Below are 55138 nucleotides of genomic sequence, written 5' to 3'. Positions count from 1 at the left end.
AGAAAGCCGTTGAACGGTGCCGCGATGATGTTGGCCAGCATGGTGAAGGTGAAAAACACCATCAGCACGACCAGTACCACAAACAGCGGCCATAGCAGGTAATTCAGAAAGCTCAGCCAGCCGGGCAGGGTCGGCATCAGGTGGTCGACCCACAGGCTGAACTGATGGCCGGCAAAGTAGATCAGCCCGACGAACAGCACCAGGTTGATCGCCAGCGGCAGCAGCACAAACAGGCGCAGGCCGGGGCTCAGCACCAGTTTGAGGCCTTCACGCAGGTATTGCGGGCCGGAAAGAACAGGGGCAGGCATGGAGAACTCCGAGCAGGATGACGAACGCGCCGACCTTACCGGCTTTGCATTCAAGGCGAAAGCATGGTCGGCGTGACGACATCAACGGTAACAAAGGCGTCGATTAATCGGCCTGACTGCATAGAGACCACCTATGAGCTGGATTGTTATTCCGTATTTCCTTAATCTTGCCCCCCTCGATACGCTGCACCCATTATTTTTCAGGGCCTGCGAGTTCAAGCCTTCCCCAAGTGCTTCGTGGTCCCTTTTTTATTCCAGCCGTCTTGTAGTCCGGGCGGTCGATAGGAGTGATTCATGTCTGATACCCGTCATTCGCGAGTGATTATTCTCGGTTCCGGCCCTGCCGGTTACAGCGCTGCTGTCTACGCTGCCCGGGCCAACCTCAAGCCGCTGTTGATCACCGGCATGCAGGCGGGCGGTCAGTTGACCACCACCACGGAAGTCGATAACTGGCCGGGCGATGTCCACGGCCTGACCGGCCCGGTGCTGATGGAGCGTATGAAAGAGCACGCCGAGCGCTTTGAGACCGAGATCGTGTTTGATCACATCAACAAGGTCGACTTCTCCAAGAAGCCTTACAGCCTGACCGGTGACAGCGGCGTCTACACCTGCGACGCACTGATCATCGCCACCGGCGCCAGCGCTCGTTACCTGGGCCTGCCATCGGAAGAAGCGTTCATGGGCAAAGGTGTTTCCGCTTGTGCGACCTGTGATGGTTTCTTCTACCGCAACAAGCCGGTCGCCGTGGTCGGTGGCGGCAACACTGCCGTGGAAGAGGCACTGTACCTGGCCAACATCGCCAGCACCGTGACCCTGGTTCACCGTCGCGAGACTTTCCGCGCCGAGAAGATCCTGATCGACAAGCTCCACGCCCGTGTCGCCGAAGGCAAGATCATCCTCAAGCTCAACGCGACCCTGGACGAAGTCCTGGGCGACAACATGGGTGTGACCGGTGCTCGCCTGAAAAACAACGACGGCAGCTTCGACGAGCTGAAAGTCGACGGTGTGTTTATCGCCATCGGCCACACCCCGAACACGTCGTTGTTCGAAGGCGTGCTGGAAGCCAAAGACGGTTACCTGGTGGTACAAGGCGGCCGTGAAGGCAACGCTACCGCGACCAACATCGAAGGCATCTTCGCTGCCGGCGACGTGGCCGACCACGTGTACCGCCAGGCCATCACCTCGGCCGGCGCCGGTTGCATGGCGGCCTTGGACGCCGAGCGTTACCTCGACGGTTTGAAGGACGCTTCCTTCTAAATTGTTGAAATAAAAAAACCGGCTGCGAGGCCGGTTTTTTTGTGGGAGCACTTTAAATCTGGGAAGGGGCTGACTCAGGATTTGCGGGTCAGTGGCTGGGCGGCGAACTTCACACCTGCCAACCCATGGGCAATCAACGCCCGAATATTGCCATGGTCACTGCCCTCAGGTGTCGCCACCACCGAGCGGTAATGCTCACCAAACGCCAGTAGCGCCTCCTGGTCGCTCAAGCCTTCCAGCAGCGCTAAACCCAAGGTCTTGCACGAACCTTCGTTCTGACCGGCAGCGTTTTCCACATCGCCATTGGTGAAGGCTTGCGGCTGGTAATCGTAACCGGCGGCGACAAACGCCAGGGTGTCGGCAAAAACGTGTGCGCCGCTGTTGAGGCTGGCGCGCAGGGTATTCAAATCAGTCATGGGTTTTTCCTTTGGCAAACGCCGCCTGTTGCTCGGCGCTGGCCTCTTGCTGGTATTGGGCTTTCCATTCGGCGTACGGCATGCCGTACACCACTTCACGGGCGTCATCGAGGCTCAGGTCGATATGGCGCTCGTCGGCCTCGGCCTTGTACCACTTGGACAGGCAATTACGGCAGAAACCGGCGAGGTTCATCAGGTCGATGTTCTGCACATCCTTGCGGCTGTCCAGGTGCGCCACCAGTCGGCGGAAGGCGGCGGCTTCGAGTTCCAGGCGTTGTTGATCGGTCATAGGGGGGCTCTTCGAGACAGCTTCAAGCGGGTGAGCTTCAAGCTGCAAGTTGGAATGGGGTTGGCCTTTAGCTTGCAGCTTGTAGCTAGCGGCTTGCAGCTAACGTTATCGACACCGACTCGGCAAAGCGCAGCGCGTGGGGCTTGTCCACTTCGACTTCGGCGTACAGCACCGATTCGTTGCTCATCACCAGGTCCAGCAGTTCCTGGGTCAGGCGCTCCAGCAAGGCAAAGCGGTTGCCTTCCACGTGGGCGATGATGGCCTTGGTGATGGTGCGGTAGTTCAGCGCGTGGTCGATGTCGTTGTCGCGCACGGCTTCCTGGGCGGCATACAGGATGGTCAGGTTGATCAGCACATCCTGCTTGTTGAGGATTTCATCCTCATTGATACCGATGAAGGTGCGCAGGCACAGGTCCTTGACCCGGATGCGCGCCATGCCTGGTTGAAGTTGTGGCATTGCTACTTGCTCCGTCCAATCAGTTGCAGGAACTCCATGCGCGTGGTGTTCGACTCGCGGAACGCGCCGAGCATCACCGAGGTGTTCATGGTTGAATTCTGTTTTTCCACGCCGCGCATCATCATGCACATGTGCTTGGCTTCGATCACCACGGCCACACCGGCGGCCTGGGTCACTTCCTGGATGGCGTCGGCGATTTGCCGGGTGAGGTTTTCCTGGATCTGCAGGCGCCGGGCGAACATGTCGACGATGCGCGCCAGCTTGGACAGGCCCAGCACCTTGCCGGTCGGAATATAGGCCACATGGGCCTTGCCGATAAAGGGCAGCAGGTGATGCTCACACAGCGAGTACAGCTCGATGTCCTTGAGGATCACCATCTCGTCATTGTCGGAGGCGAACAGCGCACCGTTGACGATGGTTTCCAGGTTCTGCTCATAGCCATGACACAGGTACTGCATGGCCTTGGCGGCGCGCTTGGGCGTGTCGAGCAAGCCTTCGCGTTCCGGGTCTTCGCCCAGGCTCTTGAGGATCTCGCGGTAATGGTGGGGCAGGGATAAGGTCATACAACTTCCTCACAAACGGCTTACTTGATATGCCGCCCGCCGTTGACGGTCAGGGTGGTACCGGTGACATAGGGGTTGTCCAGCAGGTAACGCACACTCTGGTAGATCACCTCGGGGCCAGGCTCGATACCCAGGGCCGACTTGGCCAGCACCTTGGTGCGATAGGCCGCGTCGTCGCCTTCATTGAATATCACCATCGCCGGGGCGATGCCGTTGACCTTGATCAGCGGCGCGAACTGCGCGGCAAACGACAGCGTCAGGCTGTCGAGCCCGGCCTTGGTGGCGCAGTAGGCGATGTGCTGGCGGCTGCCCTTGCGCACTACGTCATCGCTGATATGCACGATGTCGGCAGGTGTCGAGCGTTGCAACAACGGTGAACAATGCAGGTTGATCAGGTACGGCGCAAGCATGTGCACGCTGAACATGTCGGTAAAGGCACGGCTCTCGTCGCCCGGGGTTTCTGCGACCCACGCCGAAGCGTTGTGAATGATTGCGCGCAGGCTTTGGGTGTGGGTGTTCAGTTCAGCGATAAACGCGAGAATCCCGGCTTCAGTGGAGAAGTCGGCAAACACGCCGACCGCGCCACGCTCGCGCAGGGCCTGCACGCCGGGGCGTTCGCTGCGGTAGCTGAAAATCACCGGCTGGCCTTCGTCCAGCAGGCGCTCGGCGCAATGCAGGCCGACACGCTGGCCGGCGCCGGTGATCAGGATCGGGGCGTTCGTTGCAGTCATGGGAGGCTCGCGTCGCTGGCAGGCGCAAATCATACCAGCGACGGGCCGCCCCTGTACTCACGCCGCCGCTTCGGAGGCCTTGCGGGGGGCAGGGGCTGGATGCAGCCAGTTGGCCAACAGGTGGGTCGACAGTGGAATAAACCAGTACACCATCAAGGGCGTGAGTGCCATTGTGCTGACCAATACGCGTGGCCCCAACTCGAGTTCACTGAGCAGCGGCCCCAGGACGAAGTTGAACAGCAGCGACACCGGGAAAAACGCCAGCCAGATCGCCACCGCCTGCTTCCAGCGTGGCGGACGGGCGCCCGCTGCGCCAAACCAGCCATCGATGCCCCGTACACGGTGCTCGGACGGGTCGGCGAACAGATCGCTGCCGCGGCTCAACCACGCGCCGCGTGAGGCGGAAAATTCCCAGGCGTGCAGGGTTTTCTCATCGGCAAAGCGGAAAATGATCTGGAATTCATCGTCATTGGGCGGTGGGGCCAGCACGCCCGAGCCCAGGTAGCCGGGGAAGTCGGTGGCCAATTGCTCGCCTTCGCGCAGCCAGGCCATCAGTTCTTCGTAGCGCCCTTTGGCGACGCGACGCGCAACCATCAAGGTGACGGGAGAGGTAGACATTGTGTATCTCCAAATGTACGGGTGCGCTGAACCGGGTAGGTGGCGCACAGACGAAGCTGCGGGGTGCTGCAGCGACGTGTAAAAAACAGGCAAGGATTATTCCTGTTTTGCTGAAATACGCCAGCGACATTGGTCCGAAAAGCCGGGAACTTGAAAAGGACAGGTGTAAAGGCGTTAAATGGCCTCCCGGTTACCGTTGGTTTTTTGGTCAAAATGCCTGTGATTACTGCTCCGCTTGATAGTGTGCCGCATCTTGATTCGACTGATTCCGATGAGTTGTTTCCGATTCGTGAAGTCTCGAGATTGACAGGCGTGAACCCGGTCACCTTGCGCGCCTGGGAGCGTCGTTACGGCCTGATCCAACCAACCCGCACCGAAAGTGGGCATCGCCTCTACTCCAAAGCCGATATCGAGACCGTCAACCGTATCCTCGACTGGATCGAGCGTGGGGTGGCGGTCAGCAAAGTGGGCAAGATTCTTGCGCACGATGCTCAGCAGGCTGAAGCGATTCGCGATGAGCGGGACACCGTTGAAGAGGGTGAATGGTCACAATGGCGGGCGCGGCTGTTGCAGGTGGTCAACGCCTTTGATGATCGTCAACTGGAAAGCCTGTATGGCCAGATTTTCGCCACCTACCCCCTTAACGTGGCGTTCCAGGACATCCTGATGCCTCTTTGGAACGAGCTGTTGCGCCACCAGGGGCGTTTCGGCCAAGCCAGTGAATGGCTGTTTTTCGACGCCTTCCTGCGCATCCATACCTTTCAGCGCCTGCAAGCTGCGACGCTGTCACCTGCGCCTCGGGTATTGCTGGCGGCCATGCCCGGCGAGTGCCGCAAGCTGGAGTTGCTGGTGGCGGCGCTGTTGATAAGTCGAGATGACCTGGCTGTGAAGGTGCTGGGCATGGGCCAGCCGTTCGATGAGTTGACGTTGGTGTGTGAAAAGACCCGCCCCCAGGCGTTGATCATTTTCTCCAACCACGCCCATAACCTTGATCTGGCTGGACGCCTCAATCGGTTGGCGTTGACCCTGGATTGCCCATTATTTCTTGCCGGTGCCGCGTCGGACCTGGCGCAGGACGCGTTGGCAGGTTCCTCCATCGGTTGCTTGGGCAGCGAAGGGCGCCAGATGCAACGCCGCTTGCAGCAGTTTCTCAGCGGCAACCTGGATACCTGATTTCAGGCGTGCATCTGCGGGTGTACCAGGCGGTGTTGATGCAGGATGAACTGGCGCAGGCGCTCGGTTTCATCCGCACCATTCTGGCTGATGCGGTAGGCAAACAAACCCCGCGCGGTTTCCCGCTCGAACACACCGCGCAGCGCAATGCGCTCATAACCGGAAGGGCTGAACCACAGGGAAAAGGTTTTTGGCGGCTTGATCCGGCCTCGAATCTCCACCAGCACGCCCTTGAATGACACTTCATGCACCCACAGGGCGCCAGCAGCGCCCCGGATGTTCTCCAGGGCCACCGGCGTTTCAAGCGCCAGGCGCCACGGGCGTATCATCGGGCCCTCTTCGAAAATACTTGGCACGCCCAAACGCAGATGCACGGCATTGAACTCATCCTCCACCAGATGCAGGGGGAAGGTCAGTTGCTGGTTGTCGAACTGCGCCTGGATGGTGAGATGGTCATGGGCGGCCAGGCGGGTGAGCAAGTCGCGAATCTGTGCACCGCCGTTGACGGTCAGGCTCGACGAAGCATCCCGCAGGTTGAGTTGCGGGTTGTGCTGCATGCTCTGAATGAAATCCAGCTCATCCTGGGTCAGAAGCGCATTGCGTTGCATCGTACGTGCTCAATAGAGGGGGTGTTAAAGTGCCATTATCCGCTCTTATGGCCGCACTTTCTAAATTTTGTTTAATCCGCTTGTCGCTTTGAGCGCTGCCAGCTCGGCCTTGACCTGCGCCAGTTCGCCCTCCAATTGCGCCACACGCTGCTGGGCCTTGACCTGGAGCGTGACGTCCTTTTGTACACCGACGAAATACGTCTGCTTGTCCGCCGCGTTATAAACCGTTGAAAGCGACAGTTCGTTCCAGAAGTGGCTGCCGTCCTTGCGGTAATTACGCAGGATTTCCCGGCAGGCGCCGTCGTTCTCCAACGCTTCACGGATAGCGATCAGGGCCGGCTGGTCGCGGTCGCCTGACTGCAGGAAGCGGCAATCCTGATAGAGGATTTCGTCGAGGGTGTAGCCGGTCAGCCGTTCGAATGCAGGGTTCACGTAGATCAGCGGCTTGTCCTTGCCTTCTCTTTCAGCGACGACGATACCGTCGTTGGAAGCGTTGATCACCATTTGCATCAGCTTGGCGTTAATCATTGAGCGGTCCATGGCGTTTGGTTGGAGCTGGCAGTTTAAGACATGCCTTGAATCTTGCACGGCGGGCGCCGAAATATTTGCGCCAGCTGCTAATATCCCAGGCTTTCGCTCAACTACAGGATCAGATTGATGAAAGTCGCCATCCTTTCCGGCTCGGTGTACGGCACGGCTGAAGAAGTTGCCCGCCACGCCGCCGACCTCCTCAACAAGGCCGGCTTCGAGGCCTGGCACAATCCCCGTGCGACGTTGGCGGATGTACAAGCCTTCAGTCCGCAAGCCTTTCTGGCGGTGACCTCCACCACCGGCATGGGCGAATTGCCCGACAACCTGCAACCCCTGTATTCAACCATTCGCGACCAACTGCCCGCCGCCTGGCGCGGCCTGCCCGGCGCAGTGATCGGCCTGGGCGACGCCAGCTACGGCGATACCTTCTGTGGCGGCGGCGAGCAAATGCGCGAGCTGTTCGGCGAATTGGGTGTGCACGAAGTACTGCCGATGCTGCGCCTGGACGCCAGCGAAAGCGTCACCCCGGAAACCGACGCCGAGCCATGGCTGGCCGAGTTGGTTACTGCACTGCGCGCTTGACCGGAAATTCACGTAACAACGCCAGCCAGGCCTGGGCGGCTCTCGACAGATAGGCGCCCTCACGCCAGATAAAGGCAATGTCCCAACGCAGGTAATCGGGGGCCTTCAACGTCAGGCGCACCACCCCAGGTCGCACCAGCCCACGGGCGACCACGCTGGGCAGCAGCACCACGCCTTGGCCGGCGGCCACCAACGCCGCGAGGAAGTCCGCCTGGCCGCTGCGGCCGATTTCCTTCGGGGTAAAGCCCAACTGCTGACACGCCTGCATCAGCCGATCGTTGAGCACAAAGCTGCGCTGGTACATCAGGAATGGCGTGTCAGCCAATTCCTCAAGGCGCACCTGGGCGTTTTCCGCCAGGGGGTGGTCAATCGGCAGCAACGCATCCAGTGGTTCATCGCAAAAGGCTTGCCAGGCGAACGCCGGGTCGCTGGGCTTCAAGCTGCCACCCACTTCCAGCTCACCGCTCAGGATCGCCTGTTCGATATTGCGGCTGCCGCCCTCCAACAACTGAATGGTGATGTTCGGGTAGCGGCGACGGTACTCGGCAAACAACCCCGCGAACAGTGTGTCGCCTGCCAGCAACGGCAGGCCCAGGCGCAGCTCGCCTCGGGTGAGGTGGTGCATATCGTCCAGCTCGCTGAGTAACTCGGATTGCAAGCGCAGCATGGCTTCGGCGCGTTGCAGCACCACTTGGCCGGCGGCGGTCAGGCGGATCTGCGAGCCGATGCGGTCGAGCAACGGTGTGCCAAGGCTTTGCTCCAATTGCGCGACTTGCTTGCTGACGGCGGACTGGCTGATATGCAGGGTTTTCCCCGCCTGGGTAAACCCCCCTCGGTGGATCACTTCGACAAAGCTGCGCAGCTGTTTGAATTCCATCGGCCTGATTCCAGTTTGGAATAGTTGGCAGTCTAACAATTCGCTGTGGGGATGGAAGGCCGCGCTCTAAAATGGGGGCCTGCGAGGACCCAAAGCTCATGAAACGTTTTTCCTTCAAACACCTTGGCCGTTTGCTGACTGAACTGGTCGTGCTGCTCGCGATTTATCTGCTGGGTACCCAGTTGACGGTCTGGCTGGCCTGGCCCATCCCCGGTGGCGTCGTGGGCCTGGGGTTGTTGCTGGCAACGTTCGCCAGCGGCCTGGTCAAGCCGGCGGCGCTGCAATTGGGCGCCGGGGTGTTGATGGCCGAGATGCTGCTGTTCTTCATCCCGGCCCTGATGAGCCTGCTCGATTATGGCGGCCTGCTGCGCAACGACGGCTGGCGCATCCTGTTAGTGATCGGCTTCAGCACGCTGGCGGTGATGCTGGTCACGGCGTTTACGGTAGAAGCCGTGTGCCGCTGGAGGTTGCGCCATGAAGCTTGAGCTGATGCCAGTGTTCTGGCTCGCCTTGACCCTGGCTGCCTACGTGTTCAGCCGCTGGATCTACCGGCGCACCGGGCGCTACCTGCTGTCGCCGCTGATCCTGGTACCTGCGCTGTTGTTGGCGGTGGCCGTGCCGATGCACACCGCCTATGCCGAATACGCTACCGACACCCACTGGCTGATGCTGGTGCTGGGCCCGGTCACTGTGGCGTTTGCCGTGCCGATCTGGCAGCAGCGCCGCTTGCTGGCCCGCCACTGGCCGGCGTTATTGCTGGGCATGGTGGCGGGCAGTGTGGCGTCGATCGCGACCTCGTTCGGCCTGGCGAAGGCACTGGCGCTGGACAGTTCGGTGACGATGTCGCTGGTGCCGCGCTCGATCACCACACCGTTCGCCATGCCGGTGTCTTCCGACCTGGGCGGCGTGCCGGAGCTGACGGCGGTGTTCGTGATGTTCACCGGTGTGTTCGGCGCCATGCTCGGTGGCATATTGCTCAAGTGGCTGCCGCTGCGTACGCCGCTGGCGCGTGGCGCCCTGTTTGGCGTGGGGGCCCACGGTGCGGGTGTCAGCCGGGCTCATGAAGTGGGTGGCGAAGAGGGCTCGGTCGCCGGCCTGGTGATGGTCTTGACGGGGTTGCTCAACCTGTTTGCCGTGCCTTTTTTGGCGGCGATTCTTTGACGCGCTTTAAGCAAACGTCAACTATTCTCTGGGCTGACCCGTTCGGCCATCAAGCTGGCTGCCAAGGCAACTACGGCAGCCATGAGGTCTGACTAGACTGGCCTATCACACAAAAAAACAACAATAAGACAGTGCGCCAAGGAGGTCGTTGCCGTGAGCCTAGCCCCCGTTCTATCGCCGCAGAATGTCAAGGATCAGGTCAGCGCTGCCGAATGGCAGACCCGTGTCGACCTGGCGGCCTGCTATCGCCTGGTCGCGCTGCATGGCTGGGATGATCTGATCTTCACCCATATCTCGGCCAAGGTGCCGGGTACCGATGATTTCCTCATCAACCCGTACGGGCTGATGTTCCACGAGATCACCGCGTCGAGCCTGGTCAAGGTCGATCAGGCCGGCACCAAACTGATGGACAGCCCCTACGAAATCAATCCGGCGGGCTACACCATCCACAGTGCCATCCATGAAGTTCGCCACGATGTGACGTGCGTGCTGCACACCCATACCGCCGCGGGTGTGGCCGTCGCTGCACAGAAGCAGGGCGTGTTGCCGATCAGCCAGCAATCGATATTCGTGTTGTCGAGCCTGGCCTATCACGCCTACGAAGGCGTGGCCTTGAACCACGAAGAAAAAGCCCGCTTGCAGGCCGACCTCGGCGATAACAATTTCCTGATGCTGCACAACCATGGCCTGCTGACCTGCGGCAGTACCATCGCCGACACCTTTCTGATGATGTTCACCTTCCAGCGCGCCTGCGATATTCAGGTACTGGCGCAAAACGGCGGCGCCGAATTGATCCCCATCGGGCCGCAGATTCTTGCCGGTGCCAAGGCGATGGTCGCGGCTGTTACAAAGAGCGCCCAAGGTATGGGCGGCGCGCTGGCCTGGCCGGCCTTGCTGCGCAAATTGGACTTGCAAGACCCGGGGTATAAAAGCTGATGTCCCTCGCCGAGATCCCGCTCAGAGCCTGGCGCAAGCGTGGTCAGGATTTCGTCTTTCGTGGCCGTACCATTCGCTATTGGACGGCCGGGCAGGGCGAGCCGCTGCTGCTGATCCATGGCTTCCCCACCGCCAGTTGGGACTGGCATTACCTGTGGCAGCCCCTGGCCCAGCGTCACTTGGTGATCGCCTGCGACATGCTCGGTTTCGGTGACTCGGCCAAGCCGCTGGACCACGAATATTGCCTGCTGGAACAGGCCGACTTGCAACAGGCCCTGCTCGAACACCTGCGGGTGGAGCAGCCGGTGCATGTGTTGGCCCACGACTACGGTGACAGTGTCGCCCAGGAACTCCTGGCCCGGCACTACGAAGGCCGGTTTGAGATGGCCAGCTGCGTGTTCCTCAATGGTGGCTTGTTCCCCGAAACCCATCGCCTGGCGCTGGTGCAAAAACTCTTGCTCAGCCCGCTGGGCTGGATGATCGGCCGCGCCTTCGGGCGTAGTGCCTTGTCTGACAGCTTCGGCCAGATCTTTGGCCCCAACACCCGCCCCAGTGAAAGTGCCCTGGATGATTTCTGGAGCCTGATCAACTGCAACGGCGGCACGCGCATCCTGCACAAACTGATCGCCTACGTGCCCCAGCGACGGCGCATGCGTGAACGCTGGGTCGGCGCGATGCAGCGCGACGAAGTGCCGTTGCGGGTGATCGATGGCGAAGTTGACCCGATCTCCGGTGCGCATATGGTCGAGCGCTACGAGCAATTGGTGCCCCACGCCGACACGGTGTTACTGGCCAATATCGGCCACTACCCGCAGATCGAGGCGCCGGTGCAGGTGCTCAGGCACTACCAGGCGTTTCGTGAGCGGCTCAGGCAGCCATCGCCGCGGGTGGCCTATTCCTGAGCAAGCTCGCTCCTACAGAGAGACGAGGCATCATCCCCCAGCCTTATCGAGCACCATTCAGCCTCAGCCGTATTTATTGTGACCGCAGACGCGTTGCCGGACACTCGAGCCATTCCCATTGTCGCCATCGGAGTTCGGTATGAGTGAGTCAGTGCAGTTCCAGGATAAGGTCGTGATCGTCACCGGTGCCGGCGGCGGATTGGGCCGGGCCCATGCGCTGCTGTTCGCCAGGCACGGGGCCAAGGTGCTGGTCAACGATCTCGGGGGTTCCACCCAGGGCGAAGGCGCCAATGCTTCCGCTGCCGACCGGGTCGTGGCGCAGATCCGCGAGGCGGGCGGTGTCGCCGAGGCCAACCATGACTCTGTCACCGACGGTGACAAGATCGTCCAGAACGCCCTCGATGTCTTCGGCCGCATCGACGTGGTGGTCAACAACGCCGGCATCCTGCGTGACAAAACCTTCCACAAAATGGATGACACCGACTGGGACCTGGTTTACCGGGTGCATGTCGAAGGTGCCTACAAAGTCACCCGCGCCGCCTGGCCGCACCTGCGCGAGCAGGGCTACGGCCGGGTGATCTTCACCGCATCCACCTCGGGTATCTATGGCAACTTCGGCCAGTCCAACTACGGCATGGCCAAGCTCGGGCTGTACGGCCTGACCCGCACCCTGGCCCTGGAAGGGCGCAAGAACAATATCCTGGTCAATGCCATCGCCCCCACCGGCGGCACGCGCATGACCGAAGGCCTGATCCCGCCACAAGTGTTCGAGCGCCTCAAGCCGGAATTGGTCAGCCCGCTGGTGGTGTACCTGGGCAGCGAAGCGTGCCAGGAAACCTCAGGGCTGTTCGAGGTGGGTGGCGGCTGGATCGGCAAGACCCGCTGGGAACGCAGCCTGGGCGTAGGCTTTGACCCTGAAGCCGGGTTCTCGCCAGACGATGTGGCGGCACATTGGGCGCAGATCTGCGACTTCGAAGGCGCAGCCCATCCCAAGGACAATATCGAGGCGTTAAAGGAAATGATGGCGAACTTGCAGAAGTACAGCCTGTGATCGTTGCTTGAAAAAGCTTGAATCCCACGGGGCGCTGATGGCGCCCCGTTTTATTTCAGGCAAAAAAAAAGCCACTGCAAACGCAGTGGCTGAAGTAAGACGTTGGATCAAGGAGCGACAAATCAACGTCAGTGAACACCGGTAACAGACTGAAAAAACACTTCAATCCATTCAAGCTCGGCTTTTCTTCCGAGAGCGGAAGCGGGCGGTTTGCCCTGAAAGCCAGGCAAGAATAAGCGCTTGTAACAAAATGAGTAATAGCCGATCAGGACAAGGACTGTTACCGATATGGCAACAGTTACCCAGATCGCCATCCATTCTCTTGATAACCCACCATCCACCCGGTCCATGCCCTCCGCCAGACCCAGGCCAGAGCGCCCCGTAATCCTTTCGAGCGACAACACGAATCCCTCCTTGGTGCGCTTATCGCTCCTGATGCGCGGCAGTAGGGTGGGGCCTTCTGTCACTCACCGGGGAAGACGCATGACAAAAACAATAATGCGCGCCATCTTCACGCCACAGGCGCTGGCCGCTGCGGTTGCGTTGGGTTGCTGTGCCCAGGCGCAGGCTGTTTCTTTCAACATTGGCGAGATCGAAGGGCAATTCGATTCCTCGCTGTCGGTCGGTTCGAGCTGGGGCATGCGCGATGCCGATAAAAAACTCGTGGGCACCGTCAATGGCGGCACGGGTCAGGCTTCCACGGGAGATGACGGGCGCTTGAACTTCAAGAAGGGTGAGACCTTCTCGAAGATCTTCAAAGGCCTGCATGACCTTGAGCTCAAGTACGGCGATACCGGTGTGTTCGTGCGTGGCAAATACTGGTACGACTTCGAGCTCAAGGACGAAGACCGCGAGTTCAAGCAGATCAGCGACCACAACCGCAAGGAAGGCGCCAAATCCAGCGGTGCGCAGATCCTCGATGCGTTTGTCTATCACAACTATTCCCTGGGCGATCTGCCGGGCACCGTGCGCGCCGGTAAACAGGTGGTCAGTTGGGGTGAAAGTACCTTCATCGGCAACTCGATCAACAGCATCAACCCCATCGACGTGTCGGCATTCCGTCGTCCCGGCGCCGAGATCAAGGAAGGGCTGATTCCGGTCAACATGCTGTTTGCGTCCCAGAGCCTGACCAACCAACTGACCGTGGAAGGCTTCTACCAGCTGGAGTGGGACCAGACGGTGCTGGATAACTGCGGCACGTTTTTCGGCGGGGATGTGGCGGCGGATGGTTGCACCGGTAACTACACGGTGGGTAGCCCGGCAATCGCGCCGTTGCAACCGATTGCAGCGGCACGCGGCCAAGGCTTTGTAGTGACCCGCGAAGGCGTGGTGGTGCAACGCGCTGGTGACCGTGATGCACGGGACTCCGGCCAATTCGGTGCAGCCTTGCGCTGGCTGGGCGATGACACGGAGTACGGCCTGTACTTCATGAACTACCACAGCCGCACGCCGACTGTGGGCACGATTACCGCCAACACCAATCTAGCGACCATCGGTGGTATCGCGGCGGCTGCCCCGGCCGGCTTCGGTTCGGCCCTGGCCCAGAGCACCATGCTCGGCCGTGGCCAGTACTACCTCGAGTACCCGGAAGACATTCGCCTGTTCGGCGCGAGCTTCTCCACAACCTTGCCTACCGGCACAGCGTGGACCGGGGAAATCAGCTACCGGCCCAATGCCCCGGTGCAGTTGAATTCCACCGACCTGACCCTGTCCCTTATCAACCCGATCGCCGGCCAACTGGCCTCGCCTATCCGCAGCAATTTCGGCAGTGACAACAAGGGCTACCGCCGCAAGGAAATCACCCAGATCCAAAGCACCATGACCCAGTTCTTTGACCAGGTGCTGGGTGCTGAACGCCTGACCCTGGTGGGCGAAGCCGCCGTTGTGCATGTGGCCGGCCTGGAAGACAAATCCAAGCTGCGTTACGGCCGCGACTCGGTGTATGGCGCCTACGGTTTCCAGGGTGACACCGACGGTTTCGTCACCTCCACTTCCTGGGGCTACCGCGCGCGCGCGATCCTCGACTACAACAACGCGCTCTTCGGGGTGAACCTCAAGCCCAACCTGTCCTGGTCCCATGATGTGGCCGGCTACGGCCCTAACGGGATCTTCAACAAAGGCGCCAAGGCCATCAGCGTTGGCGTGGATGCGGACTACCGCAGCACCTACACCGCCAGCCTCAGCTACACCGACTTCTTTGGCGGTGACTACAACACCCTGACAGACCGCGACTTCCTCGCCCTCAGCTTCGGCGTGAACTTCTGATTTGGCTTAAAGAAGGACAAGAATCCATGCGTAAGACAATTGCAGTGTTGGCCCTCAGCCTGTTGGCCTCCCACGTGATGGCGGCGGTGTCGCCGGAAGAGGCGGCCAAGCTGGGCACCACCCTGACCCCGGTCGGCGCCGAAAAAGCCGGCAACGCCGATGGCTCGATCCCGGCCTGGACCGGCGGCATCCCGAAAAACGCTGGCGCAGTGGACAGCAAGGGCTTCCTCGCCGACCCGTTCGCCAGTGAAAAACCGTTGTTCGTGATCACCGCGGCCACCGTCGACAAGTACAAAGACAAACTCTCCGACGGCCAGGTGGCGATGTTCAAGCGCTACCCCGAGACCTACAAGATCCCGGTGTACCCGAGCCACCGCACGGTCAACCTGCCACCGGACATCTACGAGTCGATCAAGCGCAGCGCGCTGAACGTCAAGGCGATCAACGACGGCAACGGCCTGGAAAACTTCACCGGTAACCGTTACTACGCGTTCCCGATTCCCAAGAATGGCGTGGAGGTGCTGTGGAACCACATCACCCGTTACCACGGCGGCAACCTGCGCCGCATCATCACCCAGGCCACCCCGCAGACCAATGGCAGCTACACGCCGATCCGCTTCGAGGAAGAAGTGGCGGTGCCCCAGGCGATTCCCGATATCGACCAGGCCAAGGCGGCCAACGTGTTGAGCTATTTCAAGCAATCGGTCACCGCCCCGGCGCGCCTGGCGGGCAACGTGCTGCTGGTGCACGAGACCCTCGACCAGGTGAAGGAGCCGCGCCTGGCCTGGATCTACAACGCCGGCCAGCGCCGCGTGCGCCGCGCACCGCAGGTTTCCTATGACGGTCCGGGCACCGCGTCCGACGGCCTGCGCACCACCGACAACTTCGACATGTTCTCCGGCGCCCCCGACCGCTATGACTGGAAGCTGGTCGGCAAGAAAGAGATGTACATCCCCTACAACAGCTACAAGCTCGATTCGCCGTCGCTCAAATACGACGACATCATCAAGGCCGGTCACATCAACCAGGACCTGACCCGTTACGAACTGCACCGCGTCTGGGAAGTGGTCGGCACGGTCAAACCGAGCGAGCGGCACATCTACGCCAAGCGCCACATGTACATCGACGAAGACAGCTGGCAAGTCGCGCTGGTGGATCACTACGACGGTCGCGGCCAACTGTGGCGCGTCGCCGAAGGTCATTCGCAGTTTTATTACGACCACCAGGTGCCGGCCTACACCGTCGAGACCCTGTACGACATCATCGCCGGGCGCTACATCGCACTGGGCATGAAGAACGAGGAGAAGAGCAGCTTCGTGTTCGGCTTCGCGGCCAAGGCAGCGGACTACACCCCGGCGGCATTGCGGGCTGAAGGCGTGCGCTGATCACGGATCGAAGTGGGGGCAAAATGTGGGAGGGGGCTTGCCCCCGATGAGCATGGGTATCTACACAACTTTTGCTCAACGCTGAACGCCCGGCAGATAGGGTTGTTGTGGCGAGCGGGCTTGTCCCGCGTTGGGCTGCGTAGCAGCCCCAAAACCAGCCTCCACAGAGTGTCTGATACACCGCGTTCTTTCTTACTGGGGCTGCTTCGCAGCCCAACGCGGGACAAGCCCGCTCGCCACAGGGGAACTCGCCAGTCTCTGAAAATTGTGTAGATACCTATGCCCCGATGAGGGAGTAGCAGTCACTGGATTGGTTGACTGATACACCGCCATCGGGGGCAAGCGCCCTCCCACATTGGGTTTTGTGCATGGCCCTCAATCACCCTGCTGAATACTTCTTCAACAACCACCCGCCACAGGACTAGGGTAAGCGCCAGGTTGCATAACAATAAGAACGCAGGATGCAGCAATGACTGCCATGACACGCTGCCTGGACCGTCCTGGATTCATGCCTCGGCTGTCCGCTCACCATCTGCTGCGCCCACGCCTGGCCGAGCCCTTGCTGGCGGCCCAGGCCAGGGTCAAATTACTCTGCGCGCCCGGTGGCAGCGGCAAGAGCGCGTTGCTCGCCGAGTGTGCGTTGCAAGCGCCTGCGGGGTGCCAGGTGTACTGGTTGCCGCTCAATGGCGCTGCCCTCAGCCCCCTCGACCTGTGCCTGCGGCTCGCGCAAAACCTGGGCCTGACGTTTACCGATGAAACCACCTTGCTGCTCGACCTCAGTCGCTGGCAGGCCTCGGCGTGGCTGTTCCTCGATGATTTTTGCCGCTTGCCGACGCCCGAGACCGACGCCTTGCTCGACCGCTTGCTCAGCGCCAGCAGCCCGGCCCTGACCTGGTGGCTGGGCGCGCGGCGGCGACCGGCGTGTAACTGGCCGCGCCTGCTGCTCGACGATGAGTTGCTCGAATGTGGTACCGAACTGGCCTTCAGCCCTGTGGAAATCCAGCAACTGCTCAGCCATGCGCCCGGGCATTCGGTCGACAGCGTGCTGCAGTTCAGCGCCGGCTGGTGCGCGGGTGTGCGCATCGCGCTGCTGGGCGACGGGCACCCCGACAAGACCTTGCTCGACTACCTGCAACACGAGCTGTTCAGCACACTGCCGCCGGAGCTGGTGGAGGCCTGGCGCGTACTGGCTCATCTGCCGCGCTTCAATGCCGGCCTGTGCGAGCACTTGTTCGGCGCGGGAGACGGTGACCAGTACCTGAAAGATTTGCAGGTGCTCGGCGCCTTTATCCAACCGTGGGAAGACACCGATTGGCTGCAGGTTTTTGCACCCCTGGCGCACCTGATGCAGAACGAACCCTGGCCGGCCAAACGCTCCTGGCATCGACGCGCCTGCCAATGGTTCTGCGCCGAGCAGGACTGGCAGGCCGCCTTCGAACAGGCGCTGCTGGCCGAAGAATATGAAATGGCGGTGAGCCTGTTGCAGCACTTCAGCTTCGAGGACCTGTTCCGCCAGCAGAACGCCGTATTGCTGTTGCACCTGCATGAGCAGCATGGCGATGAATTGATGCTCGGCTCGCCGCAACTGGTGGGGCTGGTGACGGCGGCGTTGCTGTTTGCCGGGCGCTTCGAACAGGCGGCGGTGTGCATCGATCAACTGGCCCGGTTTGCCCCGCAACCGACGGCGGCGCAACAGCGGTATTTATTGGCGCGCTGGCAGGCGCAATGGGGCTGGTTGCTGCACCTGGGCGGCGATGCCGAGGGTTCGCGCCTGCATTTTCTTGAGGCGCTGCAAGCCTTGCCCGACAGCGCGTGGACCTCGCGGCTGATGTGCCTGTCGGGCCTGACCCAGCAAGCCTTGTTGCGTGGCGAACTGGACGTGGCCCAAGGCCTGAACCGCGAAGCACTGTGCCTGGCACGCGCCAATGGTTCGTTGCTGCTGGAGGCGCTGCTTGAGCTGGATCACGCTCAATTACTGGAACAGCGCGGTGCACCATATCGGGCCCAGAGCCTGCTGGAAAATGTACAAGCCATATTGCTTGAACAGCGGCTCAAGGCCGGTCCCTTGGTGGGACGTATCGCCTTGCGACGCGGGCATCTGGCCTTGCGCCAGGGCCAGGACAGTCTGGCCGCCGAGTGTTTCGACACGGGCTTGAAGATGTGCCTGCACAGCCAGGACAAGCGCGTGCTCTATGGCTTCCTCGGCCTGGCGCTGTTGGCTGCCAACCGTGGCGATTACGCCCAGGCCTTTATCCAGTTGCGTGAAGCCGAGCGATTGATGCAGCAACGCCAAGTGCCGGACACGGTGTACCGCGCGGTGCTGCTGTTGGTCAGCGGGCACTTCTGGTTGCAGCAGGGGCGCGCCGAATTGACCGTGGAAGCGGTGCGCCGCGTGTTGCGTCACTTCCGTGGGCCGCTGGCCAAACAAGCACCACCGGCCACCCTGGAACTGATCCCGCGTCTTGAATACCTGTTGGTGCTGGCGGAGGTGAAACTGGGCTGCGCCGATCAACCGCTGGAACGGCTCAACGCCTTGCTGCAGGCCACGCATCAGCGCGGCATGCTGTGCCTGGAAATCGAACTGCACCTGGTGCTGGGCGAAGTCGCCTGGCAGTTGGGTGATCCGGCCCTGGCGCGCCGCTCGCTGCAAGCCGGCCTGGAACTGGCCGGCCGTTGCCAGGTGCAACAAGCGATTCGCGAACTGCGTCTGCGCGCGCCGGGACTGCTGAGTGAGCTGGGCCTGGAGCCTCAGGCGTCAACGGCCGGCACGGTGGAAAACCCCTTGAGCCAGCGCGAACTGGAAGTGCTGCAATTGATCGCCCTCGGCAGTTCCAACCTCGAGATTGCCGACCGCCTGTTTATCTCCCTGCACACCGTCAAGACCCACGCGCGGCGCATTCACAGCAAACTCGGCGTAGAGCGCCGCACCCAGGCGGTGGCCAAGGCCAAGACCCTGGGCTTGATGGTTTAGATGAACGCCTGACGGTATTCGCCGGGCGTGGCGCCCATGGCCTGGCGGAAGCGATGGGTAAAGTGGCTGGCGCTGGAGAAACCGCACAGCAAGGCTATCTCGCCCAACGGCAGGGCGCCGCCACGCAGCAGGCTTTGCGCGCGGGTCAGCCGGCGCGCCAGCAGGTACTGATGGGGTGGCAGGCCGAAACTCTGGCGAAACATCCGCGCGAAATGGTACTCCGACAACGCGCACAACCCAGCCAGTTGCCCAAGGCTGATGGGGTCTTCCAGGTGCTGGTCGATGTAGTCCATCAGCAACCGTCGTTGGTAGGCGGCAAGCCCGCCTTTCAAGCGCAGGCCTTCGCGGGCGCCCACCTGGCTGAGCAGGGTGTGGCTGAGCATTTCATGGGCGAGGCTGCTGGTGAGCAGGCGTTCGGCGGGTTCGTGCCAGTTGAGGGCGATCAACTGGTGGAAGCGTCGGGCCAGGCGCTCGTCTTCCAGGAACGTGCTTTCCCGCAGCTCCAGCGTGCGCGGTTCGCGGTCAAGCAGGGTGACGCAGCCCAGGGCAAACTGTTCCGGGCTGAAATACACGTGGGCCAGGCGGATCTCACCGTTGATCACCCAGGCCGATTGGTGCTCGGCAGGCAGGATGCACAGCTTGTCGGGGCCGCCCTTGGTGCCCGGCTGGTCACGCCGAAACGTGCCGGTGCCGCCATCGACATAGCAGGACAAGGTGTGATGGCTGGGCGCCTGGTAGTCCTGGGAATCATGATGGTTGCTCCACAAGGCCGCGGACAAGCCGTCACCGAGCTCGGCGCAGGCTTCCAGGCGTGCGTGGGGCGAGCGGTTAAGGGCTTGGAAGACTTGCAGGGATTCCAGGTCTGACATGGTGTGTGTTCTCCGACGCCTTGCATCCTACTCCGCGAGGCTGGCGCTGTGATCCCGTCGCCCGACAAAAGCGCAAGAATGTGCAAGAGCCTTGCCCGGGTTGAGGGCGACACTGTGGCTCAATCGATGGAGCCCGTTATGAACCTTTCCCTGTATTTACTCACCGTGCTGATCTGGGGCACCACCTGGATTGCCCTCAAATGGCAACTGGGCGTGGTGGCGATTCCCGTGTCCATCGTCTACCGCTTCGGCCTGGCGGCGCTGGTGTTGTTTGCGTTGCTGCTGATCAGTCGCAAGTTGCAGGTGATGAACCGGCGCGGGCACCTCATCTGCCTGGCCCAGGGGCTGTGCCTGTTTTGCGTCAACTTCATGTGCTTTCTCACCGCCAGCCAATGGATCCCCAGCGGCCTGGTGGCGGTGGTGTTTTCCACGGCCACGCTGTGGAATGCGCTGAACGCCCGGGTGTTCTTCGGCCAGCGGGTGGCGCGTAACGTGTTGATGGGCGGCGGCCTCGGGTTGGCGGGCTTGGGCTTGCTGTTCTGGCCGGAACTGGTGGGGCACACCGCCAGCCCGCAGACCTTGCTGGGTTTGGGGTTGGCGTTGCTGGGGACCATGTGTTTCTCGGCGGGCAATATGTTGTCGAGTCTGCAGCAGAAGGCTGGCCTGAGGCCGCTGACCACCAATGCCTGGGGCATGTTGTATGGATCCTTGATGCTGGCGACCTACTGCGTGGTGCGTGGCATTCCGTTTGAGATGGACTGGAGCGCGCGGTATGTCGGCGCCCTGTGGTACCTGGTGATTCCGGGGTCGGTGATCGGTTTTACCGCTTACCTGACCTTGGTCGGGCGCATGGGGCCGGAGCGCGCGGCGTATTGCACGGTGCTGTTCCCGGTGGTGGCGCTGAATGTGTCGGCGTTTGCCGAAGGCTACCAGTGGACCGCGCCGGCGTTGGCGGGGTTGGTGCTGGTGATGGTGGGGAATGTGTTGGTGTTTCGTAAGCCCAAGGTGGCTCAGCCGGTGAATCCGATCCTTCAGGCAAAGCAGGTCTAATGTGGGAGGGGGCAAGCCTCCTCCCACATTTGACCGAGTTGGTCTTGCTATTTCATACCGAGGCGCTTGGCCATCCGGCCGAGGTTGGCGCGGTCCAGGCCCAGTTCGCGGGCGGCGCTGGCCCAGTTGTGCTGGTGGCGCTCCAGGCAGGCGTTGATCACTTGGCGCTGGTAGTGCTCGGTGGCCTGGCGCAGGTCACCGGTGACGGCAAGGGCGGCTTCTGTCGGTGCTTCGATCACCGGCGTGCTGACGTCGGGCAAGTCCAGGTCCTGGGCACTCAAGCTCAGAATCTTCGGACGCTCGCGACAGTTACCCAGCGCTTTCAGCGCACTGCGGCCGATCAAATGTTCCAGCTCCCGCACATTGCCCGGCCAGTTATAGGCCAGCAGCGCCGCCTGGGCATCGCTGGTCAGGCGCAGGCTGCCCAGGCCCATGCGTGAGCGGTTCTGCTCCAGGAAGAAGCCGGCCAGCAGCAACACATCACGCCCGCGCTCGCGCAGTGCCGGCACTTGCAGCGGGTACACGCTCAGGCGGTGATAGAAGTCGGCGCGGTAGCGGCCGTTGCGCACTTCATCGGCGAGGTCGCGGTTGGTGGCGGCGATCAGGCGCACGTCGACCTGGTGTTCCTTGTCCGAGCCCAGGCGCTGCAACTGGCCGCTTTGCAGCACCCGCAGCAGCTTGGCCTGCACGCTCAGCGACAGCTCACCCACTTCATCCAGAAACAATGTGCCGCCATTTGCCAGTTCGAACTTGCCGCGCCGTTCATTCAGCGCGCCCGTAAAGGCGCCACGCACATGGCCGAACAACTCGCTTTCCACCAGGGTTTCCGGCAGGGCCGCGCAGTTGAGGCTGATCAGCGGTTTGTCCGCACGGGACGACGCCGCGTGAATGGCCTGGGCCACCAGTTCCTTGCCCACCCCGGTTTCGCCAGTGATCAGCACCGTGAGGTCGCTGCCACCCACCAATTTGATTTCCTCCACCAGGCGCTTGTGGGTTTTACTCTGGCCGATCATTTCCTTGTGCTGCTGGCCGCTGGCCTGGCGGTAGATCTCGGCACGCTGGTGTTCGTCTTCGGCGCGCAACGCCAGGCGCTCGATACGTTCGGCTACGTTGACGGTGGCGGCGGCGAGGCTGGCGAAGGCTTGCAGGGCGTCCAGATCCACGCGTTCGAAGCGTTCGGTGTCCAGCGCGTCCAAGGTCAACAGGCCCCAGGGCTGGTCGTCGATAAACAGCGGGCAGCCCATGCAATCGTGGACTTCCAGATGGCCATGCAAGCCATCGACCAGGCCGTCGTAGGGGTCGGGCAATTCGCTGTCACTGTCAAAGCGTGTTGGCCCATGGCTGCTGAGCAGCACGGCGAAGCGCGGGTGTTCGCTGACCTTGAAGCGGCGGCCCAAGGTGTCAGGCCTCAAGCCGTCCACAGCCAAAGGCACCAACCACTCGCCGTCCAGACGCAGCAACGCAGCGGCATCGCAGGGCAGCAGCGCGCGCATGGCTTGCAACAGGCGGCGATAGCGCTCACCTTCGGGCAGTTCCCGTGACAGGTCGGCGACCAGCGGCAGCAGGGTAGTGAGCAGCGAATGTGCAGTCATAAAGACTCCTTGTAGTCCTTATGACTATAGACCGTAGGAAGTCATACTGACTACATATTATTCAACTCGTTGAAATTCAAGGATTTATAAGTTGGCATGAATACTGAGTAACTAAGGGTAATCAGTAAAGAAGCCCAGGAGGCTCCCATGCTTAGTGCCCAAGACCGTGCCATCGTCAAATCCACCGTGCCCCTGCTGGAAAGCGGCGGCGAAGCGCTGATCACCCATTTCTACCGCATGATGCTCTCCGAGTACCCTGAGGTCCGCCCGCTGTTCAACCAGGCCCACCAGGCCAGCGGTGACCAGCCCCGCGCCCTGGCCAACGGCGTATTGATGTATGCGCGGCATATCGACCAGCTCGACCAACTGGGCGACCTCGTGGCGAAGATCATCAACAAGCACGTGGCCTTGCAGATCCTGCCGGAGCATTACCCGATTGTGGGCGCTTGCCTGCTGCGGGCGATTTCCGAGGTGCTGGGCAGCGAGATCGCCACCCCTGAAGTGATGAATGCCTGGGGCGCGGCTTACGGCCAACTGGCGGACATCCTGATTGGCGCGGAAGCGGCCATTTACGAAGAGAAGGCCCAGGCTCCGGGTGGCTGGCGCGGTGCGCGGGCGTTCACCGTGGTCAAGCGTGTAGAGGAGAGCACCGAGATCACCTCCTTCTATTTCGCCCCGGTGGATAACGGCCCGATCCTCTCTGCCGCGCCGGGCCAGTACATCGGCATGAAGCTGGTGCTCGACGGTGAGGAAGTACGCCGCAACTATTCACTGTCGGCACTGAGTGATGCGGGTGAGTACCGCATCAGCGTCAAGCGCGAGGCCGGAGGGCGGGTTTCCAACTACCTGCATGACCAGTTGCAGGTGGGTGCGACGATTGACCTGTTTCCGCCGTCGGGCGAGTTCACCCTGGCTGCCAGCGATAAGCCGCTGGTGCTGATCAGTGGCGGGGTAGGGATCACCCCGACCTTGCCGATGCTGGAGGCGGCACTGGCCACCGAGCGTCCGGTGCACTTTATCCACTGTGCGCGTAATGGCGGGGTGCATGCGTTCCGCGATTGGGTGGATGCACTGGCGGCCAAGCACCCGCAGGTCAAGCGGTTCTACTGCTATGCCGAGGACGACGGCGTGAGCCCGGCGGCGGATAAAATCGGCCTGCTGAGCCAGGAGCAGCTGGCGGCGTGGTTGCCGGAGCAGCGTGACCTGGACGCGTACTTCCTCGGCCCTAAAGGTTTCATGGCGGCGATCAAGCGCCACCTCAAAGCCCTCGGTGTACCGGAAAAACAAAGCCGCTACGAATTCTTCGGCCCGGCGGCGGCCTTGGAGTAACACGGTCAAAAATGTGGGAGGGGCGGTGCGACGATTCGACTTGCCCCCGATGGCGGTGTGTCAGCCAACTCAGCTATAACTGACCCATCGCTATCGGGAGCAAGCCCCCTCCCACATTTAATTCTCCATTCCTGCCGATTAATCCCCTGTTAACCCCTCTCTGTTTAAACCACTCTCTGTGTGTAAACTTGCGGCCATTGGCACAACCAAACAAAGGGATACGGGGATGAGTGACGAATTGCGTTTAGGCAGGGAGCGGCGCTTTCTGGTGTTGCTGGGCATCATCTGCCTGGCGCTGATCGGTGGGGCGTTGTACATGCAGGTGGTGTTGGGCGAGGCGCCGTGCCCGTTGTGCATCCTGCAACGCTACGCCTTGCTGTTGATTGCGATCTTCGCGTTCATCGGTGCAGCCATGCGCACCAAGGGCGCCATCACGCTGTTCGAGGGCCTGGTGGTCCTCAGCGCCCTCGGTGGGGTGGCTGCGGCCGGTCACCATGTGTACACCCAGTTCTTCCCGCAGGTCAGCTGCGGCGTCGATGTGCTGCAACCTATCGTCGACGAACTGCCCCTGGCCAAGGTCTTCCCACTGGGCTTCCAGGTCGACGGTTTCTGTAGCACCCCGTACCCGCCGGTGCTCGGCTTGTCCCTGGCGCAATGGGCGCTGGTGGCGTTCGTGCTGACGGTCATCCTGGTGCCCCTGGGTATCTATCGAAATCGCCAGCGCAAGGCCTGAACCCATCGGCAAAACGCCCCGGTCCTTCTTCAAGGAAGGCCGGGGCGTTTTGCATGTAGGGTTTTGTGAACAGAACGTGACGCCGGACAATTTTGGGTGCGCGCAATGTGCGACATGTTGTCACACGGAAGCCGCCGCAGGACGTTTCTGACCTGCCAAACCCGCGCTTAAATTTGCAAAAAACCTCCAAGATGTGCTGTCAGTTCGTGGGTTGGGCGACGCCACGCACCTCACGCCGTACAAGCCTTTGAGTGATGTCCGAATGCCTTGTTTTATGGGGGGTTGCCTAGGTTTTGCGGGCCCTTACGGAGTGTAAGGGCTGTGACGGTTTGCCCTATAACACGGCAATTTTTGTGGTTTTTGTTGAGAATCGAACGCGATAAGATCGCGAACCATTGCAATATTGGTGAAGGATTATTGCTGTAATCGATAAAAATTATTTCTTTATAAGACATGGTTTATACATCGCTAGCTAACTACAATCGCCCGCACTGAATGTCCGGTGCTGCTCAATCTTTGAGCACTGGAGCGGTCGAGGGGCAGATGGACGGCTCTGTGCGACCCCAAGGTTCCGGCAGCCTTTCAACTATCCGCACCAAAGGGAATTGGTCTGTAACAAGGCCTTTAACCACGAAATCGAATAAGAACTCACCGCAGGCTCGTGAAGCGTACCTATATGACGTGACGGGCAGGCTCTTATTCAATCGAAGAGAAATGCCAACCCTTGGCAGGGTGAAGTGTTGGCGATCAAAACCCAACTGCATTGCGCAAGCTGCTTTAGAGGTCGTGAGATGAGTAAAAACAGGTACCCCCGATTACTAGGCTTTTTGCCGCTGCTTGGCATGATGTTAATGCTGGGAGGCTGCAAGTGGACCTTGATGGACCCAAAAGGACAGATCGGTCTGGATCAACGAAACCTGATCATCACTGCCACCCTGCTGATGCTGTTGGTCGTGGTGCCTGTGATCATCATGACCTTCGCCTTCGCCTGGAAATACCGCGCGTCGAACACCAGCGCGACCTACGCGCCGAAGTGGTCGCACTCCACCAAGATTGAAATCGCGGTGTGGCTGGTTCCGATCCTCATCATCATCGCCCTGGGTTACATCACCTATAAGTCGACCCACGAGCTGGACCCGTACCGTCCGCTGGAGTCCGACGTCAAGCCGATCAACATCGAAGTGGTCGCGCTGGACTGGAAGTGGCTGTTCATCTACCCGGACCTGGGTATCGCCACGGTTAACCAGATTCGCTTCCCTGAGAACACCCCGCTTAACTTCCGGATCACCTCCGACGCCGTGATGAACTCGTTCTTCATCCCAGCCCTGGGCGGTCAGATCTACGCGATGGCAGGCATGCAGACCCGACTGCACCTGATCGCCAACGAAAAAGCTGAAATGGAAGGCATCTCCGCGAACTACAGCGGCGCTGGCTTCACCGGCATGAAATTCAAAGCGATCTCGACGAGCCAGGAAGATTTCAACGCCTGGGTAGCCGAAGTCAAGGCCGCACCTAAACAGCTTGATCAAGCTGAATACGACGCCCTGACCAAACCAAGCCAGAACAACCCTGTCGCCCTGTACTCCACGTATGAGCCGAACCTGTTTCAGAAAATCGTCGACAAGTACGAAGGTATGAAGCCAGGCAAGCCGGTCAAGCACGAGAAGAAAGAAGTGGCCGCGGTTGAAGGTTCTGACACGGGCTCGCATTCAACTGCTGGGGCAGAGGAGTAAACGATGTTTGGTAAATTAAGTTGGGATGCGGTCCCGTTCCACGAGCCGATTGTGATGATTACCATCGCCATGATCGCGCTGGGTGGTCTGGCACTGTTTGCAGCAATCACTTATTTCAAGAAGTGGACCTACCTGTGGACCGAGTGGCTGACGTCGGTCGACCACAAGAAAATCGGCGTGATGTACATCATCGTTGCCATGGTCATGCTGCTGCGCGGTTTTGCCGACGCCATCATGATGCGTACCCAGTTGGCCATGGCCACCGAGGGTTCGCCGGGCTACCTGCCGCCTGAGCACTATGACCAGATCTTCACCGCCCACGGTGTGATCATGATCATCTTCATGGCGATGCCTTTCTTCACCGGCCTGATGAACCTTGCAGTGCCGCTGCAGATCGGTGCGCGTGACGTTGCCTACCCGTTCCTGAACTCCCTGAGCTTCTGGCTGCTGGTTTCCGGTGTTGTGCTGATCAACGTGTCCCTGGGTGTCGGCGAGTTCGCCAAGACCGGTTGGGTTGCGTATCCGCCATTGTCGGGTATCCAGTACAGCCCTGGCGTGGGTGTGGACTACTACATCTGGGCGCTACAGTTATCAGGGCTCGGGACGACGCTGACGGGGGTCAACTTCCTGGCCACCGTCCTGAAAATGCGCGCCCCTGGCATGAAACTGATGGACATGCCGATCTTCACCTGGACCTGCACCTGGGCAAACGTGCTGATCGTGGCTTCGTTCCCGATCCTGGCCGCTACCATGGCGCTGCTGTCGCTTGACCGTTACCTGGATTTCCACATTTTCACCAATGAACTTGGTGGCAATCCAATGATGTACGTGAACCTGTTCTGGGCATGGGGTCACCCTGAGGTGTACATCCTGATCCTGCCAGCGTTCGGTATCTTCTCCGAAGTGATCTCGACCTTTACCGGCAAGCGCCTGTTCGGTCACCACTCGATGGTCTACGCCTCCGGCGCGATCTCGGTACTGGGCTTCATGGTTTGGCTGCACCACTTCTTCACCATGGGTTCGGGGGCGAGCGTCAACGCCTTCTTCGGCCTGGCGACGATGCTGATTTCCATCCCGACGGGGGTGAAGCTATTCAACTGGCTGTTCACCATCTACCACGGCCGTCTGCGCATCACCAGCCAGGTTCTGTGGACCCTGGGCTTCATGGTGACCTTCGCCATCGGCGGCATGACCGGCGTACTGCTGGCCATCCCGGGTGCTGACTTCGTCCTGCACAACAGCCTGTTCGTGATCGCTCACTTCCACAACGTAATCATCGGTGGTGCTGTATTCGGCTACATCGCTGGTTTCAGCTTCTACTTCCCGAAAGCGTTCGGCTTCAAGCTGCACGAAGGTTGGGGCAAGGCTGCGTTCTGGTTCTGGATCTCGGGCTTCTTCGTCGCGTTCATGCCGCTCTATGCACTGGGCTTCATGGGCATGACCCGTCGTCTGAACGCCACCACCAACCCTGAGTGGGTGCCGTACCTGTACGTCGCCATGTTCGGTGCGGTGATGATCGCTGTCGGCATCGCCTGCCAGTTGATCCAGCTGTACGTGAGTATCCGTGACCGTAAGCAGAACGCTTGCGAGTCGGGTGACCCATGGAATGGCCACACCCTGGAATGGTCGACTTCTTCGCCACCGCCGTTCTACAACTTCGCTGTGATCCCTACTGCGAACACCATCGATGCGTTCACCGAAGCCAAGGAAGACGGTACTGCGTACCAGCGACCTAAGCACTACGAACCGATCCACATGCCAAGCAACACCGCCACCGGCGTGGTGATGGGTGCGCTGTTGACCGTGTTCGGTTTCGCGATGATCTGGCACATCTGGTGGCTGGCAATCGTGAGCCTGGTGGGCACCATCGGCTACTTCATTGTCCACGCTGCACGTGATGATCAAGGCTACATGGTGCCGGTCGAAACGATCGAGCGCATCGAAGCCGAGCAGCACGCTCGCCTGGTCGCCGAGAAGAAAATCCCGGCCAACCGTGTAGAAACCTCGTTGGAACAGGCTTAAACCATGTCGAACTTAGTGACCAATGCTGGACACGCCCATGTCGATGACCATGGGCACGATGACCATCACCACGACTCGGGGCCGATGACCGTTTTCGGTTTCTGGCTCTACCTGATGACCGACTGCATCTTGTTTGCGTCGATCTTCGCGGTGTACGCGGTACTGGTAAACAACGTAGCGGGTGGCCCATCGGGCCACGACATCTTCGAACTGCCTTACGTGCTCGGCGAAACCGCCTTGCTGTTGTTCAGTTCGATCACCTACGGCTTCGCCATGTTGGCCTTCTACAAGGGCAACAAGAAAGGCGTACTGAGCTGGCTGGGCCTGACTTTCCTGTTCGGCCTGGGCTTCATCGGCATGGAGATCAACGAGTTCCACCTGCTGATCTCCGAAGGCTACGGCCCGCACCGTTCCGGCTTCCTGTCGGCGTTCTTCACGCTGGTAGGCACTCACGGTCTGCACGTAACTGCCGGCCTGCTGTGGATGGCGGTGATGATGTATCAGGTCAATAAGCACGGCCTGACCAACACCAACAAGACTCGCCTGAGCTGCCTGAGCCTGTTCTGGCACTTCCTGGACGTGGTCTGGATCTGCGTCTTCACCGTTGTTTACCTGATGGGGACTCTGTAATGGCTAATGCACACTCCCATGACCATGACAGCCATGATGCAAGCCACGGCAGCGTTAAGTCTTACGCTATCGGCTTCATCCTGTCGGTAATCCTGACGCTCATCCCGTTCGGTCTGGTGATGTACCCGACCCTGCCGAAATCGATCACCTTGATGATCGTGCTGGCGTTCGCGGTGATTCAGGTTCTGGTTCACCTGGTGTACTTCCTGCACCTGGATCGTTCTAAAGAGCAGCGCGATAACGTGATTGCGTTCGTGTTCGCAGGCCTGGTAATCCTGCTGCTGGTTGGTCTGTCGATATGGATCATGTTCAGCATCCATACGTTCATGATGGCGAAGTGAGGTAAGACCCGATGTCGCTTAAGCACTTTATCCAAATCACCAAACCGGGGATCATTTTCGGTAACGTGCTTTCTGTGGCGGGCGGTTTCTTCCTGGCCTCCAAGGGACATGTCGATCTGGCCATCTTCCTGGCTGCGATGATCGGCACATCCCTGGTGGTAGCTTCCGGTTGTGTCTTCAACAACTGCATCGACCGTGACATCGATATCAAGATGGAGCGCACCAAGAATCGCGTGCTGGTCCAGGGCCTTATCTCCCTGAAACTGGCGCTGATCTTCGCGACCGTCCTGGGTGTTGCCGGTGTGGCCCTGTTGTACCAGGTGGCCAACCCGTTGGCGGCGCTGTTTGCCGTGATCGGTTTTGTCATCTACGTCGGTCTCTACAGCCTGTACCTCAAGCGCAAGTCGGTTCACGGCACGCTGGTGGGCAGTCTGTCGGGGGCGATGCCGCCGGTGATTGGTTATGTGGCTGTGACCAATAGCTTCGACATGGCTGCGCTGGTGCTGCTGGTGATGTTCAGCCTGTGGCAGATGCCGCATTCCTACGCCATCGCGATCTTCCGCTTCAACGACTACCTGGCTGCTTCGATTCCGGTCCTGCCGGTCAAGCGTGGCATCCAGGTCGCCAAGAAACACATCCTGCTCTACATCCTGGCCTTCCTCGTGGCGACCTTGATGTTGACCTTCAGTGGCTACGCCGGCATGAGCTACCTTGCCGTCGCCGCCGCCATGGGCATGTACTGGTTGTACATGGCCTGGACCGGCTACAAGGCGGTGGACGACACCGTCTGGGCGCGCAAGCTGTTCGTGTTCTCGATCTTCACCATCACCGCGCTCAGCGTGATGATGTCCCTGGATTTCCAAGTGCCGAAAGAGCTGTTGCTGACCTACGCACACTGAGTGTCCGAGTAGTAAAAAGGCCCCGCCTTCGAAAGAAGCGCGGGGTTTTTTATTGAGTGACCTTTAAACTATGCCCAAACCCTTACCCCGGCAGGAAGCAAAGTGATGAGTAAAAAAGCCGTTATGGTGTTCAGTGGCGGTCAGGATTCGACGACGTGCCTGATCCAGGCGCTGCCGCTGTATGACGAAGTGCACTGCATCACCTTCGATTACGGTCAGCGCCATGTGGCGGAAATCGAAGTCGCCCAGCAGCTTGCCAGGCAACTGGGGGCCACCGTTCACAAAGTGATGGACGTGTCCCTGCTCAACGAGCTGGCGATCAGCAGCCTGACCCGCGACAACATTCCAGTGCCGACCGTGAACAGCTCCGGGGAAAGCCTGCCGAGCACCTTCGTGCCGGGCCGCAACATTCTGTTTTTGACCCTGGCGGCGATCTACGCGTATCAGGTCAAGGCCGGGACGGTCATCACCGGCGTGTGTGAAACCGACTTCTCCGGCTACCCTGATTGCCGCGATGAGTTCGTCAAAGCCTTGAACCAGGCCCTCAAGCTGGGCATGGAGTACGACGTACGCCTGCAAACCCCGTTGATGTGGCTGAACAAGGCTGAGACCTGGGCATTGGCGGACTACCACCAGCAACTGGACCTGGTCCGCGAGCAGACACTGACCTGCTACAACGGCATTATCGGCACCGGCTGCGGCGAGTGTGATGCGTGCAACCTGCGCGCACGCGGCTTGAATGACTACCTGCAGGACAAAGCAGCGGTCATGCAGAACCTGAAGCGGAAGTTACAGCTGAACTAACCCCAATACGCACCAGAAAAAAGCCCCGTCTTCGCAAGTCGTACGGGGCTTTTTCATGGTGGCTCGGTTAAATCATTCGTCCCTTGTCTCGTCATACCCTTCTATACGAGCTGTGCGAATCCATCACCCGCCTACAAGGAGTAGTCACCATGGTCAGTGTTAGTCGTCGATCCCTTCTCGCCTTCGGCGCCGCCCTGCCTTTGCTCGGGCGCCTGGATTGGGCGGTCGCCGCACCCGCGCCGACCAAGACTGACAAGGTACTGCTCAACTACAACGAAAGCCCCTATGGGCCTTCGACGGCGGCCCGCGAAGCGATGCAGGGCGGCATCGCGACAGCCGGGCGGTATCCGTACAAACACATGTACGCCTTGGCCGGCTTGTTTGCCCAGCAGCACGGGATTGCCGAAGAGCAGGTGGCGGTGTTCGCCGGTTCCATGGCCGCGCTGCGCTACGCGGTGCTGGCGTTCACCAGTGAAACCCGCGGCCTGGTGATGGCCACGCCGTCCTACGAAGTCCCCCGCCAGGCGGCCGAATCACGCAGGGCGCCGGTGCGTGAAGTGGACCTCAATGCCGAGCATGCCCACGACGTCCCGGCGATGCTCGCTGCCGACCCCCAGGCCGGTGTGCTCTACCTGTGTAACCCCAACAACCCCACGGGCACCCTGACCCCAACCGACGCCATCCGTCAGGCGCTGGCGAACAAACCCAAAGGCAGCGTGCTGGTGGTGGACGAGGCCTACATCGACTTCGCCGACACCCCAAGCGTGGTGAGCTGGGTCAAGGATCACGACGACCTCTTGGTGTTGCGCACCTTCTCGAAAATCTACGGCATGGCCGGCGCCCGCCTGGGCCTGGCGATCGGCCACCCGGCGCTGCTGGAACGGCTGGCGGTGTTCGGCGGTGAAAATGTGCCGGCAGGTTCTTCTTTGCTCGGCGGCCTCGCCAGCCTGGAAGATGTGAAGCTGCTGCCACAACGCAAGGCGCTCAATGCCCAGTTGCGCGATGAAACGATCGCCTGGCTCAGGGGCCGTGGCTTCACCTGCACGGTCTCCCAGGCCAACTGTTTCATGATCGACGTGAAGCAACCGGCCGAGCAGGTCATCGACAAGCTTGCCGCTCAGGGCGTGTTCATCGGGCGGGTGTGGAAAAACTGGCCGCAGTGGGTACGCGTGACGGTGGGGAACAAGCGGGAGATGGAACGGTTTCGCGAGGTGTTTGCGGCGACGGTCTAGCGCCGATGTGGGAGGGGCTTGCTCCCACATTCAGTTCGGTGGTGTTACCGCTGCGCGATGCTGTAACCCTCAAACGCCGTCTGCTGTTGCAGCGCAGTAATCACGCTCTTGCGGCTCAGCGGCTGCTCGACGCCGGCGTTATCCACAAAGCTTTCAACCTCAAGCTCGGCTTCATCGCCTTCACCCACAAAGTTGAAACCCAGGAACTCAAACGCCTCACGGTCGACGTTCAACCGCGAGCGTGGCGTGCGCAGCGGCAGGGTGACGCTGATGCCGTCCTTGCTGATCACAAACACTTCGGCTTCTTTTTTGGGGCGAGCAGCCTTGCCTTTGCCGGCGCTTGGGTTGCTGATGGCCTGGTGAGACTGGTTCAACACTTTGAGGGCCAGCCCGTAGACCAGCTCCTGAAACTGCGGATCATCCTTGAAGCTCGACAGGATGCGGCTGATGGAGAACTTGCTGCTCAGGTCTTCGAGGGCGATGTTGTCAGCGGCTTCGGCGTCCTTGAGCTGCTTGAGCTGGCCCATCAGGGCGTAGGCCTTGTCGTCGTCGAAGGCGTCGTGGGCCTGGCGGATGGCGACGCGCAGTTCGCGGATCTGGTCGCTTTCCTTGGAGGTGTGAAAGGCGTCCAGCACCATCTCGCTGATGATCTTGGCGGCTGGCACATGCTGTGAAAGATTGATGGCGTTTTCGTATTCAGCCTTGGCGTGCAAGGCGACTACGGATTCTTCGGCGGATTGTTCGGTGTAAGAATCGGACATTGAAATTTCACTACTTCAGTAAACGGGAGACAAAAAAGCGTCGCGCATTTTCAGCGGGGAGGGAGGTCAGGTCAAGGCAGCACAATGCCCTTATCGCGGAGCAAGGCTGCCGACCGGCGGATGCGGGGGGTTAAACCAACTGCTGGAGGCACGCCTGGAGAATATCCAGTCCTTCTTCCAGCACCGCAGGCTCAATGGTCAACGGTGCCAGCAGCCGAATGATATGCCGCGACTTACCACTGGGCATCAGCAGCAACCCGGCATCCCGCGCCAGGCTCAGCAATTGGGTCAGTTGCTGTGAGGCGGGCGTGCCGTCGGGGCTGGTCAGTTCGATGCCGCGCATGGCACCGACGCCGGTCAGGCGGCCCAGGTACGGCGACAGGTGCTGCGAACGCCAGGCTTCATAGCGGCCTACGATCGCTTCTTCGTGCTGCGAGCCCCAGTCCTGCAAATGCTCATCGGTCATTGCATCGAGGGTGGCCAGCGCCGCTGCGCAGGCAATGGGGTTGCCGGAATACGTGCCGCCCAACCCGCCTTTGGGCAGGTTGTCCATCAATGCCTTGCGCCCGACCACCGCACCCAGCGGCACGCCGCCGGCGATGCTTTTGCCCAGCAGGATCAAATCCGGTTCGATGCCCAGGCGTGAGAAGGCGAAACGCTGGCCGGTGCGACCGAAGCCGGATTGGATTTCGTCGGCAATCAGCAGAATGTTTTTCTCATCGCACAAGCGTCGCAACGCCTGGGCGAACTCGATATCCAAGGCGAGGAAACCGGCTTCGCCCTGCACCGGCTCGATGATGAAACAGGCGACGTCATTGACGTCGATTTCCACGCTGAACAAGCGGTCCATGGCTTTGAGCGCTTCAGCGCAGCTCACGCCGTTATCGGCGCTGGGGTAGGGCAGGTGATACACCGGGCCGGGCAGTACGCCGACCTTTTGTTTGTAGGGCGCCACCTTGCCATTGAGATTGAGGGTGGCCAGGGTGCGGCCGTGGAAGGCGCCGTCAAACGCGATCACCGCCGTGCGGCCGGTGGCGCCGCGGACGATCTTCAAGGCGTTTTCTGCAGCTTCTGCGCCGCTGTTGGTGAGCATGCCGCTGACGGCGTAGTCCACCGGGATAAACCTGGTCAGGCGGTCCATCAGTTCGATGTAGGGCGTGTGGGGCGCGGCGTTGAACGCGTAGTGGGTCAACTTCGTCGCCTGTTCACGAATCGCCGCCACCACGCCCGGGTGGCAATGGCCAAGGTTGAGCACGCCGATCCCGCCGACAAAATCGATATAGCGTTTGCCCGTGGTGTCCCAGACCTCGGCGTTCCTGCCATGGCTGAGGCTGATGGGGTGAACGATGGAAATCGACTGGCTGATGGTTTCGCGGCTCATGAATCTCGGACTCGGCAGTGGCGGGCGTGTTTTTATCTAAGCCGTGGGCCAGGCCCTGCCGCAAACGAAATAAAGTCGCCGGGTCATTCCAAATCGGAAGGAGCTGTTGCCAAAAGGTCGTTTGTGGCAACGCGGCAAACCCGTCGATACTCCCCCGGCAGCATCAGAAACAGGCGCGGGCTATGTGGCGCCGAATAACAAGAAACGACAGGGAGAGCCTCGCATGAACCGATTCAAAATGACCTTGGCCATGATCAGTGCCGCCGCCACCTTTGGCCTGGCCGGCAGCGCGCACGCCGGTTCGACCCTCGACGCAATCCAGAAGAAAGGTTTTATCCAGTGTGGGGTCAGCGACGGGTTGCCCGGTTTTGGCGTGCCTGACAGCCAGGGCAAGATGACCGGCATCGATGTGGACGTGTGCCATGCCGTTGCGGCCGCCTTATTCGGTGATGCATCCAAAGTGAAATTCACCCAATTGACTGCCAAGGAGCGTTTCACCGCCCTGCAGTCCGGCGAAATCGATGTGATTTCGCGCAACACCACCTGGACCAGCTCCCGCGACTCGGGCATGGGCCTGGTGTTCACGGGCGTGACCTACTATGACGGCATCGGTTTTCTGGTGAACAACAAGCTGGGAGTCACGGCCGCCAGGCAATTGGACGGCGCAACCGTGTGCATCCAGGCCGGCACCACCACCGAACTCAACGTTTCCGACTATTTCCGTACCCATGGCATGAAGTTCACGCCGATCACCTTCGACACCGCCGACGAAAGCGCCAAGGGCCTTGAAGCCGGGCGTTGCGATGTGCTCACCACTGACCAGTCGGGGCTGTATGCCCAACGGATCAAGATGGCCCACCCGGATGAGTTTGTGGTATTGCCGGAAGTGATTTCCAAGGAGCCGCTGGGGCCGCTGGTGCGCAAGGGCGATGACGAGTGGTTCAGCATCGTCAAGTGGACCCTGTTTGCGATGCTCAACGCCGAGGAAATGGGCATCACCTCGCAGAACGTCGAAGAGCAGGCCAAGACCACTAAAAATCCGGATGTTGCGCGACTGCTGGGCGCCGATGGCGAGTACGGCAAGGACCTGAAACTGCGCAAGGATTGGGTGGTGCAGATCGTCAAACAGGTGGGCAACTACGGTGAGGTGTTCGAACGCAACATTGGCCAGGGCAGCGTGTTGAAGATCAAGCGCGGCCTCAATGCCCTGTGGAACAACGGCGGCATCCAGTACGCGCCGCCGGTGCGCTGACAGGCTTGGCTTACGCTGACACCCCATCTTTCCCCGCCGCCTTGGCGCGATATAACGCCTGATCGGCACGCGCCATCAGGGCGGCAGGGGATTCATCCATACGGCGCTCGGCCACCCCCAGGCTCAGGGTAACGGGCAGGTCATCGCGCAGCGGCATCTTGCGCATCGTTTGGCAGATGTTCTCGGCCAATTGCGTGGCGGTTTCCAGCGAGCTCTTGGGCAGGACCACCATGAACTCATCGCCGCCCCACCGGGCCAGCAGGTCGCCTGGGCGAAGGCAACTTTCCAGGCATTCCACGACCTGCACCAGGGTCTGGTCGCCCACGCCGTGACCGTGTCGGTCATTGATCGGCTTGAAGTCATCGATATCCATCGCGATCAATGCCAGCGGCAGGCGAAAACGCTGGGCCCGGTCGCACTCTTCCAGCAGGGCTTTTTCCAGGCGATAGCGGTTGGCTACGAGGGTCAGGGCATCCCGTTCGGCCAGGGAGCGGTTTTCGTCCAGTTGCAATTGCAACTGCTGGTTGACCCGTGACAACTCGCGCGTGCGCTCGGCCACCAGCGCCTCAAGGGATTGGTTGCGCCGCTCCAACTGTTCGACGGAGCACTTGCGTGTATGAATATCGCGATGGGCGCCCACCATCCGCGCCACCGAGCCGTCGGCGTTACGTGCAATCACGTAGCCCCGGTCTTCGATCCACAGGTAGCTGCCATCTTTTTTGCGGCAACGGTATTCGACTTGATAATGGGGGGCGCGACGGTTGATGTAGTCATCAAACAGCGTCATCACTTGGGGGTAGTCTTCCGGGTGGATGACGGTCTCCCAGGTGAACACGCTGTTTTCCAGGGAGTGGCGGGGGTAGCCGAGCATTTCGTACCAGCCTGGGTTGCGGTAGACGAACCCGGTATTGGCGTTCCAGTCCCAGATTCCGTCGCTGACCAGCTCCAGCACGGTATGCAGCATGTCGGCGTTGAGGTGAGAGAAATCACTCTTCAGTGTGCTGTCGCCGGAGGTATCGTCCATCTACGCGCTCCTTGCCCGGGCCGGCATTCAGTGCCAGCCCTGTTGACGCCGATACTCCGTGGCTGGAGCTACTGTACAACGGGGCTTGTGCGCTTTGAATAGGGCGGATGGCCGGCCATAGAAAGGTGGCAATAGGCTATTTCTTCGGCGCCGTCATCCTCGTACGCGCTTTCCCATCGGCGTTGTGCTGGTAAATCGCTTCCGGCTGGCCGTGTTCATTGAAAAACACCTGGCCAATTCCCGCCGAATTCCACAACCGCTCACCCGCTTCGGCATGCTCCGGAATATGCGGTATCACTTGCATGGTGCGGCGGCGAGTAAACCAGTTGAGGGGCGAACGCGGCGAGTACAGCCAGCGGTTGAGGCGGTCGAACCACTCCAGCAATCGCGGTGGGAATTCGTTCTTGATGCCGCTGCTGGTGATCTGCCAGATCCTGGGCCCGGCGTTGCGATGGCGGATCAGCACTTCGTAGACGAACGAGTAGTGCACATCGCCTGAGAGGACCACGTAGTTACCGGGTGTGCGCGAGTGGCGAAAGATGTTGAGGATCACCTGTGCCGCGCCGCGATGGGCCATCCAGTTTTCCGCGTCCACCAGCAAAGGGTGGCCGCACCAACTGAAGATTTTCTGCACGGTCTCGATCAGCTTGACGCCAAAGATCGGCGCGGGGGAGACGATGATGGCCGAGGGGTGGTCGAGCAGTTCCTGTTGCAGTTCGCTCAAGGCTTCCCAGTCCAGCAGGCCGGACGGTTGCTTGAGGGTGAACTCGCTGCGCCAGCGCCGGGTACGGGTGTCGAGCACCACCAGGGCGGGCGTGGTGGGCAGTACGTAATGCCATTGCTGAAATTTCAGCAGCGCTTCGAGCAGTTCATCCTGCGCGCTCGCGTCGAGGTGATCGGCCTGGGCCTGGGCAGTGAGCGTCCGGGTTTGGCTCACCAGCTCATCAAAGGCGTCCGGGTTATTACCCCAGCCTTGGCACAGCAGGTACGCCAGCAGGGCGTTACCGATGATGCGTTTGGAGAAGGGATGGCCGTAGGCGGTTTCTTCCCATTGAGCGCTGAGGTTCCAGTCGTCGGTGATGTCGTGATCGTCAAAAATCATCAACGTGGACAGGTGGGCGAAGACCCGCGCAACGCCTGGCAGGCCTTTGCAGAAGAGGTCGATCTGCACCTGTTCGCGGTGATAGCGCTGTTGTTCGTCGGTACTCAACACCGGTGGTTGCGGGTTGATAAGGCCCCAGGGTGTCGGTGACCAGACCAGCAGGTACATCGCCATCACTTCGGCGAAGGTCACCAAATGGTTGTCGGCGGTGCTGCTGGTGAAAATCGGCTTTTTCACACCACCAAAAAATCGCTCGCGCAGGGTTTCGTTGCTGTCCAGCGCGGGCAGCAGGTCGGCGCGATGGTAATAGCTGGCGCGATGCCCGTAGAGGCTGGCGCTGTCGTCCACGACTGCGCCTTCCAGGTATTCATCAAACAGGCCCAAGCGTGCGATCAGCGCATGGATCGCCCGCAGCATGGGCCCGGCGACATCGTCTGCATACACCTGATCACCGCTCATCATCAGCAGCGCCGGGCGTTGGGCGGGTGTGTGTGCCTCGGCCAGCAGGCGGTCGACACACAGCAAACCTTCGCCCGCCGGGTGATGCGGTTTGCGGCAGGAGCCATGCACCAACTGATGGATGCGGCTATGCAGGACAAAGCTCGGGCAGTGGGCGTTGGCATACACCAGGTGCGGCGCCCATTCGGCGATGCCCGTGTCGTCGATCAGCAGGTCATAGCCGATGACCACGTCCTGGGGCAGGGCGTCGTCCAGCGGCACGTCGATCAAATGAATAAAGGCGTGGCGGCCTACCGGGACGATTTCGCATTGGCCCCGATTCAGCGGGATATCGCGGTTCTGCCCGGCGATGTGCAGTCTCAGGGTCAGCGCCAGTGCTTGGCTGCCTACCAGCCACAGTACCAGGCGCCGGGGCTCCAGGCGGCGCAGCAACGGACCGGCCAGGACGGTGGGCAAAGTATCGAGGGGTGACATGCAGGCAGGGACTCCTGGCTCTATAAAAAAACAGCGAGGTTAGCGCACTGAATGTCAGTGTTTTGTTAACACCTAACAAAGGGCAGCCCGATTGGGCTGCCCTTTGTTAGGTGTTAAAGCAGGGTTCCTCCAAGGCTATCCAGCGTGCTCTGACTCTTGTGCCTATCGCTGGCCGCCGGGCCGCCAAATTCGATGGTGGACGACTGCTTCCGATTCGGTTCGACGTCGCTCTTCTGGCGCTGGTGCAGCTCGGATTGTTGCAGCACATTCACTGCGTTATCGTTATTCATCGTGTGATGGATGGAAAGAAGCATAGAGAATTCCTTCTGTGAGCTAGAAACTTCACCGTGAATAGTGAAGCGCAGTCAAACCTACAGAGAGGCAAGGGGTTGAACTATAAACGCCTCGCTGCAAATGATGACGGCGGTGTGTATTCCCTCTCAAAAATCATCACCGCTGCCTTTGGCACACTCATCAGCTTCAGGCGAGGTCATGCCGTGCCTGCCTTCGAGCACAAAAGCCGCTCGGTTTTGCGCGACTACGTTACGTAATGCGCTGTAGTAATCCGGCAGCTTTTGCAGGCTGTCGGTGAGTGGCCCGCCTGCGCCTGCGCGGTGAATTAATCGAAGATGCCGACCAGCAACGCCATCCACTACGGGCGCTCAGGTATATGAGTCCTCAATCACCTTCGGCACCGTAAACCGGAACTCGCTGCCACGGCCCACTTCACTCTCGGCCACGATCTTGCCGCCATGGGCCTGGACAATCCCCTGGGTGATATACAGCCCCAGGCCACTGCCGGTGGGGTTGTTTTCGGCCTGGGTCCAATAACGATCAAACACATGCGGCAGTTGGTCAGGCGCAATACCTTCGCCGGAGTCACGCACCGAAAACACGATATCTTCACCATTGCTCATCGCGCTGATGCCGATATTGCCCTGGCGCGGGGTGAACTTGATGGCGTTGCCGATCAGGTTCGACAGCACCTGGAACAGCCGCTCCGGGTCGCCGTTTATCTGCAGGCCAGGCTCGGCGTTGAACGACAGGTCGATGCCTTTTTCCATCGCCAGCGGCGAGAGCAGGGCATAGGCTTCTTCGAACATTTGGCTGACGTCCAATGCCACTGGTCTCACTACATAGCGCCCGGCCTCGATCTTGGAGGTGTCGAGCAGATCTTCCAGTAACACGTTCATGCGCCCGGCGGCCTGTTGCATGGTGTCGATGGCCGAGGAGATCCGCCGTGAGGTGTGCGGGCCGTCGGAGCTGAAGGCTTTTTGCATCATGCCGCACAACATCGAGATGACGGTCATCGGGTTGCGCAGGTCGTGGGATACCACCGCTACCAGTTCATCGCGGGCGCGCACGGCCTGTTGCTCGCGCAGCACCTGGCGGGCCAGGTCGTTTTCCAGGGCCGAGCGGCGCAGGTCGTTGGCGGCAAAGCGGTCGCCATGGCTCCACTTGGTGGAGATACCGGCCATTTCCACTTTCCAGATTTCAAACGAGATGCGTGGGCGCAGGCGCAGGCCGGCCTCGGAGCTTTCCAGGGCCAGCGGTTTGTTCGGGTCGCCGCTCCAATTGATGTTCTCTTTCACTTCCGGGCGGAACCACAGCACGCCGTTATCCACAGGCTTTGGCAGGCTCATCGCCAATACCCCACTGGCCACCTGTTGGAACTCGGCGGCCGGCGGGTAGACCGACACCAGGTTATGGCTGGAAAACACCGACTCGCCGCGGTCTTGCAGCCACTTGTGCAATGCGCGGATCTGCGCTGGTTCCGGGCAGTTGCCGTAGCGGTGCAATTGTTTGTCTTCGATGATCGCCACGCCGCCGGACAAGGTCAGGTCCATCAGTAACTGGCCTTGCTGGGCCAGGCCGTCGAACACGCTTGTTTCCGAGGCCTTCATCGCCTGATCAAGCTTGGCCAAGGCCTCGACTTTCTCTTCACGCTGGCGGCTCAGGTCCAGGGCTTCCATGGCGCTGATCTGCAATGACAGCACTTGGCCGATGGTCTGGCAGGCGATGCGCAATTCGTTGGGCACCAGCAGCGGTTCACGGTTGCCGCAGCTGATCAGGCCCCAGAGCTTGTCACCCTTCATCAGCGAGATGCTCATGGACGACAGCACGCCCATGTTTTGCATGTACTGGCAGTGAATCGGCGATACGCTGCGCAGGGTGGCGAAGCTCAAATCCAGCGGCTCGCCGGTGTCCGGGCGCAACTTGGGCAGCAGTGGCACCGGCTCGTAGGCAGCATTCGGAATAATGCGCAGCCAGTTGGTGCGATACAGCTCGCGGGCCTGCTCCGGGATGTCGGACGCAGGGAAGAACAGCCCGTTGAACAGCTCCATGGACGGTGCCGACGCTTCCGCGATCACCTGGCCGTGGCCTTCTTCTTCGAAACGATAGATCAACACCCGGTCGTAACCGGTCATGGCCTGGATTTCAGTCACGCTGATTTCGTACAGCGCCTGCAGAGTTTTCGCAGCCTGCAACCGTTGCAGCATCTTGCCCAAGTCACTGGCGCGACCCTTCAGCGCCCGCGGTCGGAAGTCTTTGAGCCGCGGCTCGAACTCCAGCACCAGCACGTCCTGATGGCGGTGCAACAGGCCGTCGAACTCGGCGCCGTTGAACGTGACGTGCAACGGCGGCGCATCAAAAAAGCTATTGTGTTCAGCCATGGCCTGTACAGCCTGGGCGTGTTCGGCACCCACCAGCGTGTGCAGGGGCTGGCCCAGCAGCGACTCGGGGTCGCGGTTGAACAAGGTGGCAACGTTGGCACTGACTTGAATGATGTTTAGATCGGGTTCCGACAGCGTCAGCAGCACGCCGTGGGGTTGGATCGCCCCCGGAAAGCGGATGGGCTCGTCGGCACAGTTGGCAAGCAGCTCTTCAAAATCGTCGGGTTTCATAGCAGTACCTCCTGGCTGTCGAGCCATTGCTCAAAGCAGCTGAATGTCGAACGGGCCGCGTTCACCGCGCGCTCTTTGGCTGGCGCGTCCAGCGGCAGGCGGCCCAGATAGTCGAGAAAATCCTTCCAGCGCCGACCGGTCTCGGCACCGTACACATTGAGGAATGCACCGCCGTTATCGGCGTCGAGGTCCAGGCGCTGGGCCATTTCCCGACGTAATACCTGGCCGCCCAAGGTGGCGCCTTCCAATACATACAAGGCGCCGAGGCAGGCAGCGGGGGTGTCGAGAGAGGGCAGTTGTACACAGTGTGGCAAGGCATTGATCGCCGGGGCATCCAGGCCAAGGGCGTGAAGATCATCCAACAGGGTCGGCGTTTTCACACGCTGTGCCTGGTCAAAACCTTCAGGGATGAAGTTACAGCCGTACAGCGCCGCTTCCATTGGCCCATAAAACCCGTAATACGCCTGGATCAAGCGCTGGTACCAGACGGCATCCAGGTGCTCGGAAAAAAACGGCAGGCGTTTTTCCAAGGTCACATGCAATAGGCCAGTGCCTGCGCGCAACGCTTCCAGCAATGAGGGTGTACCACCTTCATGGGCCTGTGAATGCATTCAATGAGCTCGAACTGTGGGCCTTTCGGCCATGAATGACGCGCTGAAAAAGGCGACGATTCTACACAACACATAAGCATCAGCTGAACGCACAAGGCGAAAAGGCTGACCAGCGGATCAGAAAAGTCGCTCCCTGCTTAAATAAGTGACCATAAGGCCTGCTGCGAAGTTCGGTATAAATGATGTCGCGACGCTATCAATGCATGGACGATCCTTGCTGGGTCAATGCCGTTTGCACGCACTCAAGCAAATGCTCCGTGCTCCAGGGTTTGGGCAGGAACCGCACGGAGCCTCCCAATTGCTGCGCAAATCTGGCGTTGCCGGAGGTAAGCAGCACCGGCACCGACGGCCAGCGGTGCGCGACTACCCGGCTCAAGTCATAGCCGTTGAGCAACCCCGGCATCTGCACATCGCTGACAATCAGATCCACCGGATCGTCGCCCCGCTCCAGGTAAATCATCCCTTCATCGGCTGAAGGAAAAGACGTCACCGTCGCGCCGAAATCCTCCAGCACATCCACCATTAACGATCGAATGATCTCGTCGTCTTCCAATACCAAAATCGATGGCTGAGCCATGATCCTTACTCCACCATCAGGGTTCAGTAGGGTGGAGTGGAGCGGAGTTGGATAGGTTCGATTGGATGTGTATGGAGCGATGGGTGGTCAATTCGAGGGTCTAGGTTGCGCATTTGCGCGGTGGTACGGCACGATACCGGCGCTCTGCAATCAGGACGGGCCCGAACCCCGTGGCCCTCGCACAAGGTCGTCAACCGTGAACACTTCCGCTGCCCCCTTGATCGACCCGAACCTGGGCAACCGCATGATCAAAGTCGACCACGCCGGTGAGCATGGCGCGATCTGTATCTACAGCGGCCAGCTGTTTATGGCGCGGTTGTTTGCCCCCAGCATGGTGGGTGAGCTCCGTGAATTCCTCTCCCACGAGCGCCGCCACCGCGCGGTGTTCCAGGCCGAGTTGCAACGGCGAGGCTACCGACGCTGCCGCAGCTACTGGCTGTGCGGCCTTGGCGGGTTGGTGCTGGGCCTGCTTACCGGGGGATGCGGGCGCAAGGCTATCGTTGCCACCACCGTGGCCGTGGAAAGTGTGGTGCTCAAGCACCTGGCTCATCAACTTCACGCTTTACGCGACATAGACCCGCTGGCCGTGGCGGCCATTGCCTCCATCGTCGAGGAAGAACAGCACCACCACGACCACTCGGCTGCGCAGATCGATGTGCAGGATCCCTGGTTTCGTGCGCTGACGCCGGTGGTCACGGCGTGGACCGAAGCGGTGATCTGGATGGGCATGCGCTCCTGACAAACAGGCATAATCGCCGGCAACACCCGATGTGGAGTCCCCCATGAAGTACCTCTTACTGACCCTCGCGCTGAGCCTCAGCAATGCTTCGGCCTACGCCGCCGGTGATGCCGAGGCGGGCGGCAAACTCTTCAGCAAAACCTGCGGCGGTTGCCACAGCGTCGGCGAAGGCGCGCGCGGTGGCTTTGGCCCAGAGCTCAACGGCATCATCGGCCGACCCGCCGGCACCACCGCCGACTATCAATATTCGGACGCGATGAAAAACTCCGGCGTGGTCTGGACCCGCGACAAGCTCGCGGCCTACATCGAAGCGCCAAAAAAGGTCGTGAGTGGTACGCGCATGATTTTCTGGGGCATCAGCGACCCGGAAAAAATCGACAACATCCTGGCGTACCTTGAGACGTTCCAGCCCAAGTGATTACTCACGCACATTCCTGAACAGCATCAACCGCGCACTCTCATGCAGCCCACGGGTCAGCACCTGCAAACGCTGAAACTCCTCGGGATGGTGTGCGCTCACATCGTCACGCGGGGTGAGCGACGCCAGGTCATGCAGGGTCGGTGAGCTACCGTCGTGCTGCATCTGCAGCAGGAAGTCCTGGGTCACGCCGCCGATGATCGGGAAGGTGCCTTCGCGCAATACCAGCGGCACCACACGTTCGCCTTCCGGCGCCGGTTGCTGGATGTCCCGGCCCATCGCGCCATTGCGAAACGGCACGCCCGCCATGCCGGCCACGGTGGGCAGCAGGTCGGCCAGGCCCACCGCCTCGTCGATCACCCGAGGCTCAAGGCCGGGGGCGTGGATGAGCAGCGGCACATTATTACTTTCCAGGCCCAACTGCTCGAAGGCTGGCGCCATGTGGGGGATCTGGCTGATACGGGTGTTGTGGTCGCCGAAGAACACAAAAATGCTGTTGTCGTAGTAGCCGCCGGCCTTGGCGATGTCCATCAACCGGCCGATGTTGTAGTCCAGCAGGCGCACGGCGTTGTACTGCTCGACACTGCGGGAGCCGGCGGCCTGGGCCTGTTCCAGTGTCACGTGGCTTACCTGGAAGCCATCGTTCTGCTTGGGGATGGTGAAGGGGCGATGGTTGCCGGAGGTTTGCAGATAGGCGAAGAACGGCTGGTCCTTGGGGACCGCGCTTAACAGCCCGTCAGCTTCCTTGAACAGGTCCAGGTCGGAAATACCCCACACATCCACCCGTGGCGATTGCCAGTTGCTCTCCTCGAACAATTGCACGTCGTCGATGCTCTGGCGGATCAGTGCATTGATATTCGCCCAGCCGGCGTTGCCGCCGATCATGTAGAACTTCTGGTAGCCCTCGAACGCATTGATCAACGTGTGTTGGCGCGTAATCAGCGGGTTGCGCGTGGCTGTTTCCTGGCAGGTGACGTCGGGTACGCCGGTGATGCTGGCCCACACGGTTTTTGCCGTGCCGGTGACGGGGACGTAGAAGTGTTTGAAAAACCAGCTTTGCGTCGCCAGTTTGTCCAGGTTCGGCGTGGGGTTGAGCGGGTTGCCATAGGCACCCACGGCGCTGGTGCCGAGGGATTCGAGCATCACGAAAATCACATTGGGCGGGCGCTCGCCGGCCAGTCGATAGGGCTGCACGCCTTGTTCGCGGGTGAAGTTCAGTGATTGGGCATCGGGCTGGGTCACGCCCAGGTACTGGGCGACGTGCGGGTAATACTTGCGGACCTGGGCTTCATCGAACTGCGATTGGCCGACCTTGAGCGTGTCATACAAAAACAGCACCGGGTTCAGGCCCACGGCGGCCAGTTGGCTGTTGCCGGAAAAGAAGGCATCGCTCCAGCGCAGGGGCACCGGGTTTTCCAGGTTTAGGTTGGCGACGCGGCCGAGCAAGGCCAGCAGCACCGCGACGACGCCCATCACACTCACCACTGTCAGTGCCGACTTGCTGATGGCGGTGGGCGCTCGATCCAGGGTCAACCGCTCCAGTCGGACCAACGCCCAGACCCAAAGCGCCACCGCCGAAAGCCAGCAGGCGGTTATCCACAGCACCGGGTAGGTTTCCCACACCATCTGCTGGGAAATCTGCGCGTCTTGCAGGTAACGCAGCACCGTCGCATTGATACGCACGCCGAGGTAGGCGTAGTGGCCGAAGTCGATGATGTACACCAACCCCACCACTGCTAGTGCGATGACCAGATAACCGCGCGCCAGCCAGCGCAGGGCCGGCAGGGTGGCGAGGTTCCAGCGCGGCAGCCATGCGAGCACGGCCAGCGGCAGCAGGATCAACACCGCCAGGCGCAGGTCGAAACGCAGGCCGATACCCAGGGTCTCCAGCAGCGCCGGGGTGTTCAAATCAAGGCCGGAAAAACCCAGCACAAATACCAGCCGCAACGCAGCCAGCAACACAAACACCAACCCGATCGCGCCCACGCCGTAGCGCAGGCGGCGTGATTGCAACGCACTCATCAATTTTCCCACTCTTTAAAACAACACAAATCCAATGTGGGACGGGGCTTGCTCCGAGGGGGGTGGTTCAGTGCCGGATGTACTGACTGACACGCCGCCATCGGGAGCAAGCCCCCTCCCACAGTTTTAGTTGCATTAATCCAGCGACCACGCAGTAGCCCGTCAACAGCGGGTCGACCAGATAATCCCAATAGTTTTCCGACGCCTTGAGCCGTAATGCAAAAGCCAACGTACCCATCGCCAGCATCCACACCGCCAGCGTATTACGCAGCCACAGCATCAACAGTGCGGCCGCCGCCATCAGGGCGATCATCGGTCGCGGGTTGAAGCCCCAACGGTACGGGTCGAAGTAGGTCAGGCCCAACGTGGCCGGGTACAGCACCAGGCTCAGCAGGCCAAACAGCAGCAACGTCTGCACTTGATGCCGACGAGCGAGCGGTTGCACTAAGCCCAGGCGGCTGAGCATGACCCACGCCAACAGCACCAATGTGCAGATGGCCAGGTCATCGGTAAAACTGCGCACATACGCCGCCAGCGGCAGCTTGTTGACCGGGATAAAACTGACCGCTACCAGCACCGGCAGCAGCCATGGCCGCCAGGGAGCGGTAAACCTGAGCGCGCTCAACAGCACAAACCCCAGCAGCACAAAACTCAAATGGGCCTGCCACACAGAAACCATCACAGACGCTCCGCCAGCCAGGCTTCGTTGAAGCTGACATGTTTGATGAAGGTGTTATTCCACGAGTACACCACGTGGTACATGCCGTCCGGACTGCGGCTGAAGTACGGGTACTCGTATTCGAAATCGCAGCCTTGGGGTTTGCATACGCGGTAATCGAGGTTGCTGAGAAAGCGCTGTTCCAGCGGCAGGCGTTTGGCGCCGCTGGAGGCGCGGAAGCCTTCGCCGATGATTGCTTTATAGGCCTCGGGGGAGAACGGTTGGCCGAGCGGGTCGGGTGACTCATCCAGTTGCACCACGGTGCGCCATTGGCTGAGCTGGGCGTCGGTGCCGTAGAGGCTGAGCTTGAAGCGGCCGTCCTGCAGGTCGTTGAGGGCCACGAGTAACCCGTCATCTACCGTGCCCACCGCCGCCAACGACGAATTGGGGTTGGCCGGTTCCAGCGGGTACGGCGCGCTCCAGGTTTGCCCGGCGTCTTCGGTGCGGCTGGCCAGGACGCGGTGGTGGGTGTCGCCGGCGTAGCGCAACATCGCCACGGCGCGCTTGCCGTCCAGCGGCACGATGGTCGGTTGCAGGGAGTTCTTGCCGCGGCTGATGCGGAATTTGTCGATCACCGCACCGTCGGGGCTCAAATACAGGTACTCGGCAAACTTGCCCATGAACTCGTGGTACACCGGCAGGCCGATGGAGCCGTCGGCGTGGAACACCGGCGCTGCGCGCACCAGCGTACTGATGTTGAAAAACGGAGAGGTCACCAACTGCCGGGGCGCGGACCAGTTGGCGCCGAGGTCATCCGACACCATCACATTGATCGCACTGGTGGCCCAGCCGCCGACCGACACCGACACATAAAACATCCACAGGCGTTTATCCGGCCCCAGGGCGATCACCGGGTTGCCGAGTTTACGGATATAGCGCTGGGTGCCGTCGCGAGTGCTTTCCCGCGTGGCCAGCACTTGCTCGGTGCCCCATTCGCCGCTGCGCGCATCGAAGCGTGCGGTGCGCACCTGCACATCGGCGGCGCCTTCACGCGAACCGGCAAACCACACGGCCATCAAGTCGCCGCCGGGCAGGGCGGTGACGGAGGAAGAGTGCACAAAGTCCGTGAGTTGCGAAGACACAAAACGGCTGGTGTATTGCGGGGCCGTCGCCACCTTCGAGGTGTTCGGCGCCACTTGGGCAAAGGGTGCCAGCACATGGGGCGGGTGGCTTAGCCACGCGGCCAGGAAGACGCCGAGCAGGCTGCAGATCAGAAAAGCGGAGCGCATAGAGGACCTGTCGAGAAAAGGATTACTGCCCACGTTCATCCGGCAGACGCTTCCTGCGACCGGTGAGCATGGATAACGGCAGGTTGTCCCGCACCTGGATACTTTCAAACACCGCGGCCAGCACATGGATGCACACCAGGCCCAGCAGCACATTGGCGGCGGTCTCGTGGATTTGCAGGGGCCAATCGGCGCCCCACAGGGCATCCACTTCCTGCATCAAAAAGCCGCTGATGCCGATGGTCAGCAACGCCAGCAACATCAACAGCATCACCAGCGCGCCGATGGGCGAATGGCCCAGTCGATGGTGCGGGCGGCGGTTGAGCAGCGAACGCAGGTGGGTTTTCACGCGTTTCGGGGTCGGCCAGAAGTCCGCCCAGCGTGCACTGCGCGGCCCGATGAATCCCCACACCGTTCGTACCAGCAGCCAGGCCATGGCGTAGTAGCCCAGCCAGACATGCCAGTCGTCGCCCGCTTCGTTAAAGAAGTAATTGGCGACAAAGACCCCGGCGATGGACAGATGAAACAGCCTCACCAACGGGTCCCACAGGCGCAGGGATTCGCCTGGCATCAGCCTTTGATCTCAGTCTTCACGGCCTTGCCGGTGACTGGATCGTGGTAGATCTCGACCTTGCGCTTGTCCTTGTCGAAACCGTAGATCTCGTAGCAGTTGCCGTCGGTGACCTTGAACTTGCTGATCTCGTAGCCTTCGGCCTTGAGCTTGTCCTGGAAGGCTTTTTCGTCTTGCCATTGCGAGCGCTCGGCGGTGGTGCATTGCGGGCCGGCGACCGCCAGGGGACTGGCGACAATCAGGGACAGCAGGAGAATTTTGCGCATGGAAAAGCTCTCAGCAGATGTGGGAGATTTCACAGTGCAAAATCAACCTTAGCGCAACCTTAGTTGGCAACGCGCGGTAACATCTTTGCCGAAATAGCCTCGGTCAGAACCCGGCATGATGCCGCCGATTCCTACAGAGATTTTGCTATGCGCCTACTCCTTGTCGAAGATGATCGTGCCCTTGGCCAAGGGATTCGCGTGGCATTGGGCGTTGAAGGCTACACCCTGGATTGGCTGCAGGATGGCGTTGCGGCCCTGCATGCCCTGCGCACGGAAAGCTTTGATCTGTTGCTGCTCGACCTCGGCCTGCCGCGCCTTGATGGCCTGGACCTGTTGCAGCAACTGCGCGCCGAGCAGCACGACCTGCCGGTACTGATCCTCACCGCCCGCGATGGCACCGCCGAGCGCATCGCCGGTCTGGACGCCGGCGCCGACGACTACCTGGTCAAACCCTTCGATGTGGAAGAACTCAAGGCCCGCGTGCGCGCCCTGTTGCGCCGCAGCCAGGGCCGCGCGCAACCGATGTTGGAACATGCCGGCGTCAGCCTCGACCCGGCCACCCAGCAAGTGCGGTATCTGGATGAAGACATCATCGTCACCCCCATGGAATACCAACTGCTGCACCAACTGATGGTGCGCCCCGGCAAAGTGGTGACCCGCGAGCGCCTGTCCCGCGCGTTGTATGGCTGGCAGGACCGGGTCGAGAGCAACACCCTGGAAGTGTTGATCCACAACCTGCGTAAAAAGTTATCCACCGAGCTGATCCGCACGGTGCGCGGTGTTGGCTATGTACTGGCGCTTAAACCATGACCTCCGTGCGTGCACGTATCCTCATCCCTGTCCTGGTGCTGATCCTGTTGGGCGACGCGCTGATCAGCTGGCTGGTGCTGCGCGACAGCCACCATGAAATCGAAGAAGTCTACGACGCTCAACTCGCCCAAAGCGCACGCCTGTTGCAAGGCGTATTGCGCCAGCGCGACCCTGGCGAAGCCGACTGGGACCGCCTGTACCAGGCCTTCGATCAGGCCATGAGCCGTGTCGGCGAAGACGGTGTTGCCCACCCTTATGAAACTCGGTTGACCTTCCAGGTGTGGCGCAGCGACGGTCAATTACTCGTACGCTCCGCCGAGGCGCCAGTGTTGGCCGCACCGCCGGCTACCCTCGGCTCCCACGACATCATGGACAACGGCAACGACTGGTGCGCCTTCCTCCTCGCCGACCCGCAACAGGGGTTGCTGATCTGGGTGGGCGAGCGCGACGATATTCGCCAGGACGTGATCCAACGAATCATGCGCCACACTCTCTGGCCCACATTGATCGGCGTGCCGCTGCTCACTGTGTTGATCTGGCTGGTGATCGGCTGGGGCCTCAAACCCTTGCGCGCCATGGCCTTGTCGATTCGCGGGCGTAACTTCGACACCTTGCAACCGCTGCACCTCAAGCCGCTGCCCACCGACCTGGAGCCCATGCAAACCGCGCTCAACCGCCTGTTGGTGCAAGTTGACGACCTGTTGGAGCGCGAGCGCCGTTTCATCGCTGACGCCGCCCACGAACTGCGCACGCCTTTGGCAATCCTGCGCATCCATGCGCAAAACGCCCAAAGTGCCGGCACCGAAACCCAGCGGCGCGAAGCGTTGGACTTCCTGGTCAGCGGCGTCGACCGCGCGACCCGCATCGGCAGCCAACTGCTGACCATGGCGCGCATAGAGCCGCAATTGAATAACCCTGTGCGCAGTCGCGTGCAGTTGACGGAGTTAGTGCGCGAAGAATTGGCGGAACTGACCCCGCTGGCCATGGAAAAAGGCGTGGAACTGGTACTGGAAGGGAACGAAGAGTGCTGGGTCGAAACCGAACCCGTGGCACTGGCCATCGCCCTGCAAAACCTGGTGACCAACGCCCTCAACTTCTCCCCGCCGGGCAGCGAAGTAAAAGTGGTGATTGGCGCCCATTGCCTCAGCGTGGAGGACCAGGGGCCGGGTATTGATGAGGCGGAAATGGGGCGTTTGTTCGAGCGGTTCTACAGCCGTGGCAATGCCAATGGCGCAGGGCTGGGGCTGGCGATTGTGGAGATGATCGTGGGCAAGATCGGCAGCCGGTTGGCGTTGCATAACCGCGAGCGGGGCGGGTTGTGCGCGCGGTTGGTGTTTAACGAGGCCTGAAGTGATCACTGCTCAACTGTGGAAGCTGTCGAGCCCCTGCATCGCGGTCGCTCCACTACGGAACATTCTGTTTAATCACAGGTCAAGTCATCATCATCTGTCACCCTGATAAGGACATCTTCCCGTGAAGCGAATCGCACTGCTCTCCCTCGCCCTGGCCCTGTGCGCCTGCCAATCCAACCAACGCGACTCATCGCCCAGCCTGCTCAAGGATGGTATTCAACTGCGCCAGAAAACCGTAGCTGTCGATGCTGAGCACGCCAAAGTCATCATGAAAGCCTACGGCGGCACCGCTCCCGTCGAGTTCTCGATACGCCGCGAAGGCGACCCCGATGAACGCATGGAAACCCTGGGCACGGTGATGGATACAGGTGAAGGCCGCGTCTTCAACTGGATTGCAAAGCTCAACCAGACGGTGGCCAGCGCTGGGTTCAAGCGCTTCCCGCAGTTGGAGATCCAGGCAGATCCTGGCAAGAAGTTGACCGTTGCCAGTTCGTCCACCGACTCACGCCCTGGCATCTACGCCATTTGCGGGCCTCTGTTAAGTAGCTTCCAGCCTGAAAAGGGCAAGGTGTATCTGGTGGAGTTCCAGTTCAAACCCTCGGCGTGTGCGCAGCAGGTGTTTGATATTACGGATCCGGGGAAACGGGTGTTGGTGGAAGGGGCCGATAGTGTGAGTAAGTCGGGTTGATAGCCCCGGTGTTTATGGGGTACACGGTAGAGCCTGCGTGTACACCACACCGTTGAAGGTGTGGGTGCAGCAGTCACAAAAGGGCTCCATCTGCTCAGGTGTCAGCTGTGGATTGACCTTTTGCAGCAGGCCTGCCTCGTCAACCCATAAGCCGCTGTAGTAGCTGTTCTCATCCGTTCTCACGTACTCGTCCTTGTCGCTTTCATGTAGTGCAACCATCCAGAATACGGGCTCCGGGCGATCCAAGCGGGATTTGGCTTCGCTGAAAACCTGATCCCATGGGTGGCCGACTTTGGATAGGAGAAACCGAAATAGCGGGGTGTAATCAAAACCGTGTCGTTGATGGCTGTGCATGGAACCACGGTTTGAGAGTGTGTTCTTTTCGGTCTTGGTGTTTCGTTCGTACCTGTAAGCGCAGCAACTCCCGTGCCGTACGCCATGGGTTCGGGTGTTGACTGAGCGGTAGAGGAGGGGCTTTTTCATGGTTGGGTTCATTGCATCAAGACTTCACCTTGGGCTGCTTATGAGAGGGTGGCCAAGCACCTTGGTAATGAAAAGATATCTGGTAGTCGAAAAGCTTAGGTGTTATCTCGTGCCGGAAATGTGGCTGGAGAATTCTTATCCAGCTGGAAAGAACATCGAATCCACCTGTATAAATTTGGGGCTCATCGTGTAAGTCGAGTGCTTCAAGAATGCTGCCGTCCTCAACGTTCGCTGAGTATTCGTCTGCTTCCAGGACTTCCGTCTGCCTGTTGAACCATTCCAGCCGTACTTTCATAGCCATATCGAACTCTCTATTTTATTTTTGTATACGCCGCTCATCTTTTGCAGGACCCCGTCGTTCCCCGGTATAGGGGTCAAATGAGCCTAGGTGTTCCACATCGCTGTACCTGTAGACTTCAAGTTCGCCTTTTTCTGAGTCCCACTCAAAAAGCCTTCGTCCTTTGGCGTCTTTCCAGCGCTCACGTAGTCCGCCACCGTTACGTTTTCTATTTTTCTTCTTGAGTTCGATCAAACCCGGGAAGCCAGTGATGTCTTCGGTTTTTGGTGCAGGAAAGTAATCATGGTCCGGATTCCTAAGCCCCTTCCTAGGCTCGTTCACCACCCCATACAGCGGCCGAACCCCCGACTCCACCGGGAACACCAGGATAAAATCCCGATACGCCGGCGGATAAATCGGGTTCACCAGAATCTGCGCTGCTTTCTCCGTCGGCGGATAAATCCAGATCACCGGCGCTTGCGGCGCAGCCTCCAAGGCCGGAATACCCAGCGTGTCACTTGGATCAACGGCGGGCGTCCAGATCAGCTCCACACCTTCACCCAAATCCGCCACAAACTGATCGCCACGGCTTTAGAACTGCACCACATCAATCATTTGCCAATCAGGATTATTGCCGGTGTAAAACCCATACCCCTTGAGTGTGCCGTCCTCGCGCTGTTCGACATGCAAGCGCATCTGCGAACGCGCCTTTCGCATTGAACGCAACTGTTCTTCGCTGTAGAACGCGCTATCACCCAGCTCCGACGGCCAAGCCAGCGCCACCAAGCCGGTCAGCAGGCCACCGGCGACTGAGCCGACGGCAGTAGCTGCCGCCTCCAACGCCGACGAACGCAACGCCAACTGCCCCAAACCAGCGGGAAGTGCGCTACCGCTGATCCTGCCCAAGGCAACTGCGCCCCAACCATCCACCTCTCGCCCACCCAGCAGGCTGAAATGGCCGTATTCCTTGATCAGCTCCAGCGGTACGTAACCGCTGGGTTGCGCGTAGTCAGTGAGGCCATCGGGCAATTGGCAAGGTTTGATGAACGTGCAGCCGGGAGGTTTGTCGGGCGTGGGAGGTGGGGCCGGGGGTGGGTTGAACAAATCGATGGGCGGTGAGTAAGGCGCGCGCGATGGCTGCGGCGTCAGGATTCGCCGTTTGAGTTGCTCTTCTTCGGTGATGGGGTACGCACGTTCAGTCATGACTGGCTCACGTCCTTGTGTGGGGGAGTGAGCCTACGAGATGGAGCAAAGGGGGTGGAATTGGCTTTGTTCGATGGCGGATGTGGGAAACTTCAGCTATTGAGTATGGTTTTTCTCCACTTGTTTGACGAGGTTGTGTGTAGTCAGCGGCGGTTTACTTTAACCAGTTTCTGGAGGTGCAACCGCACCTCTTCAATCGTGACAAACACAAGAAAGTCCGCTCGCAGCCGGCATTGCCGTGGCAGATTAATCGGGCTCGGTTCAACAGCGTGGATGACGACCAGTCAGCGTCATCTGTGATCCCCTGAAGCATGCCCGCTGATCAAGTCAGCAAGTGCTTGGAGATCAAGCGGGAGATTTCGACAATCGAGGTCTTGCCGGTGAATTCAAATTTCACTTTTCCCAGCGACGAAAAGTAAATCTCCAGTTCCGAATCCAGGTCAAACGTCCCGGACGTTTCCACCGAGTACGCGACGATGTTTTTGTACGGCAGCGAGGTGAAGTCCTTCTTGCTGCCTGTTATGCCTTGTACATTCACTGCGATGATGCGTTTGGTGGTGAAGACCACGCCATCGCGCATGGCTTTGTAGGCGTCGATGACTTCTTCGCCGTCCAGCAGCAGGGCCGCGACGCGTTCGGCCTATTCGTTGTTTTGCTTGAGTTTGAAGAAGCCTTTGTTGTTGAAGTCGATCATGTGAAGGTCCTTGTGGTGAGTCCGTTACTGAATGGCTTTAAGGTAGTCCTTCAGTGTCGCGAGCAGTGGCTTGAGTTCCTCCAGCGTTGAGGCTTGCTGTACGTCGGTAGACAACCGCTGCAGCTCACGTCCCAATACCGTATCGGCCCCACCCAAAGCGACCAGCGCCTGCGCCATACACTCGTCTATCTTCAGCAGAACTCCCGGCAGATCCCCCTGTCGCACCAGCAACCCGAACACCTCCCGCTCATACCTATCCATCACCAGGTCGTCCCTCAACACCGGGCTGCCGCCGTCCTCCTCATGCACGAGCTTGAGTGCAAAGAGCGCAACAGCTTCCAGCGTCAATTCCATGGTGTCGGTTCCTCTGGGGTTAGGGGGGGGGGGGGCGATGATCCCTGTTCTGGGCGTGAAAACAAAGACCCGATGCGTACCGGGCTCTCCTGCGGTATCAAAGAGTCGCCTGACTTCACGGGGACACCGGAGTGATCCTTGGCAGTCGCATCCCCTATTGGCCAAGTACACCTTCTATCTATATAGACGCAACGACGCGCTTCTTTTAAAGGCGGGCGTCGTTGCGTCGCGGTGTGGGTTCTTTGTTAAGGAAAAGATTTTGCAGAAGAGGGGTTGACCAGGTAATTCAATGCTGTATTATTCGCCTCCCGCTAACGAGAGATCGGAGGCGCAAGTGGTTGAAGTTGTTGAAGAAATCTTCGAAAGCTTCTGAAAATAATCACTTGACAGCAAATGAGGCTGCTGTAGAATGCGCGCCTCGGTTGAGACGAAAGCTCTTAACCAACCGCTCTTTA

57 protein-coding genes and 3 pseudogenes (1 of these 60 cut by a window edge) are annotated in these 55138 nt (G+C 60.3%); 27 read left to right on the top strand and 33 right to left on the bottom strand.

Going from position 1 to position 55138, the window contains the following annotated elements:
- Positions 1-308, bottom strand: the 5' portion of a protein-coding gene (cysZ, locus tag AB1462_RS24870; RefSeq protein WP_367248121.1) for a sulfate transporter CysZ. The gene continues 457 nt to the left of window position 1, outside the view; 308 of the gene's 765 nt are visible here — the first part of the coding sequence; it begins with the start codon at positions 306-308; its stop codon lies beyond the left edge, outside the window.
- Positions 309-602: 294 nt separating this feature from the next.
- On the opposite strand from cysZ, the gene trxB reads away from it, so the two are divergent.
- Entirely contained in the window at positions 603-1565 is a 963-nt protein-coding gene (gene trxB / locus AB1462_RS24865; RefSeq protein WP_003194076.1) for a thioredoxin-disulfide reductase, read from the top strand.
- Positions 1566-1639: 74 nt separating this feature from the next.
- Here trxB and AB1462_RS24860 read toward each other — a convergent pair whose 3' ends face one another.
- From AB1462_RS24860 to AB1462_RS24835, 6 genes are all read right to left on the bottom strand, one after another.
- A complete protein-coding gene (locus AB1462_RS24860) occupies positions 1640-1981 on the bottom strand; it encodes a HopJ type III effector protein (RefSeq protein WP_090400738.1) in 342 nt (113 codons plus the stop codon).
- Entirely contained in the window at positions 1974-2270 is a 297-nt protein-coding gene (locus AB1462_RS24855; protein ID WP_090400737.1) for a DUF1244 domain-containing protein, read from the bottom strand. Before AB1462_RS24855 ends, AB1462_RS24860 begins: the two co-directional genes overlap by 8 nt.
- Before the next feature lie 85 nt (positions 2271-2355).
- A complete protein-coding gene (gene folX / locus AB1462_RS24850; protein WP_003194073.1) occupies positions 2356-2727 on the bottom strand; it encodes a dihydroneopterin triphosphate 2'-epimerase in 372 nt (123 codons plus the stop codon).
- 2 nt (positions 2728-2729) lie between these two features.
- The gene (gene folE, locus AB1462_RS24845; RefSeq protein WP_090400736.1) at positions 2730-3290 is read right to left on the bottom strand and encodes a GTP cyclohydrolase I FolE; all 561 of its coding nucleotides are present in this window, start codon (positions 3288-3290) and stop codon (positions 2730-2732) included.
- A 20-nt stretch (positions 3291-3310) separates the two neighbouring features.
- The gene (folM, locus tag AB1462_RS24840) at positions 3311-4021 is read right to left on the bottom strand and encodes a dihydromonapterin reductase (protein ID WP_367248119.1); all 711 of its coding nucleotides are present in this window, start codon (positions 4019-4021) and stop codon (positions 3311-3313) included.
- Positions 4022-4078: 57 nt separating this feature from the next.
- Positions 4079-4639 (bottom strand): antibiotic biosynthesis monooxygenase, encoded by a 561-nt coding sequence (locus AB1462_RS24835; RefSeq protein WP_259194538.1) that lies wholly within the window; start codon positions 4637-4639, stop codon positions 4079-4081.
- Between the two features lie 213 nt (positions 4640-4852).
- On the opposite strand from AB1462_RS24835, the gene AB1462_RS24830 reads away from it, so the two are divergent.
- Positions 4853-5812: a MerR family transcriptional regulator gene (locus AB1462_RS24830; protein ID WP_090409796.1), complete on the top strand. Its 960-nt coding sequence runs from the start codon at positions 4853-4855 to the stop codon at positions 5810-5812.
- Between the two features lie 2 nt (positions 5813-5814).
- Here AB1462_RS24830 and AB1462_RS24825 read toward each other — a convergent pair whose 3' ends face one another.
- On the bottom strand, positions 5815-6420 hold the full coding sequence (locus AB1462_RS24825) for a hypothetical protein (protein WP_315338066.1): 606 nt from the start codon (positions 6418-6420) through the stop codon (positions 5815-5817).
- Between the two features lie 60 nt (positions 6421-6480).
- A complete protein-coding gene (locus AB1462_RS24820) occupies positions 6481-6948 on the bottom strand; it encodes a PAS domain-containing protein (protein WP_090400732.1) in 468 nt (155 codons plus the stop codon).
- Positions 6949-7077: 129 nt separating this feature from the next.
- Between AB1462_RS24820 and AB1462_RS24815 the strand changes: the two genes are divergently transcribed.
- Entirely contained in the window at positions 7078-7533 is a 456-nt protein-coding gene (locus AB1462_RS24815; RefSeq protein WP_259194536.1) for a flavodoxin, read from the top strand.
- On the opposite strand, the gene AB1462_RS24810 is transcribed toward AB1462_RS24815, so the two are convergent.
- Positions 7514-8410 (bottom strand): LysR family transcriptional regulator, encoded by an 897-nt coding sequence (locus tag AB1462_RS24810; protein ID WP_259194535.1) that lies wholly within the window; start codon positions 8408-8410, stop codon positions 7514-7516. The two genes, AB1462_RS24815 and AB1462_RS24810, sit on opposite strands and share 20 nt — an antisense overlap.
- 98 nt (positions 8411-8508) lie before the next feature.
- On the opposite strand from AB1462_RS24810, the gene AB1462_RS24805 reads away from it, so the two are divergent.
- The 5 genes from AB1462_RS24805 (at position 8509) to AB1462_RS24785 (ending at position 12460) form a co-directional block, all read left to right on the top strand.
- Complete coding sequence (locus tag AB1462_RS24805; RefSeq protein WP_090409794.1) at positions 8509-8895, top strand: CidA/LrgA family protein; 387 nt, start codon at positions 8509-8511, stop codon at positions 8893-8895.
- Entirely contained in the window at positions 8885-9571 is a 687-nt protein-coding gene (locus AB1462_RS24800) for an LrgB family protein (RefSeq protein WP_367248116.1), read from the top strand. The genes AB1462_RS24805 and AB1462_RS24800 overlap by 11 nt, the downstream gene beginning before the upstream one ends.
- 153 nt (positions 9572-9724) lie before the next feature.
- Entirely contained in the window at positions 9725-10507 is a 783-nt protein-coding gene (locus AB1462_RS24795; protein WP_090400728.1) for a class II aldolase/adducin family protein, read from the top strand.
- A complete protein-coding gene (locus AB1462_RS24790) occupies positions 10507-11409 on the top strand; it encodes an alpha/beta fold hydrolase (protein WP_367248114.1) in 903 nt (300 codons plus the stop codon). The genes AB1462_RS24795 and AB1462_RS24790 overlap by 1 nt, the downstream gene beginning before the upstream one ends.
- Positions 11410-11548: 139 nt before the next feature.
- Complete coding sequence (locus AB1462_RS24785) at positions 11549-12460, top strand: SDR family oxidoreductase (protein WP_367248113.1); 912 nt, start codon at positions 11549-11551, stop codon at positions 12458-12460.
- Positions 12461-12588: 128 nt separating this feature from the next.
- On the opposite strand, the gene AB1462_RS24780 is transcribed toward AB1462_RS24785, so the two are convergent.
- Complete coding sequence (locus AB1462_RS24780; protein WP_367248112.1) at positions 12589-12864, bottom strand: hypothetical protein; 276 nt, start codon at positions 12862-12864, stop codon at positions 12589-12591.
- Between the two features lie 79 nt (positions 12865-12943).
- Here AB1462_RS24780 and AB1462_RS24775 point away from each other — a divergent pair, with 79 nt between their 5' ends.
- The 3 genes from AB1462_RS24775 to AB1462_RS24765 all read left to right on the top strand — a co-directional run bounded on the left by AB1462_RS24775 (position 12944) and on the right by AB1462_RS24765 (position 19081).
- A complete protein-coding gene (locus AB1462_RS24775) occupies positions 12944-14725 on the top strand; it encodes a DUF1302 domain-containing protein (RefSeq protein WP_090400724.1) in 1782 nt (593 codons plus the stop codon).
- 26 nt (positions 14726-14751) lie between these two features.
- Positions 14752-16110: a DUF1329 domain-containing protein gene (locus tag AB1462_RS24770; protein WP_259194531.1), complete on the top strand. Its 1359-nt coding sequence runs from the start codon at positions 14752-14754 to the stop codon at positions 16108-16110.
- 469 nt (positions 16111-16579) lie between these two features.
- On the top strand, positions 16580-19081 hold the full coding sequence (locus tag AB1462_RS24765; RefSeq protein ID WP_090400721.1) for a LuxR C-terminal-related transcriptional regulator: 2502 nt from the start codon (positions 16580-16582) through the stop codon (positions 19079-19081).
- On the opposite strand, the gene AB1462_RS24760 is transcribed toward AB1462_RS24765, so the two are convergent.
- A complete protein-coding gene (locus AB1462_RS24760; protein ID WP_367248109.1) occupies positions 19078-19950 on the bottom strand; it encodes a helix-turn-helix domain-containing protein in 873 nt (290 codons plus the stop codon). The genes AB1462_RS24765 and AB1462_RS24760 overlap by 4 nt on opposite strands.
- 138 nt (positions 19951-20088) lie before the next feature.
- Between AB1462_RS24760 and AB1462_RS24755 the strand changes: the two genes are divergently transcribed.
- Entirely contained in the window at positions 20089-21000 is a 912-nt protein-coding gene (locus AB1462_RS24755; RefSeq protein WP_090400719.1) for a DMT family transporter, read from the top strand.
- A gap of 47 nt (positions 21001-21047) precedes the next feature.
- On the opposite strand, the gene norR is transcribed toward AB1462_RS24755, so the two are convergent.
- Complete coding sequence (norR, locus tag AB1462_RS24750) at positions 21048-22592, bottom strand: nitric oxide reductase transcriptional regulator NorR (RefSeq protein WP_090400717.1); 1545 nt, start codon at positions 22590-22592, stop codon at positions 21048-21050.
- Between the two features lie 147 nt (positions 22593-22739).
- On the opposite strand from norR, the gene hmpA reads away from it, so the two are divergent.
- Positions 22740-23921 carry an NO-inducible flavohemoprotein gene (gene hmpA / locus AB1462_RS24745; protein ID WP_090400716.1) on the top strand — a complete coding sequence of 394 codons (1182 nt, stop codon included), beginning with the start codon at positions 22740-22742 and terminating at the stop codon, positions 23919-23921.
- Between the two features lie 226 nt (positions 23922-24147).
- Positions 24148-24654 (top strand): disulfide bond formation protein B, encoded by a 507-nt coding sequence (locus AB1462_RS24740; RefSeq protein WP_090400715.1) that lies wholly within the window; start codon positions 24148-24150, stop codon positions 24652-24654.
- A gap of 472 nt (positions 24655-25126) precedes the next feature.
- Here the strand turns inward: AB1462_RS24740 and AB1462_RS24735 are convergent.
- Positions 25127-25418, bottom strand: a pseudogene (locus AB1462_RS24735) (hypothetical protein).
- A 27-nt stretch (positions 25419-25445) separates the two neighbouring features.
- Here AB1462_RS24735 and cyoA point away from each other — a divergent pair.
- From cyoA to AB1462_RS24700, 7 genes are all read left to right on the top strand, one after another.
- Positions 25446-26387 carry a ubiquinol oxidase subunit II gene (cyoA, locus tag AB1462_RS24730; RefSeq protein ID WP_053132079.1) on the top strand — a complete coding sequence of 314 codons (942 nt, stop codon included), beginning with the start codon at positions 25446-25448 and terminating at the stop codon, positions 26385-26387.
- Between the two features lie 3 nt (positions 26388-26390).
- Positions 26391-28409, top strand: coding sequence for a cytochrome o ubiquinol oxidase subunit I (cyoB, locus tag AB1462_RS24725; protein WP_090400714.1), 2019 nt, complete (start codon positions 26391-26393; stop codon positions 28407-28409).
- A gap of 3 nt (positions 28410-28412) precedes the next feature.
- A complete protein-coding gene (locus AB1462_RS24720) occupies positions 28413-29039 on the top strand; it encodes a cytochrome o ubiquinol oxidase subunit III (RefSeq protein WP_017734786.1) in 627 nt (208 codons plus the stop codon).
- Positions 29039-29380, top strand: coding sequence for a cytochrome o ubiquinol oxidase subunit IV (gene cyoD / locus AB1462_RS24715; RefSeq protein ID WP_010206434.1), 342 nt, complete (start codon positions 29039-29041; stop codon positions 29378-29380). The genes AB1462_RS24720 and cyoD overlap by 1 nt, the downstream gene beginning before the upstream one ends.
- Positions 29381-29391: 11 nt before the next feature.
- The gene (gene cyoE, locus AB1462_RS24710) at positions 29392-30279 is read left to right on the top strand and encodes a heme o synthase (protein ID WP_027607620.1); all 888 of its coding nucleotides are present in this window, start codon (positions 29392-29394) and stop codon (positions 30277-30279) included.
- 105 nt (positions 30280-30384) lie between these two features.
- Positions 30385-31083, top strand: a complete 699-nt coding sequence (queC, locus tag AB1462_RS24705; protein WP_259194526.1) for a 7-cyano-7-deazaguanine synthase QueC — start codon at positions 30385-30387, stop codon at positions 31081-31083.
- A 149-nt stretch (positions 31084-31232) separates the two neighbouring features.
- Positions 31233-32315 carry a pyridoxal phosphate-dependent aminotransferase gene (locus AB1462_RS24700; RefSeq protein WP_367248107.1) on the top strand — a complete coding sequence of 361 codons (1083 nt, stop codon included), beginning with the start codon at positions 31233-31235 and terminating at the stop codon, positions 32313-32315.
- A gap of 44 nt (positions 32316-32359) precedes the next feature.
- On the opposite strand, the gene AB1462_RS24695 is transcribed toward AB1462_RS24700, so the two are convergent.
- Together AB1462_RS24695 and AB1462_RS24690 are read right to left on the bottom strand one after the other, a co-directional pair.
- Positions 32360-33076, bottom strand: coding sequence for a hypothetical protein (locus AB1462_RS24695; protein ID WP_259194525.1), 717 nt, complete (start codon positions 33074-33076; stop codon positions 32360-32362).
- 130 nt (positions 33077-33206) lie between these two features.
- The gene (locus AB1462_RS24690; protein ID WP_367248105.1) at positions 33207-34457 is read right to left on the bottom strand and encodes an aspartate aminotransferase family protein; all 1251 of its coding nucleotides are present in this window, start codon (positions 34455-34457) and stop codon (positions 33207-33209) included.
- Between the two features lie 223 nt (positions 34458-34680).
- Between AB1462_RS24690 and AB1462_RS24685 the strand changes: the two genes are divergently transcribed.
- Positions 34681-35709: an amino acid ABC transporter substrate-binding protein gene (locus AB1462_RS24685; RefSeq protein ID WP_259194523.1), complete on the top strand. Its 1029-nt coding sequence runs from the start codon at positions 34681-34683 to the stop codon at positions 35707-35709.
- Positions 35710-35719: 10 nt separating this feature from the next.
- Here AB1462_RS24685 and AB1462_RS24680 read toward each other — a convergent pair whose 3' ends face one another.
- The 7 genes from AB1462_RS24680 to AB1462_RS24650 form a co-directional block, all read right to left on the bottom strand.
- A complete protein-coding gene (locus AB1462_RS24680; RefSeq protein WP_090400708.1) occupies positions 35720-36733 on the bottom strand; it encodes a diguanylate cyclase in 1014 nt (337 codons plus the stop codon).
- Between the two features lie 136 nt (positions 36734-36869).
- A complete protein-coding gene (locus tag AB1462_RS24675; RefSeq protein ID WP_315338079.1) occupies positions 36870-38768 on the bottom strand; it encodes an alkaline phosphatase D family protein in 1899 nt (632 codons plus the stop codon).
- Positions 38769-38881: 113 nt separating this feature from the next.
- Entirely contained in the window at positions 38882-39082 is a 201-nt protein-coding gene (locus AB1462_RS24670) for a hypothetical protein (RefSeq protein ID WP_259194520.1), read from the bottom strand.
- A 126-nt stretch (positions 39083-39208) separates the two neighbouring features.
- The gene (locus tag AB1462_RS24665; RefSeq protein WP_186731574.1) at positions 39209-39421 is read right to left on the bottom strand and encodes a hypothetical protein; all 213 of its coding nucleotides are present in this window, start codon (positions 39419-39421) and stop codon (positions 39209-39211) included.
- A gap of 9 nt (positions 39422-39430) precedes the next feature.
- Positions 39431-41674: an ATP-binding protein gene (locus tag AB1462_RS24660; protein WP_367248103.1), complete on the bottom strand. Its 2244-nt coding sequence runs from the start codon at positions 41672-41674 to the stop codon at positions 39431-39433.
- The gene (locus tag AB1462_RS24655; RefSeq protein ID WP_259194518.1) at positions 41671-42285 is read right to left on the bottom strand and encodes a biliverdin-producing heme oxygenase; all 615 of its coding nucleotides are present in this window, start codon (positions 42283-42285) and stop codon (positions 41671-41673) included. Before AB1462_RS24655 ends, AB1462_RS24660 begins: the two co-directional genes overlap by 4 nt.
- A gap of 196 nt (positions 42286-42481) precedes the next feature.
- Complete coding sequence (locus AB1462_RS24650) at positions 42482-42862, bottom strand: response regulator (RefSeq protein WP_090400703.1); 381 nt, start codon at positions 42860-42862, stop codon at positions 42482-42484.
- Positions 42863-43058: 196 nt separating this feature from the next.
- Here AB1462_RS24650 and AB1462_RS24645 point away from each other — a divergent pair, with 196 nt between their 5' ends.
- The gene (locus AB1462_RS24645; RefSeq protein WP_259194516.1) at positions 43059-43601 is read left to right on the top strand and encodes a demethoxyubiquinone hydroxylase family protein; all 543 of its coding nucleotides are present in this window, start codon (positions 43059-43061) and stop codon (positions 43599-43601) included.
- A gap of 43 nt (positions 43602-43644) precedes the next feature.
- Positions 43645-44019 carry a cytochrome c family protein gene (locus AB1462_RS24640; RefSeq protein WP_090400702.1) on the top strand — a complete coding sequence of 125 codons (375 nt, stop codon included), beginning with the start codon at positions 43645-43647 and terminating at the stop codon, positions 44017-44019.
- Here the strand turns inward: AB1462_RS24640 and AB1462_RS24635 are convergent, their stop codons facing one another.
- From AB1462_RS24635 to AB1462_RS24615, 5 genes are all read right to left on the bottom strand, one after another.
- Positions 44020-46041: an LTA synthase family protein gene (locus AB1462_RS24635; RefSeq protein ID WP_367248101.1), complete on the bottom strand. Its 2022-nt coding sequence runs from the start codon at positions 46039-46041 to the stop codon at positions 44020-44022.
- Positions 46042-46108: 67 nt separating this feature from the next.
- Entirely contained in the window at positions 46109-46720 is a 612-nt protein-coding gene (locus AB1462_RS24630; protein ID WP_367248100.1) for a hypothetical protein, read from the bottom strand.
- A complete protein-coding gene (locus tag AB1462_RS24625) occupies positions 46720-47988 on the bottom strand; it encodes an exo-alpha-sialidase (RefSeq protein WP_367248098.1) in 1269 nt (422 codons plus the stop codon). The genes AB1462_RS24630 and AB1462_RS24625 overlap by 1 nt, the downstream gene beginning before the upstream one ends.
- 22 nt (positions 47989-48010) lie before the next feature.
- Positions 48011-48556, bottom strand: a complete 546-nt coding sequence (locus AB1462_RS24620) for a cytochrome b/b6 domain-containing protein (protein ID WP_090400698.1) — start codon at positions 48554-48556, stop codon at positions 48011-48013.
- Entirely contained in the window at positions 48556-48822 is a 267-nt protein-coding gene (locus AB1462_RS24615; protein ID WP_090400697.1) for a PepSY domain-containing protein, read from the bottom strand. Before AB1462_RS24615 ends, AB1462_RS24620 begins: the two co-directional genes overlap by 1 nt.
- Positions 48823-48969: 147 nt before the next feature.
- Here AB1462_RS24615 and AB1462_RS24610 point away from each other — a divergent pair, with 147 nt between their 5' ends.
- From AB1462_RS24610 to AB1462_RS24600, 3 genes are all read left to right on the top strand, one after another.
- Entirely contained in the window at positions 48970-49632 is a 663-nt protein-coding gene (locus AB1462_RS24610; protein ID WP_053132130.1) for a response regulator, read from the top strand.
- On the top strand, positions 49629-50981 hold the full coding sequence (locus AB1462_RS24605; protein ID WP_367248097.1) for an ATP-binding protein: 1353 nt from the start codon (positions 49629-49631) through the stop codon (positions 50979-50981). The genes AB1462_RS24610 and AB1462_RS24605 overlap by 4 nt, the downstream gene beginning before the upstream one ends.
- A gap of 124 nt (positions 50982-51105) precedes the next feature.
- Positions 51106-51672, top strand: coding sequence for a hypothetical protein (locus AB1462_RS24600; protein WP_090400695.1), 567 nt, complete (start codon positions 51106-51108; stop codon positions 51670-51672).
- A gap of 12 nt (positions 51673-51684) precedes the next feature.
- Here AB1462_RS24600 and AB1462_RS24595 read toward each other — a convergent pair whose 3' ends face one another.
- From AB1462_RS24595 to AB1462_RS24575, 5 genes and pseudogenes are all read right to left on the bottom strand, one after another.
- A complete protein-coding gene (locus AB1462_RS24595; protein ID WP_090400694.1) occupies positions 51685-52155 on the bottom strand; it encodes a hypothetical protein in 471 nt (156 codons plus the stop codon).
- Between the two features lie 16 nt (positions 52156-52171).
- A complete protein-coding gene (locus AB1462_RS24590; RefSeq protein WP_367248095.1) occupies positions 52172-52456 on the bottom strand; it encodes a colicin E3-like toxin immunity protein in 285 nt (94 codons plus the stop codon).
- A 15-nt stretch (positions 52457-52471) separates the two neighbouring features.
- Positions 52472-53635, bottom strand: a pseudogene (locus AB1462_RS24585) (S-type pyocin domain-containing protein).
- Between the two features lie 322 nt (positions 53636-53957).
- A pseudogene (locus AB1462_RS24580) lies at positions 53958-54329 on the bottom strand (PH domain-containing protein).
- 24 nt (positions 54330-54353) lie between these two features.
- Positions 54354-54683, bottom strand: a complete 330-nt coding sequence (locus AB1462_RS24575; protein ID WP_027607589.1) for a hypothetical protein — start codon at positions 54681-54683, stop codon at positions 54354-54356.
- Between the last annotated feature and the right edge of the window lie 455 nt (positions 54684-55138).

Source organism: Pseudomonas sp. SB113 (genome assembly GCF_040754745.1).
Lineage (GTDB): Bacteria > Pseudomonadota > Gammaproteobacteria > Pseudomonadales > Pseudomonadaceae > Aquipseudomonas > Aquipseudomonas grimontii.
Note: the sequence above shows the minus strand (reverse complement) of the source record. Positions and strands in the feature narration are given on the sequence as shown.

What these genes read in the sequence shown, in the direction of transcription:
- trxB (WP_003194076.1), top strand. Translation starts at nt 603, where the DNA reads ATGTCTGATACCCGTCATTCGCGAGTGATTATTCTCGGTTCCGGCCCT.
- AB1462_RS24860 (WP_090400738.1), bottom strand. Translation starts at nt 1,981, where the DNA reads ATGACTGATTTGAATACCCTGCGCGCCAGCCTCAACAGCGGCGCACAC.
- AB1462_RS24855 (WP_090400737.1), bottom strand. Translation starts at nt 2,270, where the DNA reads ATGACCGATCAACAACGCCTGGAACTCGAAGCCGCCGCCTTCCGCCGA.
- folX (WP_003194073.1), bottom strand. Translation starts at nt 2,727, where the DNA reads ATGCCACAACTTCAACCAGGCATGGCGCGCATCCGGGTCAAGGACCTG.
- folE (WP_090400736.1), bottom strand. Translation starts at nt 3,290, where the DNA reads ATGACCTTATCCCTGCCCCACCATTACCGCGAGATCCTCAAGAGCCTG.
- folM (WP_367248119.1), bottom strand. Translation starts at nt 4,021, where the DNA reads ATGACTGCAACGAACGCCCCGATCCTGATCACCGGCGCCGGCCAGCGT.
- AB1462_RS24835 (WP_259194538.1), bottom strand. Translation starts at nt 4,639, where the DNA reads ATGTCTACCTCTCCCGTCACCTTGATGGTTGCGCGTCGCGTCGCCAAA.
- AB1462_RS24830 (WP_090409796.1), top strand. Translation starts at nt 4,853, where the DNA reads ATGCCTGTGATTACTGCTCCGCTTGATAGTGTGCCGCATCTTGATTCG.
- AB1462_RS24825 (WP_315338066.1), bottom strand. Translation starts at nt 6,420, where the DNA reads ATGCAACGCAATGCGCTTCTGACCCAGGATGAGCTGGATTTCATTCAG.
- AB1462_RS24820 (WP_090400732.1), bottom strand. Translation starts at nt 6,948, where the DNA reads ATGATTAACGCCAAGCTGATGCAAATGGTGATCAACGCTTCCAACGAC.
- AB1462_RS24815 (WP_259194536.1), top strand. Translation starts at nt 7,078, where the DNA reads ATGAAAGTCGCCATCCTTTCCGGCTCGGTGTACGGCACGGCTGAAGAA.
- AB1462_RS24810 (WP_259194535.1), bottom strand. Translation starts at nt 8,410, where the DNA reads ATGGAATTCAAACAGCTGCGCAGCTTTGTCGAAGTGATCCACCGAGGG.
- AB1462_RS24805 (WP_090409794.1), top strand. Translation starts at nt 8,509, where the DNA reads ATGAAACGTTTTTCCTTCAAACACCTTGGCCGTTTGCTGACTGAACTG.
- AB1462_RS24800 (WP_367248116.1), top strand. Translation starts at nt 8,885, where the DNA reads ATGAAGCTTGAGCTGATGCCAGTGTTCTGGCTCGCCTTGACCCTGGCT.
- AB1462_RS24790 (WP_367248114.1), top strand. Translation starts at nt 10,507, where the DNA reads ATGTCCCTCGCCGAGATCCCGCTCAGAGCCTGGCGCAAGCGTGGTCAG.
- AB1462_RS24785 (WP_367248113.1), top strand. Translation starts at nt 11,549, where the DNA reads ATGAGTGAGTCAGTGCAGTTCCAGGATAAGGTCGTGATCGTCACCGGT.
- AB1462_RS24775 (WP_090400724.1), top strand. Translation starts at nt 12,944, where the DNA reads ATGACAAAAACAATAATGCGCGCCATCTTCACGCCACAGGCGCTGGCC.
- AB1462_RS24770 (WP_259194531.1), top strand. Translation starts at nt 14,752, where the DNA reads ATGCGTAAGACAATTGCAGTGTTGGCCCTCAGCCTGTTGGCCTCCCAC.
- AB1462_RS24765 (WP_090400721.1), top strand. Translation starts at nt 16,580, where the DNA reads ATGACTGCCATGACACGCTGCCTGGACCGTCCTGGATTCATGCCTCGG.
- AB1462_RS24760 (WP_367248109.1), bottom strand. Translation starts at nt 19,950, where the DNA reads ATGTCAGACCTGGAATCCCTGCAAGTCTTCCAAGCCCTTAACCGCTCG.
- AB1462_RS24755 (WP_090400719.1), top strand. Translation starts at nt 20,089, where the DNA reads ATGAACCTTTCCCTGTATTTACTCACCGTGCTGATCTGGGGCACCACC.
- norR (WP_090400717.1), bottom strand. Translation starts at nt 22,592, where the DNA reads ATGACTGCACATTCGCTGCTCACTACCCTGCTGCCGCTGGTCGCCGAC.
- hmpA (WP_090400716.1), top strand. Translation starts at nt 22,740, where the DNA reads ATGCTTAGTGCCCAAGACCGTGCCATCGTCAAATCCACCGTGCCCCTG.
- AB1462_RS24740 (WP_090400715.1), top strand. Translation starts at nt 24,148, where the DNA reads ATGAGTGACGAATTGCGTTTAGGCAGGGAGCGGCGCTTTCTGGTGTTG.
- cyoA (WP_053132079.1), top strand. Translation starts at nt 25,446, where the DNA reads ATGAGTAAAAACAGGTACCCCCGATTACTAGGCTTTTTGCCGCTGCTT.
- cyoB (WP_090400714.1), top strand. Translation starts at nt 26,391, where the DNA reads ATGTTTGGTAAATTAAGTTGGGATGCGGTCCCGTTCCACGAGCCGATT.
- AB1462_RS24720 (WP_017734786.1), top strand. Translation starts at nt 28,413, where the DNA reads ATGTCGAACTTAGTGACCAATGCTGGACACGCCCATGTCGATGACCAT.
- cyoD (WP_010206434.1), top strand. Translation starts at nt 29,039, where the DNA reads ATGGCTAATGCACACTCCCATGACCATGACAGCCATGATGCAAGCCAC.
- cyoE (WP_027607620.1), top strand. Translation starts at nt 29,392, where the DNA reads ATGTCGCTTAAGCACTTTATCCAAATCACCAAACCGGGGATCATTTTC.
- queC (WP_259194526.1), top strand. Translation starts at nt 30,385, where the DNA reads ATGAGTAAAAAAGCCGTTATGGTGTTCAGTGGCGGTCAGGATTCGACG.
- AB1462_RS24700 (WP_367248107.1), top strand. Translation starts at nt 31,233, where the DNA reads ATGGTCAGTGTTAGTCGTCGATCCCTTCTCGCCTTCGGCGCCGCCCTG.
- AB1462_RS24695 (WP_259194525.1), bottom strand. Translation starts at nt 33,076, where the DNA reads ATGTCCGATTCTTACACCGAACAATCCGCCGAAGAATCCGTAGTCGCC.
- AB1462_RS24690 (WP_367248105.1), bottom strand. Translation starts at nt 34,457, where the DNA reads ATGAGCCGCGAAACCATCAGCCAGTCGATTTCCATCGTTCACCCCATC.
- AB1462_RS24685 (WP_259194523.1), top strand. Translation starts at nt 34,681, where the DNA reads ATGAACCGATTCAAAATGACCTTGGCCATGATCAGTGCCGCCGCCACC.
- AB1462_RS24680 (WP_090400708.1), bottom strand. Translation starts at nt 36,733, where the DNA reads ATGGACGATACCTCCGGCGACAGCACACTGAAGAGTGATTTCTCTCAC.
- AB1462_RS24675 (WP_315338079.1), bottom strand. Translation starts at nt 38,768, where the DNA reads ATGTCACCCCTCGATACTTTGCCCACCGTCCTGGCCGGTCCGTTGCTG.
- AB1462_RS24670 (WP_259194520.1), bottom strand. Translation starts at nt 39,082, where the DNA reads ATGCTTCTTTCCATCCATCACACGATGAATAACGATAACGCAGTGAAT.
- AB1462_RS24660 (WP_367248103.1), bottom strand. Translation starts at nt 41,674, where the DNA reads ATGAAACCCGACGATTTTGAAGAGCTGCTTGCCAACTGTGCCGACGAG.
- AB1462_RS24655 (WP_259194518.1), bottom strand. Translation starts at nt 42,285, where the DNA reads ATGCATTCACAGGCCCATGAAGGTGGTACACCCTCATTGCTGGAAGCG.
- AB1462_RS24650 (WP_090400703.1), bottom strand. Translation starts at nt 42,862, where the DNA reads ATGGCTCAGCCATCGATTTTGGTATTGGAAGACGACGAGATCATTCGA.
- AB1462_RS24640 (WP_090400702.1), top strand. Translation starts at nt 43,645, where the DNA reads ATGAAGTACCTCTTACTGACCCTCGCGCTGAGCCTCAGCAATGCTTCG.
- AB1462_RS24635 (WP_367248101.1), bottom strand. Translation starts at nt 46,041, where the DNA reads ATGAGTGCGTTGCAATCACGCCGCCTGCGCTACGGCGTGGGCGCGATC.
- AB1462_RS24630 (WP_367248100.1), bottom strand. Translation starts at nt 46,720, where the DNA reads ATGGTTTCTGTGTGGCAGGCCCATTTGAGTTTTGTGCTGCTGGGGTTT.
- AB1462_RS24625 (WP_367248098.1), bottom strand. Translation starts at nt 47,988, where the DNA reads ATGCGCTCCGCTTTTCTGATCTGCAGCCTGCTCGGCGTCTTCCTGGCC.
- AB1462_RS24620 (WP_090400698.1), bottom strand. Translation starts at nt 48,556, where the DNA reads ATGCCAGGCGAATCCCTGCGCCTGTGGGACCCGTTGGTGAGGCTGTTT.
- AB1462_RS24615 (WP_090400697.1), bottom strand. Translation starts at nt 48,822, where the DNA reads ATGCGCAAAATTCTCCTGCTGTCCCTGATTGTCGCCAGTCCCCTGGCG.
- AB1462_RS24610 (WP_053132130.1), top strand. Translation starts at nt 48,970, where the DNA reads ATGCGCCTACTCCTTGTCGAAGATGATCGTGCCCTTGGCCAAGGGATT.
- AB1462_RS24605 (WP_367248097.1), top strand. Translation starts at nt 49,629, where the DNA reads ATGACCTCCGTGCGTGCACGTATCCTCATCCCTGTCCTGGTGCTGATC.
- AB1462_RS24595 (WP_090400694.1), bottom strand. Translation starts at nt 52,155, where the DNA reads ATGAAAAAGCCCCTCCTCTACCGCTCAGTCAACACCCGAACCCATGGC.
- AB1462_RS24590 (WP_367248095.1), bottom strand. Translation starts at nt 52,456, where the DNA reads ATGGCTATGAAAGTACGGCTGGAATGGTTCAACAGGCAGACGGAAGTC.
- AB1462_RS24575 (WP_027607589.1), bottom strand. Translation starts at nt 54,683, where the DNA reads ATGGAATTGACGCTGGAAGCTGTTGCGCTCTTTGCACTCAAGCTCGTG.